General features: G+C 67.7%; 52 protein-coding genes (1 of these 52 only partly in view). 10 read left to right on the top strand and 42 right to left on the bottom strand.

All coding sequences use genetic code 11. The annotated features are described in order from the left end of the window. Window positions 1–71 precede the first annotated feature (71 nt). From CDN36_RS19065 to fliF, 12 genes are all read right to left on the bottom strand, one after another. Entirely contained in the window at window positions 72–899 is an 828-nt protein-coding gene (locus CDN36_RS19065; protein ID WP_287497626.1) for an OmpA family protein, read from the bottom strand. Beyond that, window positions 896–1,768 (bottom strand): motility-associated protein, encoded by an 873-nt coding sequence (locus CDN36_RS19070; RefSeq protein ID WP_287497627.1) that lies wholly within the window; start codon window positions 1,766–1,768, stop codon window positions 896–898. Before CDN36_RS19070 ends, CDN36_RS19065 begins: the two co-directional genes overlap by 4 nt. Further along, window positions 1,765–2,481 (bottom strand): FliA/WhiG family RNA polymerase sigma factor, encoded by a 717-nt coding sequence (locus tag CDN36_RS19075; RefSeq protein WP_287497628.1) that lies wholly within the window; start codon window positions 2,479–2,481, stop codon window positions 1,765–1,767. The genes CDN36_RS19070 and CDN36_RS19075 overlap by 4 nt, the downstream gene beginning before the upstream one ends. A 209-nt stretch (window positions 2,482–2,690) precedes the next feature. After that, the gene (locus tag CDN36_RS19080) at window positions 2,691–4,043 is read right to left on the bottom strand and encodes a flagellar hook-length control protein FliK (RefSeq protein ID WP_287497629.1); all 1,353 of its coding nucleotides are present in this window, start codon (window positions 4,041–4,043) and stop codon (window positions 2,691–2,693) included. After that, on the bottom strand, window positions 4,033–4,332 hold the full coding sequence (locus CDN36_RS19085; protein WP_150556478.1) for a hypothetical protein: 300 nt from the start codon (window positions 4,330–4,332) through the stop codon (window positions 4,033–4,035). Before CDN36_RS19085 ends, CDN36_RS19080 begins: the two co-directional genes overlap by 11 nt. Further along, window positions 4,325–4,702 carry a flagellar export chaperone FliS gene (fliS, locus tag CDN36_RS19090; RefSeq protein WP_150556477.1) on the bottom strand — a complete coding sequence of 126 codons (378 nt, stop codon included), beginning with the start codon at window positions 4,700–4,702 and terminating at the stop codon, window positions 4,325–4,327. Before fliS ends, CDN36_RS19085 begins: the two co-directional genes overlap by 8 nt. Before the next feature lie 34 nt (window positions 4,703–4,736). Then, window positions 4,737–6,161, bottom strand: coding sequence for a flagellar filament capping protein FliD (fliD, locus tag CDN36_RS19095; protein WP_287497630.1), 1,425 nt, complete (start codon window positions 6,159–6,161; stop codon window positions 4,737–4,739). A gap of 81 nt (window positions 6,162–6,242) precedes the next feature. Continuing rightward, the gene (locus CDN36_RS19100) at window positions 6,243–6,779 is read right to left on the bottom strand and encodes a flagellar FliJ family protein (protein WP_287497631.1); all 537 of its coding nucleotides are present in this window, start codon (window positions 6,777–6,779) and stop codon (window positions 6,243–6,245) included. Continuing rightward, window positions 6,776–8,077, bottom strand: coding sequence for a FliI/YscN family ATPase (locus CDN36_RS19105; protein ID WP_287497632.1), 1,302 nt, complete (start codon window positions 8,075–8,077; stop codon window positions 6,776–6,778). The genes CDN36_RS19100 and CDN36_RS19105 overlap by 4 nt, the downstream gene beginning before the upstream one ends. Then, entirely contained in the window at window positions 8,074–8,781 is a 708-nt protein-coding gene (locus CDN36_RS19110) for a FliH/SctL family protein (protein WP_287497633.1), read from the bottom strand. The genes CDN36_RS19105 and CDN36_RS19110 overlap by 4 nt, the downstream gene beginning before the upstream one ends. Beyond that, window positions 8,778–9,797: a FliG C-terminal domain-containing protein gene (locus CDN36_RS19115; RefSeq protein ID WP_150557260.1), complete on the bottom strand. Its 1,020-nt coding sequence runs from the start codon at window positions 9,795–9,797 to the stop codon at window positions 8,778–8,780. The genes CDN36_RS19110 and CDN36_RS19115 overlap by 4 nt, the downstream gene beginning before the upstream one ends. Beyond that, window positions 9,781–11,427: a flagellar basal-body MS-ring/collar protein FliF gene (gene fliF, locus CDN36_RS19120; RefSeq protein WP_287497634.1), complete on the bottom strand. Its 1,647-nt coding sequence runs from the start codon at window positions 11,425–11,427 to the stop codon at window positions 9,781–9,783. The genes CDN36_RS19115 and fliF overlap by 17 nt, the downstream gene beginning before the upstream one ends. Here fliF and CDN36_RS19125 point away from each other — a divergent pair, their 5' ends adjacent. Next, the gene (locus CDN36_RS19125) at window positions 11,428–11,667 is read left to right on the top strand and encodes a hypothetical protein (protein WP_150557257.1); all 240 of its coding nucleotides are present in this window, start codon (window positions 11,428–11,430) and stop codon (window positions 11,665–11,667) included. 131 nt (window positions 11,668–11,798) lie between these two features. On the opposite strand, the gene ahpF is transcribed toward CDN36_RS19125, so the two are convergent. The 3 genes from ahpF to CDN36_RS19140 all read right to left on the bottom strand — a co-directional run bounded on the left by ahpF (window position 11,799) and on the right by CDN36_RS19140 (window position 14,618). Continuing rightward, window positions 11,799–13,385, bottom strand: a complete 1,587-nt coding sequence (ahpF, locus tag CDN36_RS19130; RefSeq protein WP_287497635.1) for an alkyl hydroperoxide reductase subunit F — start codon at window positions 13,383–13,385, stop codon at window positions 11,799–11,801. Window positions 13,386–13,560: 175 nt separating this feature from the next. Further along, window positions 13,561–14,124, bottom strand: a complete 564-nt coding sequence (gene ahpC, locus CDN36_RS19135) for an alkyl hydroperoxide reductase subunit C (protein WP_150557255.1) — start codon at window positions 14,122–14,124, stop codon at window positions 13,561–13,563. Between the two features lie 251 nt (window positions 14,125–14,375). Then, window positions 14,376–14,618, bottom strand: a complete 243-nt coding sequence (locus CDN36_RS19140; RefSeq protein ID WP_150557254.1) for a hypothetical protein — start codon at window positions 14,616–14,618, stop codon at window positions 14,376–14,378. A gap of 238 nt (window positions 14,619–14,856) precedes the next feature. Here CDN36_RS19140 and CDN36_RS19145 point away from each other — a divergent pair, with 238 nt between their 5' ends. The 3 genes from CDN36_RS19145 (at window position 14,857) to CDN36_RS19155 (ending at window position 18,173) form a co-directional block, all read left to right on the top strand. Next, window positions 14,857–15,351 (top strand): MarR family winged helix-turn-helix transcriptional regulator, encoded by a 495-nt coding sequence (locus CDN36_RS19145; protein ID WP_287497636.1) that lies wholly within the window; start codon window positions 14,857–14,859, stop codon window positions 15,349–15,351. 43 nt (window positions 15,352–15,394) lie between these two features. After that, window positions 15,395–17,149 carry a chloride channel protein gene (locus tag CDN36_RS19150; protein WP_150557273.1) on the top strand — a complete coding sequence of 585 codons (1,755 nt, stop codon included), beginning with the start codon at window positions 15,395–15,397 and terminating at the stop codon, window positions 17,147–17,149. 145 nt (window positions 17,150–17,294) lie between these two features. Next, window positions 17,295–18,173, top strand: a complete 879-nt coding sequence (locus tag CDN36_RS19155; protein ID WP_287497637.1) for a DUF72 domain-containing protein — start codon at window positions 17,295–17,297, stop codon at window positions 18,171–18,173. 91 nt (window positions 18,174–18,264) lie between these two features. Here the strand turns inward: CDN36_RS19155 and CDN36_RS19160 are convergent, their stop codons facing one another. Beyond that, window positions 18,265–19,644 carry an MFS transporter gene (locus CDN36_RS19160; protein WP_287497638.1) on the bottom strand — a complete coding sequence of 460 codons (1,380 nt, stop codon included), beginning with the start codon at window positions 19,642–19,644 and terminating at the stop codon, window positions 18,265–18,267. Window positions 19,645–19,917: 273 nt separating this feature from the next. Then, window positions 19,918–21,096 carry a 4-hydroxybenzoate 3-monooxygenase gene (locus CDN36_RS19165; protein WP_287497639.1) on the bottom strand — a complete coding sequence of 393 codons (1,179 nt, stop codon included), beginning with the start codon at window positions 21,094–21,096 and terminating at the stop codon, window positions 19,918–19,920. Window positions 21,097–21,408: 312 nt separating this feature from the next. Here CDN36_RS19165 and CDN36_RS19170 point away from each other — a divergent pair, with 312 nt between their 5' ends. Beyond that, window positions 21,409–22,338, top strand: coding sequence for a helix-turn-helix domain-containing protein (locus CDN36_RS19170; protein ID WP_287497640.1), 930 nt, complete (start codon window positions 21,409–21,411; stop codon window positions 22,336–22,338). Here CDN36_RS19170 and pcaD read toward each other — a convergent pair. The 5 genes from pcaD to pcaH all read right to left on the bottom strand — a co-directional run bounded on the left by pcaD (window position 22,335) and on the right by pcaH (window position 26,365). Then, window positions 22,335–23,132 carry a 3-oxoadipate enol-lactonase gene (pcaD, locus tag CDN36_RS19175; RefSeq protein ID WP_287497641.1) on the bottom strand — a complete coding sequence of 266 codons (798 nt, stop codon included), beginning with the start codon at window positions 23,130–23,132 and terminating at the stop codon, window positions 22,335–22,337. The two genes, CDN36_RS19170 and pcaD, sit on opposite strands and share 4 nt — an antisense overlap. Before the next feature lie 13 nt (window positions 23,133–23,145). Beyond that, window positions 23,146–23,571 (bottom strand): 4-carboxymuconolactone decarboxylase, encoded by a 426-nt coding sequence (pcaC, locus tag CDN36_RS19180; protein ID WP_150557249.1) that lies wholly within the window; start codon window positions 23,569–23,571, stop codon window positions 23,146–23,148. Continuing rightward, window positions 23,568–24,947 (bottom strand): 3-carboxy-cis,cis-muconate cycloisomerase, encoded by a 1,380-nt coding sequence (locus CDN36_RS19185; protein ID WP_287497642.1) that lies wholly within the window; start codon window positions 24,945–24,947, stop codon window positions 23,568–23,570. The genes pcaC and CDN36_RS19185 overlap by 4 nt, the downstream gene beginning before the upstream one ends. Window positions 24,948–25,060: 113 nt before the next feature. Further along, entirely contained in the window at window positions 25,061–25,651 is a 591-nt protein-coding gene (pcaG, locus tag CDN36_RS19190; RefSeq protein WP_287497643.1) for a protocatechuate 3,4-dioxygenase subunit alpha, read from the bottom strand. A 3-nt stretch (window positions 25,652–25,654) separates the two neighbouring features. Then, a complete protein-coding gene (gene pcaH / locus CDN36_RS19195; protein ID WP_287497644.1) occupies window positions 25,655–26,365 on the bottom strand; it encodes a protocatechuate 3,4-dioxygenase subunit beta in 711 nt (236 codons plus the stop codon). Between the two features lie 131 nt (window positions 26,366–26,496). Between pcaH and pcaQ the strand changes: the two genes are divergently transcribed. Continuing rightward, entirely contained in the window at window positions 26,497–27,444 is a 948-nt protein-coding gene (pcaQ, locus tag CDN36_RS19200; protein ID WP_150557245.1) for a pca operon transcription factor PcaQ, read from the top strand. A 46-nt stretch (window positions 27,445–27,490) separates the two neighbouring features. Here the strand turns inward: pcaQ and CDN36_RS19205 are convergent, their stop codons facing one another. From CDN36_RS19205 to CDN36_RS19295, 19 genes are all read right to left on the bottom strand, one after another. Continuing rightward, window positions 27,491–28,375 (bottom strand): amidohydrolase family protein, encoded by an 885-nt coding sequence (locus CDN36_RS19205; RefSeq protein ID WP_150557244.1) that lies wholly within the window; start codon window positions 28,373–28,375, stop codon window positions 27,491–27,493. Beyond that, window positions 28,372–30,117 (bottom strand): acyl-CoA dehydrogenase family protein, encoded by a 1,746-nt coding sequence (locus CDN36_RS19210; RefSeq protein ID WP_150557243.1) that lies wholly within the window; start codon window positions 30,115–30,117, stop codon window positions 28,372–28,374. Before CDN36_RS19210 ends, CDN36_RS19205 begins: the two co-directional genes overlap by 4 nt. A 1-nt stretch (window position 30,118) precedes the next feature. After that, a complete protein-coding gene (locus tag CDN36_RS19215; RefSeq protein ID WP_502920392.1) occupies window positions 30,119–32,053 on the bottom strand; it encodes a feruloyl-CoA synthase in 1,935 nt (644 codons plus the stop codon). 36 nt (window positions 32,054–32,089) lie between these two features. Beyond that, window positions 32,090–33,541 (bottom strand): aldehyde dehydrogenase, encoded by a 1,452-nt coding sequence (locus CDN36_RS19220; protein ID WP_150557242.1) that lies wholly within the window; start codon window positions 33,539–33,541, stop codon window positions 32,090–32,092. Window positions 33,542–33,640: 99 nt separating this feature from the next. Beyond that, the gene (locus tag CDN36_RS19225; RefSeq protein WP_150557241.1) at window positions 33,641–34,471 is read right to left on the bottom strand and encodes a p-hydroxycinnamoyl CoA hydratase/lyase; all 831 of its coding nucleotides are present in this window, start codon (window positions 34,469–34,471) and stop codon (window positions 33,641–33,643) included. 141 nt (window positions 34,472–34,612) lie between these two features. Next, on the bottom strand, window positions 34,613–35,779 hold the full coding sequence (locus CDN36_RS19230; protein WP_287497645.1) for a porin: 1,167 nt from the start codon (window positions 35,777–35,779) through the stop codon (window positions 34,613–34,615). Window positions 35,780–35,948: 169 nt separating this feature from the next. Beyond that, window positions 35,949–37,205: a 3-(3-hydroxy-phenyl)propionate transporter MhpT gene (gene mhpT / locus CDN36_RS19235; RefSeq protein ID WP_287497646.1), complete on the bottom strand. Its 1,257-nt coding sequence runs from the start codon at window positions 37,203–37,205 to the stop codon at window positions 35,949–35,951. A gap of 368 nt (window positions 37,206–37,573) precedes the next feature. Further along, window positions 37,574–38,155, bottom strand: a complete 582-nt coding sequence (locus CDN36_RS19240; protein WP_353846871.1) for a MarR family winged helix-turn-helix transcriptional regulator — start codon at window positions 38,153–38,155, stop codon at window positions 37,574–37,576. A 165-nt stretch (window positions 38,156–38,320) separates the two neighbouring features. Beyond that, window positions 38,321–38,686, bottom strand: coding sequence for a response regulator (locus CDN36_RS19245; protein WP_150557239.1), 366 nt, complete (start codon window positions 38,684–38,686; stop codon window positions 38,321–38,323). Between the two features lie 46 nt (window positions 38,687–38,732). Beyond that, window positions 38,733–39,374, bottom strand: coding sequence for a chemotaxis protein CheX (locus CDN36_RS19250; RefSeq protein WP_287497647.1), 642 nt, complete (start codon window positions 39,372–39,374; stop codon window positions 38,733–38,735). A 100-nt stretch (window positions 39,375–39,474) separates the two neighbouring features. After that, window positions 39,475–40,032, bottom strand: a complete 558-nt coding sequence (locus CDN36_RS19255) for a hypothetical protein (RefSeq protein ID WP_287497648.1) — start codon at window positions 40,030–40,032, stop codon at window positions 39,475–39,477. A gap of 16 nt (window positions 40,033–40,048) precedes the next feature. After that, window positions 40,049–40,777, bottom strand: coding sequence for a methyl-accepting chemotaxis protein (locus CDN36_RS19260; protein WP_287497662.1), 729 nt, complete (start codon window positions 40,775–40,777; stop codon window positions 40,049–40,051). Between the two features lie 2 nt (window positions 40,778–40,779). Continuing rightward, window positions 40,780–43,188: an MCP four helix bundle domain-containing protein gene (locus CDN36_RS19265; protein WP_287497649.1), complete on the bottom strand. Its 2,409-nt coding sequence runs from the start codon at window positions 43,186–43,188 to the stop codon at window positions 40,780–40,782. Window positions 43,189–43,513: 325 nt separating this feature from the next. Further along, window positions 43,514–45,151 (bottom strand): gamma-glutamyltransferase family protein, encoded by a 1,638-nt coding sequence (locus tag CDN36_RS19270; protein WP_150557235.1) that lies wholly within the window; start codon window positions 45,149–45,151, stop codon window positions 43,514–43,516. 53 nt (window positions 45,152–45,204) lie between these two features. Next, the gene (locus tag CDN36_RS19275; RefSeq protein ID WP_241014123.1) at window positions 45,205–46,122 is read right to left on the bottom strand and encodes an ABC transporter permease; all 918 of its coding nucleotides are present in this window, start codon (window positions 46,120–46,122) and stop codon (window positions 45,205–45,207) included. Between the two features lie 149 nt (window positions 46,123–46,271). After that, window positions 46,272–47,216: an ABC transporter permease gene (locus CDN36_RS19280; protein ID WP_150557234.1), complete on the bottom strand. Its 945-nt coding sequence runs from the start codon at window positions 47,214–47,216 to the stop codon at window positions 46,272–46,274. A gap of 10 nt (window positions 47,217–47,226) precedes the next feature. After that, entirely contained in the window at window positions 47,227–48,729 is a 1,503-nt protein-coding gene (locus CDN36_RS19285; protein WP_287497650.1) for an ABC transporter substrate-binding protein, read from the bottom strand. Between the two features lie 76 nt (window positions 48,730–48,805). Then, window positions 48,806–49,888, bottom strand: coding sequence for an ABC transporter ATP-binding protein (locus tag CDN36_RS19290; protein ID WP_287497651.1), 1,083 nt, complete (start codon window positions 49,886–49,888; stop codon window positions 48,806–48,808). Next, window positions 49,885–50,913, bottom strand: a complete 1,029-nt coding sequence (locus CDN36_RS19295) for an ABC transporter ATP-binding protein (protein ID WP_370750491.1) — start codon at window positions 50,911–50,913, stop codon at window positions 49,885–49,887. The genes CDN36_RS19290 and CDN36_RS19295 overlap by 4 nt, the downstream gene beginning before the upstream one ends. Window positions 50,914–51,073: 160 nt before the next feature. On the opposite strand from CDN36_RS19295, the gene CDN36_RS19300 reads away from it, so the two are divergent. Continuing rightward, a complete protein-coding gene (locus tag CDN36_RS19300) occupies window positions 51,074–51,943 on the top strand; it encodes a LysR substrate-binding domain-containing protein (RefSeq protein WP_150557231.1) in 870 nt (289 codons plus the stop codon). Window positions 51,944–51,946: 3 nt separating this feature from the next. On the opposite strand, the gene CDN36_RS19305 is transcribed toward CDN36_RS19300, so the two are convergent. Beyond that, window positions 51,947–53,281: an MFS transporter gene (locus CDN36_RS19305; protein WP_370750489.1), complete on the bottom strand. Its 1,335-nt coding sequence runs from the start codon at window positions 53,279–53,281 to the stop codon at window positions 51,947–51,949. A gap of 158 nt (window positions 53,282–53,439) precedes the next feature. On the opposite strand from CDN36_RS19305, the gene cyoA reads away from it, so the two are divergent. The 3 genes from cyoA to cyoC all read left to right on the top strand — a co-directional run. Beyond that, entirely contained in the window at window positions 53,440–54,477 is a 1,038-nt protein-coding gene (gene cyoA / locus CDN36_RS19310) for a ubiquinol oxidase subunit II (RefSeq protein ID WP_150557229.1), read from the top strand. A gap of 65 nt (window positions 54,478–54,542) precedes the next feature. Continuing rightward, window positions 54,543–56,540 (top strand): cytochrome o ubiquinol oxidase subunit I, encoded by a 1,998-nt coding sequence (gene cyoB, locus CDN36_RS19315; RefSeq protein WP_150557228.1) that lies wholly within the window; start codon window positions 54,543–54,545, stop codon window positions 56,538–56,540. Next, window positions 56,533–56,721, top strand: partial view of a cytochrome o ubiquinol oxidase subunit III gene (gene cyoC, locus CDN36_RS19320; RefSeq protein ID WP_287497652.1) — the beginning only. It continues 468 nt past the right edge of the window; 189 of the gene's 657 nt are visible here — the first part of the coding sequence; it begins with the start codon at window positions 56,533–56,535; its stop codon lies off the right edge, out of view. The genes cyoB and cyoC overlap by 8 nt, the downstream gene beginning before the upstream one ends.

A 56,721-nucleotide genomic window follows, 5' to 3' on the forward strand; every position in this document is an offset into this window, starting at 1 on the left:
CGCGCTTCGCGGCTCAGCGATCTCATGTCGGTTGCTTGCATGAATCCGAGTTGAGGGTGGTGCAGAAAATTTCAAGTGCGCAAGGGCCGGATCAATAAGCTCGCCTGGCCCCGTGCCATGGCCGCGGCGTCAGCCTGGGCGTTCCGCCCGGTGAGCACGACCTCGCCGGCGTGCGACGCCCCGAACATCGTGGCCAGTTGTCGCGCTCTCGCCTGCGTGAGCACGACGAATTCGATGCGACGGTTCGTCGCCGCCGTGGGATCGTCGGCACGCAACGGAGCGTGGTCGGCCATGCCGACGGACATCAGCACGCGCTCGAGCGGGAGCCCGCCGGCGGCCATCGCCGTGCGCGCCGCGAGCGCCCGATCCGACGACAGATGCCAGTTGGTATAGCTGTCGGCCCGGGTCGCGCGATAGCGCACCGCGTCGGTATGACCCACGATCATCAGGGAATTGTCGATGCCGCTAAACAATTGGCCGATGCGTGAGAGCAGCGACGTCGCGGCAGACGACGGCGTCGCGCTGCCGCGCTCGAACAGCCCCCGCTCGTCGGAGTCGGACAGGCGCACGCGCAAACCGTCGGGCGTGATGGACGTACTCACATGATCGGAAAGGTCGGCCGCTTCGCTCAACTGCTGCACGGCGCTGGCGAGGCGCACGAGATCGGCGGGCGACTCGAACTGGCCGCTGGGGAGCCCGGCGAGCGGCGCGCCTCGCGCAGCCTGCAGCGCTTCGGACACCTCGGGGCCGGCCGGCTGCGGCGCTTCGAAGACGCGCCGCTCCAGCACCCACATCACGACGAACAGGCACATGAGCACGAGGCAAAGGTCCGCGAACGCCACCTTCCATGCGCCGCCCGACTCCTCGTGCCCCGCCGCCGGGGCGCGCCGCGCGCTCATCGCTCGCCCTCGGCCTGCCGCACCCAGCCTTCGAGCGCGCCGAAACTGGGCAGTGCGCCGTATTGCAGCATGCGTCGCCCGGCGTCTGCCGAGAGCAGCGGCGACTTGCCGTTCACAAACGCGACGAGCGCCGCACGCACGCACTCATACGCGGTCATCTCCACCGTCACCGCCTGCGACAGACGGTTGGCCAGCGGACTGAGCACCGCGTAGCACGCGAACACGCCGAAGAAGGTGCCGACCATGGCCACGGCGACCTGACGCGTCACCGCGGCCGTCGCCTCGCCCGCGCCAATGTCGTACATGGCGAGCACCAGCCCGAGCACGGCCGCGATGATGCCGAAGCCCGGCATCGAGTCGGCCAGCTTGTTGAGCGCCCTCACCGGCTGCATCATCCGGCGCTCGCGACTCTCGATCTCCATGCCGAGCAGGCTGTCGAGCTCGCCGCGCGCGCCTTTGCTGAGTGCGGACACCCGCAATGCATCGACGGTGAAGTCCACGAGCCTCGCGTTGGCCAGCACATGCCGGCTACGCCCGAAGATGCTGCTGCGCCCGGGATCGTCGAGATGCTCGTCCAGCGCGCGCACCCCGTCGCGCGCCGACGTTTGCAACAGCGTATAGGTGAGCGTGAGCAGTTGCTGCTCGAATGCCTCGCCGTGCCGACGCCGCCTGATGGCGGCCGCCACCACGGCGCGCAGATCGCCCAGCACGCGCGGCGTGTTGCCCATGAGGAACGCGCCCAGCGCCGTACCGACGACCAGCACGAACTCGTTCAGGTGAAAAATGGCGCCGAACTGGCCGCCATTGAGCCAGAACATGCCGAAAACGCTGGCGAGGATGATCGTCGCCCCAAGCATCAGTAAAGTCATTTCCCTTGCCTCGTCCCACGATTGCGTTGCGGCGCGCGCGCATCCTGCGCCGCACCGGGTGCGGTTTCCCGCATGGCCGACCTCATCTTCCCGAGGGCGCTGCGGTGGATCTGGCAGATCCTTGCGCGGGTCAGCCCCAGCGCCTCGCCGATCTCCTCGAGATTGAGGTCGAATTCGTAATAGAGCTGCACCACGCGCTGTTCCCTCTCGCTTAACGCGGCGAGCGAGCGCACCAGGCTTTGCCGCGTGGCGACGAGCTCCTCGGGGCTGCGCCGCTCGACCAGTTGCTCGCTGGCGGCGCCCCCGCCGTCGGCGAGCAACTGATCGAAGCTCGCGAGGCTCTCGGCGTACTCGGCCATCTCCGCCGCTTCGAGCGTGGCCTCGTCCATGCCGGCGTGCGCGCTCAGCTCTTCGCGAGTCGGTGCGCGGCCAAGCGCCCGCGTCAGTTCGCGCGCCGCATCGCGGCGTCGGTGCGACGCCTGGCGCAGCGTGCGCGGACGCCAGTCGAGCCGCCGCAGCTCGTCGAGCACCGCACCGCGGATACGGGTTGCCGCGAAGGCGGCGAAGCGCTCGTCCGGCGGGCCATAGCGACGCACGGCGTCCAGCGCCGCCATGAGCGCGATCTGCGTCATGTCGTCCTGCGACGTGGCGACCGTCGTCTGCGGCGCCAGCGAACGCACGATGCGCGCGATCACGGGCATCAGTTGCAGCACGCGCGCCTGTTCGTCGGCAACCGGTGCGGCGTGGCGGGCTGACCGCGGCGCAGGGGGTGCGGCGCTTGCCGGCCGGGGCTCGCCCGACGTCCCGGAAGGCGGATCCCGATGCGGGGCGGACGGCTCGCCTCGCGCACGGCGCGCATGGGCGAGGGCGCCGTCGGGAAGGTAAGAGAGGTAAGGGGGGCGAGCGAGGCAAGGGGGCACGGTCATAGACGGAACGCCCCCTGCGCTTCACGCTGTCCCTGCCCGGACGCACCGAGCGCCAGCCCCGGTCCTGCGTCGTCCTCCGGCGTCTCGCGTGCGCGCTGCTTCGGCGCGTCGCCAGACGCACCGCCGCCATCGAATGCCGCCATGGCGCTCGCGCTCACCTGCACCTCGCCGGTGTGGCGCTGCGAGAGCATGTCGCGCAGCAGCGCGGCAGTGCCCTGCACGAGGGCGAGCACCTCGGGACGCGAGACCTGTAGCGTCACGCTGAGCTGCATCGCCGACTTGCGCACGACGATGCCAATGTCGCCGAGTTCGGCGGGCGTCAATCGCAGGCGCGCCTCGTGCACGCCGTCGTGCGTCATCGATGCCACTCGCTCGGCCAATGCGCGAGCGAGCGCCGGACGATCGCCCGCGAGCACATGCGCGCCGACTCTCTCTTCCGACGTCACGGCAGCGATCCCGTCGCGAGCGCCCGTGCCCGTGGACCCGCCTTCGGCGAGCGCCACGCGTGCGAGCGCAATGGACGCGCTGTCGGCAGTCTGCGCCGTGTGCGCGCTCGGCTCGCCGGCGTCCCTGAGCGCGGCCCCCTCCGAGAGCGCCAGGAAGGAAGCGCCATGACGGCCCGTGCCCGGCAACAGAAGCGGGAACGGGAGCGGCGTGGTGTGCCCGGCCTCTGCCTTTGCCGTGGGCGTCCGAAGCATGGCGTCCTGCGCTGGCTGCGAGACGTGCAAGCCCTCCATACGCGAGGCCATGTCGCCATCCGAGCGCGCGTGCGCCAGGAAACCCGATACCGGCGTGCCGGACGCGCCGCGCATGCGGTGCAGGTGCGCGGCGAGTAACGTCTCGATCGGCGCAAACGCCCCGGCGTCGCCAGACACACGGCTGTCGTGCGCGAGGACGTCGTCCGGCAGCGAAACATGCCCTCCCGGCGCTGCAGGCGCTACACCGGCGTCGTGAACGGGCAACGCCGAATCGCTCCACTCGACGAGCGCGTCGTCACCCGGCGTGCGCCGGCCGCGCTCCACGTCGCCCAGGGCGTCCGACGTCGCCAGGGCGGGCGGCGCGAACTCGGGCGCGACGGCGGCAGCGACGGCCGTACCCGGTGTCTGCGACGCCGATGTCACGCCGCGCCCCGCAGCGCCCGCTTCGGCGTTGGCGCCCAACGACCGGCGCAGCGTGGCGGCGAAATCGGTCGAAGCGCGCGCCCCCTTCGCGAGGGCGAGACCCTCGCACGACGCGCCGTGTCGCGCGCCCTCACCCGATGCCGTCGTTGAGCCCTCGACCGATCCGGGAGTCGGGCGATGGCGGGCAGACGCGGTCAATGGCACGGCAGGCGTGGATTCAGCGATCATCGTTCATCCTCAGATAGCCGAGCGCGCCGTCTCGCCACGGACCGAGCTCTCCGAGACGGCGCCGGGCGTCGGCGGCCGCGCGGCGCGCGATCGCCTGGGCCTGCGCGTGCGCCACGAGCACGTCGGCCATCGCCTGGGCCAGCGCCTCGCTGCGTGCATCGGGCGCGCTCGCGCGCTGCCACGCTCGCCGCAGCAGCGCGTCGGTGGCCTGGAGCCGCTCCCATTCGCGCGCCGCGGAATACCGCCGCAGGTCGCGCGCGAGCGCCTGGAACGTCGCCACGTCAGCCACGGCGCGTCTCCAGTGACCGCCAGCCGTCCGCCAGCTGCGTGACGACGGCCGTCACCTCGTCGAGCTTCGCAACATCGCTCTCCACACTCGCCTGTGCCACCGCCCGCATGCAGAATTCGTACACCTTGGCGAGCGGCTGCGTCACGCCCGGGCCGTCGGCGGCGTCGACGTGCGAGGCCAGACCGTTGAGCAGATTCAGGCATTTCGTGACGCTGCGCAGGCGCGCTTCATGCCTTGCATGTTCGATGTGCGCCCGCGCGCGCGCGAGCTCGTCGCGCAGGCCATCGAGCAGGATGAGCATCAATTGGAGCGGCGTCGCGCCCGCGATGCGGGCGTCGAGATCCGACGCCAGGTATCGTTGGTAAGTCATGGGTATTCCAGTGTCATCGTGGGGAACTCACGCCTCATCTGTCGGATTTGCGTCCGCTGCCGAAGAGCGCATCGACGAAGCTGCGTGTTTCCTCCATTTGTTGTCGGACCTGTTCGGCGCGAGCGAACTCGCTCGTGTAACGGGCGACGAGCGTGCGAAACCGTGCGCTCAGGCGCTCCTGCTGCTCCGCGAGCCGGCGCGAGACGATCTCGTCGCTGTCCGTGCGGTGTTTGAGCACACCGGTCACCTCGTCCGTCCACTCGCGTATGCGCACGGCAAGGCGCATGCCCGCGCCCTGCCTGTCCAGATCCGCGGCCGTGTCCCGTTTCATGACGTCGGCGCTCTCGCCGAACCACGCGGCGAGCAGTTCCTTGTCCTGCGCGTAGGCGGCCTCGAAACGTTTCTGGTCGAAGCTCACGGAGCCGTCGGCGCTGCGTTTCACGCCGAATGCCGAGGGATCGAACGTCTTGCCGGCGATCGTGACCGGGCGCTCGAAGTGGCGCTCGAGATCGCGCAACAACGCGCGCACCCCTGCGTCCGCATAGAATGGCCCGGCCGGCTTGACGTCGGTGCGCTTCTCGTCGCCTTCGAGCGGCGCCAGCCCCCCTGGCGTGCCCGGGTCCATCAGCTCGCGCAGTTGCTTTCTCAGCGTGTCGTAGGCTTGCACCAGCGCGCGCATGTTCGCCGCCGTGCCGTCCATGTCCGGCGCGATCGACACGCGCGTGGTGTCGTTGGGCGCCTGCGTCTTCTTCAGTGACAGCTTCACGCCGGTGAAAAGCGCGATCTCGTTGCTTGCATACGATTCGCGCCGATTGCCGAGCACCACGACGGCGTCCTGCCCCTGCGCGAGCACGTCGACGCCAGGCAAGGCGCCGTCCTGCGTCGCCGCGGCGCACGCCAGCGTGAACGCGGCGGCAGCCCCGGACTTCGTGGCCGTGAGCAGCAGATGGGGCGTGCTGCTGCCGGGCGCGTGGCGCAGATCGGCGCGCACCGCATCCTTGAGCGCGGGGTGTTCGTTCAGGCGCGTCGCGAGCGCCTTCACATCTTCGGATCGGGTCAGATCCAGCCCGGCAATGTCGAGCGCGACAGTGCGTGGCGGATCGCCGAACGTCAGCGCAGCCCCGGCCAACGCCGAGGCTTCGCGGACCTGTATCTGGTGCACGGTTGCCAGTTGCTCGACGCGCACGTCGAAATCGAGCTGCTGTGCGCCCTTTTCCAGCGTGACGGAGAACGCGTCGTCGCTCGACTGCGTCGCCTTGTGCTGACGCAGATCGGCACGCTCGCCGAGGCGCCGCAGTTGTTTCTCGAAGTTGCCCAGCACTTCCTTGAGCGTGGCGACGCCCTTCTGACGAGCCTCGGTGTCGGTGCGGTCCTTGCCGAGACGGCCGAACTCCGCCTGCATGCGAGTGGAGGCGACGTCCTGGGCCAGCTTCTCGATACGTTCTTTCACTTGCAGCATGGGGCAACTCCTGATGTCGGATGGGCGGGTCGCGCAACGTGCGCGGTTTGCCCAGGCAAAGCGACCATCGTGCAGACTTTGTTAATGCGACCGGCTGGTGCGACCGGCTGGTGCGACCGGCCAATGCGGTCGGCCAATGCGGTCGGACGGTGTGACGCCGTGGCCTCGCGCAAGCGCTGCTCGTGTGGCGGCGCCGCGTCGCCACGCGGCCAGCGCCTGCTCCGAGAGCTCACGCGCCTCGCGACGCCGCAGCGCCTCGCGCGCCGCGGCTTCGTGGCGGGCGACGAGCGCCGCAACGCCTTCGCGGCGCCGCTGCGCCTCGCGCACCGCCTGCGCGGCGGCGGACTGCGAGCGCGCCAGCCGGGCCAGCGGCACCTGCTGCGTTTCGATCATGTCGACCAGCGCGCGCTTGTAATCGGCACGGTTCTGAAAGCTGTGCGCCCGCGCGCGCGTGTCGCCGATCGCCACGGCGCGATACAACTGCGTGAGTTGCGCGACGTTGCGCGAGAGCCGCATCTGTCGCTCGGCAAGCAGGCGGCCCTCGCGCTCGGCGGCCTCGAGTTCGCGCTCTCGCACCGACAGCAGCGCGTACAGCGCTCGCGAAGGTTTCGGCGTCATCGGCACAACGCCTCCAGCCGCTCGCAGAGCACCTCGAACGCGCTGCCGTCCTGCGCACCGTCAGGAGCGTCGCCGTCGCGCTGACGCAGAAACTCGCACATGGCCGGATACCGCGACACGGCCCGGTCGGTTTCGGCATGCGCGCCGGGCACGTAGGCGCCCAACGCGATCAGATCGCGGACCTGCCGGTACGCGTGCCACTGCGCCTTGAATGCATTGGCCGCACCGGAGTGGCGTGCGCCGACCACATGCGTCATGCAGCGGCTCACCGACGCGCCGACGTCGATCGCCGGGTAATGGCCCGCGTCCGCCAGTTCGCGCGAGAGCACGATGTGACCGTCGAGCACCGCACGGGCGGTGTCGACCACGGGGTCCTGCAAGTCGTCGCCTTCGGCGAGCACGGTGTAGATCGCGCTCAGACTGCCTTCGCCGGCGCCATTGCCCGCGCATTCGACCAGCCGGGGCAGGCGCGCGAACACCGACGCCGGATAGCCGCGCGCGGCAGGCGCCTCGCCGAGCAGCAGCGCCACCTCCCGGCACGCCATGGCGTAGCGCGTGAGCGAGTCGACGAGCAACAGCACGTCGTGGCCCGCATCGCGAAAGTGCGCGGCAATGGCGTGGCAGAGCTCGGTGGCCTTCATGCGCTGCGCCGGCGGCGCATCCGCCGGCGCAGCGACGACGATGGCCCTGGCGAGCCCCGTCTCGCCGAGCGTTTGCGTAACGAACTCGCCCACTTCGCGCCCACGCTCGCCGATCAGCCCGACGACGACGATCTGCGCTTCGGTGCGCCGCGTGATCATGCCCAGCAGGACACTTTTGCCCACGCCGCTGCCCGCGAACAATCCGACGCGCTGCCCCTTGCCCAGGCTCAGCAGTGCGTCGATCGCACGCACACCCACCATTAGCGGCTCGGAAACGGCGCGCCTCGTCAACGGCGAAGGCGGCGTGCAGCGCGTGTCGAGCCGCACCTCGCCGCGCAGGGCCCCCTTGCCGTCGAGCGGCTGGCCGAAGGCGTCGATAACGCGCCCGAGCCAAGCGGCACCGATCTCCAGCGACTGCCCGGCCGCGCCGGGCAGCACGCGCGCGCCCGGCGCGATGTCGGCCACGCACGCATAGGCGAGCAGCTGCAACGTGCCGTCGGTGAAGCCGACCACTTCGGCATCGGCCCAACGCCCTGCCGCCGTTTCGATGCGGCATTGCTGGCCGAGCGCGAAGCGCTGTCCCCGCGCTTCGAGCACCACGCCGTTGGCCCGGGTGACGAACGCCATGGGGCTCGCCAGCGCGATCTGGTCACTCATTGCGGCACCTGCATGGCAATCGGTTCAGTGCCGGCAATCGACGCGTCGACCCATTCGCCCAGCCGCCGACGGACGACTTCGCGCACGGCCGACTCGCGGCTTTCGCATCCGGCGTCGTACCAAAGGCCGCCGACGTCGACGCGGCTCTCGCCTCGCGGCAACGACGCATCGGCCACGATCCGCCACGCCGCGCCTGGCGCCTGCGCCCCGACACGCGCGGCGAGCGCTCGCGCGTCTTCCGGGCTCACGTACACGGTAACGTCGCCATCCGCGCCCAGTTGCCCGACCAGATGCCGCACGACGTTTGCGATCTCGGGCGCTGCCGTTTGCAACTCCCGCTGCACGACGGTCTTCACGGCGCGCGAGGTCGCCTCCGTCATCGCGTCCAGCGCGCCCGCGGCCAGACGCGCGCGCACTTCGTCGCAGGCCGCCTGCAGCGCGGCCAGGGGCTGCGCGATGGCGTCGAGCTCTTCGCGCAGGCGCGCCGCGTAGGACGCTCGCAAGCGGGTTTCGGCGGCCTGTTCGCCCTCGGCGAGCCCGGCGTCGAATGCCGCCTGCCAGACAGTTTCACGGGCCTGGGCTTCGCCATGCGCCACGCCTTCGGCGTAGGCCTGCGCGCGCACGGTCGCCATGTCGGGCTGCACCGGCAACCAGCCACGCTGCGCCGCTGCGTCGGCCTTCGTGCCGAAACGGTGCGGCTTCATTCCAGCACCTCGCCGTCGGCCAGACGTAGCGTCATGTTGGCCTCTCGCGCCCGCGTGCGCAGCGTGGCCATGATCTCCGTGCGCGCCGCTTCGACGCGCGCCGCGGACACCGCGCCCAAACGCTGCATAGCCTGCGTGAGCGCATCTTCCTGAAGACGCGACATGCGCTCGCGCACGGCCTGGCGCAATCGCGCGTCCGTGCCCTTGAGCGCCGTGGCCCACGTCTCGGTCGACACGTCTGCCACGGCGAGATCGATGACTTCGGGCGGCTGGTAGGCAAGGATGTCGAAGCCGTACATGCTCGCTTCGACGGTCTCGGCCAACGACGCGTCGTGCGCGCGCAGCGCGTCCATCAACCGCTTCTGCTCGTCGGGCACGTGGCCGATGATCTGCGCGGCGAGCCTGGCTCCCTGCACGTCGGCGCTGTCGGCCGAAAGGCCGGCCAGACACCGGTCGGCAATCACCTCCAGATCGGCCAGCAATTCACGATCGACGCGCGTGAGCTGCGCCATCTCGAGCAGCAACGCCTCCTGCTGCGACGCGGGCAGCGCGCGCAGCAGCCGGCCCGCGAGATCGGCCGGCAGATAGGCCAGCAGCAATGCCTGCATCCGGTGATGCTCGCGCGAGAGCACGTCAGCCAGCCTGGCCACGCTTACCCATTGCAGCCGCGCGAGTTTCGGCCGCACGCGGTCGCCATAGATGCCGTCGAGCACGTTGCTCGCAATACCCTCGCCAAGCGCGGCCGAGAGCGAACGCTCGAGGTACGCGCGCGGCGCCGCGCTGGCGCCGCCGTGCTCGGTGCAGGCGTCCAGAAACTGGTCGACGATGGTCTGCGCGTCCTGCTTCTTCACGCTGCCGGCCCGTGACATGGCGTGCGCCACGCGCAGGAGTTCATCGGGTGCGAGCTGCGCCATCACGGCGGCCGCGGCGGTCTCGCCCATACAGAGCAGCAGGACGGCGGCGCGATCGACGCCATTGATTTGCGTCAGCGCACAAGTGTCAGCGGGATGCAGCATGCGAACCAATCCAGTGTTTGATGATTTGCGCGACGCGCTCGGGCTCGCCGGCCGCCAGCGCGCTCAGGCGTTCGAGCTTGCTGTCGAACGAGGTGTCCGACGCGCGTGGCGAATCGGAGGCGAAGGCCGGCAGCGCCGCCTGTTGCGCGACGAGTTCGGCCTCGCGACGCTCGCGCTCGAGAACCTCGGCCGCGGCGGCCTGGGCGGCCGCCTTGCGCCGCCGCGCCCGCCGCGCGAGCACCGCCCACGCGCTCAGTGCGACCAGGAGCAGCGTTCCAAGCGCGATGGCAACGTATTGCTTTTGCGCATCGGTCAGGAGCAGCGCGCCCGGCACGGCTTCCGACGCCCCGAAAGGCGCCACGGCCGCCGACGGCGCAAACGGCATTGCGCTCACGACCAGCGTGTCCCCACGCTGCGCCTGGATGCCGACGCCGGCGCGCAAGGTGCGCTCCAGCTCCGCGAGCGCCTCGGTCGTCCAGCCGTTGCCGCCCGGCGCGGCCTGCGAGTCGACCACGACGGCGACATGCAGTTGACGCACGCGCGGACGCTGGCGCTTGGTCTGTGTGATCGATCGGTCATACGCGAATTGACGAGTGGAGGACATGGTGCGCGTCGCACCGCTCTCGCCGCCCAGCAGCGGCGCCGCGTCGACCGGTCGGTTGCTCATGGCGCCCGGCACGCCGCCGACGACGGCGTCGTCGTCGCGGGCTTCGCGCAGGGCTTCCTGCGTCACGCGCGGCTCGGCGCCCAGCGCTTCGGTGGTGTTCGAGACGACGTCTTCGTCCAGATCCACGCTGACGCTCGCGCGGTACCTGTCGGCGCCGAGAATGCCCTCGAGCAGCGCGCGCACGTTTCGCAGCGCGTCGTCGCGCGACCGGGTGCGCGCTTGCGCGTCGCCGTGCATGGCCTCGTCGAGATCGAGGTTCGCGCTAAGCGGCGTGCCGTGCTGGTCGACGATGGACACGTCCTGCGCCGCCAGACCGTTCACGCTGCCCGCTACCAGCTTCACGATGGCGCTCACCTGCTGCGGTGTGAGTTTCTGGCCGGGGCGTACCGAAACCAGCACCGACGCGCTCGCCGACGCCTTCGTGTTGGTCACGAACGACGTCTGCGGCGCGAGCGCGATGTGGACGCGCGCGGCGTCCACCGCGTCGATCGACATGATGGTGCGCGACAACTCCCCCTCGAGGCCGCGACGAAAGCGCACGTCCTGCACGAACTGGCGCACGCCCAGGCGCTCGTCGCGGTCGACCAGCTCGAGCCCGGGCGGCAGCTCCGGTGTCACGCCCCTGGCGGCCAGTGCGAGACGCGCACGGCCGAGCCGGTCATGCGGCACGAGGATCGCGCCGGTCTCGGGATGCATGCGAAACGGGATCTGCTCGGCGTCGAGCACGCCGGCGGCCTGCTCGACCGAAATGCGCTGGTGCTGGCCGAAGAGCGGCGCGTAGCCCGTGTCACGGGCGTACCACGCAACGGTCGCCGCCGTGATGGCGCCGGCCGCGAGCACGATCGGCAGCGCACCGCGCAGCTGAGCGCCGACGCCTGGCGTCTGTGCGCGCCACGTCTGCCAGCGCTGTCGTGATCGCGTACCGACCTCGCCCAGAGTGCGCAAGAAGTTGTCGAATCCCATATGTCCGTTCACCTGACCGGAGCGACGCGGAACGAAGTCCCGCGGCCGTCATCCGGCGAATACCTGGCCGACGCGCGACGCGAGAAGCACGGGCGTCGTGTGTCGATTGAAGGAGCACATGTTGACGACGAATTTGCCAACTATCGAAAAACTCCACGCGCTTTGGGCATCGTCCGCATGGAAATGACGGATTTAAGCGAAATCCCATTAACGTGTGCGCAAAACCCATGGCACGCATGACGGATATGACAAAGCCCTCACGCGCAACACGCGTGAGGGCTTCGTTGAGTCATACGAAAACTGCGTCGAGCGCCCGGCCGAAACTCGTGCGGCCCCGGCGGGGCGGGCCGCCCTGCCGCAGCCACTCGGTGTCAAGCGGCGATGGCTTCCGGCTCGCTGGCCTCGTCCTCGACGGAACTGAGCATGAGGTGCTCGAACGCGCCAAGCGCGGCCTTCGCGCCCTCGCCGAGCGCAATCACGATCTGCTTGAACGGCACGGTCGTCACGTCGCCCGCGGCGAACACGCCCGGCACCGACGTCGCCCCCTTGGCATCCACCTCGATTTCGCCGTGGCGCGAGAGCGCGAGCGTGCCCTTGAGCCACTCGGTGTTCGGCACGAGACCGATCTGCACGAACACGCCCTCGAGTGCGAGCGTGTGCGACTCGCCCGACGCGCGATCGACGTACACGAGACCATTCACCTTCTGACCGTCGCCGGTGATCTGGGTCGTCTGTGCGTTCATCAGCACGCGCACGTTCGACAGGCTGCGCAGCTTGCGCTGAAGCACTTCATCCGCACGCAGTTGCGTGCCGTACTCGATCAGCGTGACTTCGTCGACGATACCGGCAAGATCGATCGCGGCTTCCACGCCGGAGTTGCCGCCGCCGACCACGGCCACGCGCTTGCCCTTGAAGAGCGGACCGTCGCAGTGCGGACAGTAGGCCACACCGCGGTTGCGGTACTCGCGCTCGCCGGGCACGCCGATTTCGCGCCACCGCGCGCCGGTGGCCAGTACGAGCGAACGGGCCTTGAGCACCGCGCCGCTGGCAAGATGCACTTCGTGGATCTTGCCGGGCACGAGCGCTTCCGCGCGTTGCGTATCGATCACGTCGACGTCGTAAGTCTTCACGTGCTGCTCGAGCGCCATGGCGAACTTCGGCCCTTCCGTGTGCGTGACGGAGACGAAGTTCTCGATGGCCATCGTGTCGAGCACCTGACCGCCGAAGCGCTCGGCGAGCACGCCCGTCGAGATGCCCTTGCGTGCGGCGTAGATGGCCGCCGCGGCGCCGGCAGGGCCGCCGCCCACGATCAGCATGTCGTAGACGGGCTTGCTCTCGAGCGCCTTCGCCGCGCGCGCGCTCGCCCCGGTGTCGAGCTTCGCGAGCAATTCCTTCACGCTGCTGCGGCCCTGCGTGAACGACTCGCCATTGAGGAACACCGTCGGCACCGCCATCACCTGACGCGCCTCGACCTCGCCCTGGAACAGCGCGCCGTCGATCGTCACCTGCTGGATGCGCGGATTGATGAGCGCCATCACGTTGAGCGCCTGCACGACTTCCGGGCAATTCTGGCACGACAGCGAGATATAGGTCTCGAAGCGCAGGTCGCCATCGAGCGCCCGGATCTGCGCGATGGTGTCGTCATCGAGCTTGATCGGATGGCCACCGACCTGCAGCAACGCCAGCACCAGCGACGTGAACTCGTGCCCCATCGGCAGCCCGGCGAAACGGATGCGGGGGGCCTCGCCCGGCGTGCCGATGGCGAACGACGGACGGCGCTCGTTCGCGTCGTCTCGCGCCACCACGGCGATGTGCGGCGAGAGCGGCGCGATCTCGTCGACGAGCGCCTTCATCTCAAGCGCCTTCGGGCTGTCGTCGAGCCACACGGCGATCTCGATCGGGCGCGTGACTTTCTGGAGGTACGTTTGCAATTGAGCTTTGAGGTTCGCGTCCAACATGGCGTGTATCCGTCTCGATAGGGTGAACAGGGGCCGCCGCGCCGGTCGGGGCGGGCGCAGGCAGGTGTCGTGAATTCGGAAAGGGCGCCGGCGCGACAGGTTCAGGGGGGCCGCGCGCCGGCGGGGACGCCGCTCTGTGACGGGAGCGGCGTTTGCTGCAGTGAAGCGGTAGCGCTTAGATCTTGCCGACCAGGTCGAGCGAGGGGCTCAGCGTTTCAGCGCCCGGCGTCCACTTGGCGGGGCACACTTCGCCCGGATGCGACGCCACGTACTGGGCAGCCTGCACCTTGCGCAGCAGTTCCTTCGCGTCGCGGCCGATGCCGTTGTCGTGGATTTCGCACAGCTTGATCTCGCCCTCCGGGTTGATCACGAACGTGCCGCGCAGCGCCAGGCCCTCTTCCTCGATCAGCACGTCGAAGTTGCGCGAGATGGCGAGCGTCGGGTCGCCGATCATCGGATACTGGATCTTCCGGATCGTGTCCGACGTGTCGTGCCAGGCCTTGTGCGTGAAGTGAGTGTCGGTCGAAACGCTATAGATCTCGACGCCCAGCTTCTTGAACGCTTCATAGTGATCGGCCAGATCGCCGAGCTCGGTCGGGCACACGAAGGTGAAGTCGGCCGGGTAGAACACGACCACCGACCACTTGCCCTTCAGGGTCTCGTCGGTCACGGTCGTGAAATCGCCATTGTGATAGGCGGTGGCTTTGAACGGCTTGATCTGGGTGTTGATGATCGGCATGTCGTTGTCTCTCTGACGGGGTGGAAAGTGTTGACAGTATGCCGAACACTATCGATCAAATAAAATTGATTATAAAAATCTATATCATAACGTCACGCTATCGGCGGCGATGGCCTGACGACCACCGGCGAGGGTCTCGCCTGCCGCGCCCCGGCCGAGACGAGTACACAGGACCGACGCCCGCGCGCGAGGCGGCGCGTCGGTCTGTCAGTCAGCCAGTGGCGATTTTCGGGGGATGGCGCCGGCGCGCGTCAATGCGGCTGAGAGGCCGCCTCGGATCGGCAATCGTCGGCGCGGCACGAGGGCGGCGCCCCGCGCGCGTGCGTGGCAGCCCCGGACGACGTGCCCTGACGTCCGAAGCCGATCTGCTGGAATACGCCACCGCCCAGTTCGACACCGGTGGCGTAGTGATAGGCGGCAACCGTGGAGCCGAGTGCCACCGATAGCAACAACAACGTTCCCGTGCGCCAGCGGCGCCGGAGCGTGGAAGCCATGTCTCCTCCCTGTCAGAGGTCGGCCCGCTCGGACGACGCTTGTCACCGATGCACCGGTAGCAGGCGGCCAGCACATCGCGTGGTCTCGGCGGGGATCGAGTTCCAGTCACTGCTGAGTCTCGTTTTTTCGCGATTCTGCACGCACAACGCGCGGTTTGTCACCCCGACTATCCCTAAGCCCCCCAGATATATCGCAATATGATATGTTTTTCGGTTTTCGGACTCTCGCCGTTCCGTCATGTCGCAGCCGCCTTCTTCACCCCGCCCGGCAGCACCCTCGCAGTCGCATGATGCTGCCGATGCCGCTGATGCCGCCAACGCTCCGCTCACCGCCGCCGCGTTGACCAAGAGCGATTTCGAAGCGCTCTCCGAATTCCGCTACCGCCTGCGCCGCTTCCTGAACTTCAGCGAGGCCGCCGCCCGCGCGGGCGGCATCACGCCGCAGCAATACCTGCTGCTCCTGCACGTGAAGGGTATACCGGGGCGCGAGTGGGCGTCGATCAGTGAATTGGCCGAGCGCCTGCAGGCGGTCCATCACAGCGTGGTGGCACTCGTGGCGCGCTGCGAAAAGGCGGGCCTCGTGACCCGCCGTCAGAACGAGAGCGACCGGCGCGTGGTGGAGGTCCATCTGTCGGCCGCGGGCGAGGCGTGCCTGTCGTCCCTCGCCGCCCAGCATCGCAACGAGTTGAGCACCTTCGCCGACATCTTCCACATTCGCGGCGTTCACCTGTAATCACCACATCGTCATGGCCTCCGTTCCCAACACCACGACTTCCATGAATGCGCACGCCCATGCGCGCGATTTCACGCGCTCGCCGGGGCTGCCGCGGCTGATCGTGCTGGCGTGCGTCATCGGCTTTTGCGGCGTACCCGCCGCCTGGCTGCTGCTGAATCTGATCCAGGGCTTCACCAACCTGTTTTTCTACCAGACGCTGTCGTTCGCCCCGCGCTCGCCGGCCAACCACACGCTCGGCGCGCTGGTCATCGTGCTGCCCGTCATCGGCGGCCTGATCGTGGGCGGCATGGCCCGTTTCGGCAGCGACAAGATTCGCGGTCACGGCATTCCCGAGGCGATCGAGGCGATCCTGTTCGGCAAGAGCAAGATGTCGCCGCGCGTGGCGGTCCTCAAGCCGTTGTCATCGGGCATCGTGATCGGCAGCGGCGGCCCGTTCGGCGCCGAGGGCCCGATCATCATGACGGGCGGCGCGATCGGCTCGCTAATCGCACAGTACTTCCATCTGAGCGCCGCCGAGCGCAAGACGCTGCTCGTCGCCGGCGCCACCGCCGGCATGACGGCCGTATTCGGCACGCCGGTCGCCGCCGTGTTGCTGGCCGTCGAGCTGCTGCTCTTCGAATGGCGGCCTCGCAGCCTGCTGCCGGTCATCGTCGCATGCGCCGTGGCGGGCTTCGCCCGGCCGCTGTTGCTCGAAGCGGGCCCGCTGTTTCCGATGACGACGCCCGCCGCCGAGCCGATCGCCCTCGTCTCGTGCCTGATCGCGGGGCTGTGCGCGGGCGCGCTGTCGGCCGGCATGTCGCGCGCGCTCTACGCCATCGAAGACGCCTTTCACAAGCTGCCGGTGCACTGGATGTGGTGGCCGGCGCTCGGCGGCATCGCCGTCGGCGTCGGCGGCTATCTGCAGCCGCGCGCGCTGGGTGTGGGCTATGACGTCATCGCCGACCTGCTCGCCGGCCACTTCACGCTGCACGCCGCCCTCGCGCTGCTGCTGGTGAAGGCCGTCATCTGGGCCATCGCGCTCGGTTCGTGCACCTCGGGCGGCGTGCTCGCCCCGCTGCTCATGATCGGCGCGGGCCTCGGCACGCTGCTCGCCCCGGTGCTGCCCGGCGGCGACGTTTCGCTGTGGGCGCTCGTGTGCATGGCGGCCACGCTCGCCGGCGTGCTGGGCGCGCCGCTCACGGCCATCGTCTTCGCGCTGGGCCTCACGCATGACGTCAATGCCCTGCTGCCGCTGCTGCTCACTTGCGGCGTGTCATACGGCATCACCATCTGGATCATGCCGCGCTCGATCATGACGGAGAAGATCGCACGGCGCGGGCGCCACATCCATCGCGAGTACGGCGTCGATCCGCTCGAGCGCCTGCACGTGGCCGAATTGATGACGCGCGAGCCGGTGTCGCTCAGCGCCGACATGACGATCGAAGAGGCCGCGCGGCAGGCCTTCGGCGCCACGCAGATCCACCGCGCGTATCCGGTGGTCGATGCCGCACACGGCGTGCTCGGCATGGTCGATCGGCAGGCGCTGCTGCGCGCGCAGGCGCAGGGCATGCGGACGCTGGGCCAGTTGTACGGCGTGAATCCGCCGCTGGTGGCGTTGCCCTCGGAGACCGGGCGCATCGTGTCGGCGCGCTTCGCCGCGCACCAACTCGAGCGCTTGCCGGTGGTGAGCGACGCCACCTCGCGCAGGCTCATCGGCATCATCAGCCGCAGCGATCTGGTCAAGCCTGCCGAGCACTGGCGCTCGGAAGAAGAGGTTCGCGAGCGCATGCTTCATCTTGGACGCCGACGCAAATAATCGCTGCGCCGGCGCGGGTCGTCCTCGCCATTGACGCGCGCCGGGTCGTTGCCTCACCATCGGGGACTTCACCCCTCCCCTGCGCGCACGCTCGCGTGCGCCATTCCCGACGTTGGCGACCATAGCAGCGAGGATGGCAGCGAACATGGCAGCAACGATGGCAGCAACCAAGACGCCCCAGACGCCCAAGACGCCGAAGGCATCGACTCGCGCCGGGCGCATCCGCATCGGCGTGGGCGGCTGGAATTTCGCCCCGTGGCAAGGCACGTTCTATCCGCAGAAGTGGCCGAAGCGCCGCGAGTTGGAATACGCCAGCCAGCACCTCACCTCGATCGAAATCAACAGCACGTTCTACGGCTCGCAAAAGCCGGCCACGTTCCGCCACTGGTTCGAGGAGACGCCCGACGACTTCGTGTTCTCCGTCAAGGCGCCGCGCTACGCCACGCATCGTCGCGTGCTCGGCGAGGCCGGCGAATCGGTGGCGCGCTTTTTCGACAGTGGTGTGCTCGAGCTGGGCAAGAAGCTAGGACCGGTGAACTGGCAATTCGCCCCGACCAAGACCTTCGACGCCGAGGACTTCGAACACTTCCTGAGCCTGCTGCCCACGTCAGCCGGCGCCCAGCCGATCCGCCATGCGCTCGAAGTGCGCCACGAGAGTTTCGCCGTGCCGGCATTCGTCGCGCTGGCGCGCAAATACGGAATGGCCATCGTGCTCGCGGGCGACGCCAGGTTCCCCTGCATCCCCGACGTCACCGCGCCGTTCGTCTACGCCCGGCTCATGGGGACTCAGGCCCGCTACAAGCTCGGCTACGCCCCGAAGGCCGTGGCCGAATGGGTCGAACGGGCGCGAACGTTCGCGAGAGGCGAAATCCCCGGCGATCTCGAGACGGTGGACGGCGCGCCGGCCGATGCCGCGCAGCGCGACGTGTTTTTCTACGTCATCAGCGGCTTCAAGGAACGCAATCCGGCCGCGGCGATGGCGATGATCGAAACGCTGACGAAAGCCGACGGCGAAGGCGCATAGGCGCTCACGCCATGAAAAGCGGCGCGCTCGAACAGGCGCCGCATCGGGTCCGGCGGGCGCCGCGGCCACCGTCTGGCCGCGGCGTCACACGTCAGTGCATGGCGGCGGAGTTGCGGGCGTCGCTGCCCGGCTGGGCCGACGGCTGGCCCGTCGTGCGTTCCCAGACGTTTTTCGCAAGCAGCGCGACGGTGGCGATCACGGCCGGCACGGCGAGCAGCGAGAACGTCGCCGAGAAGCCGAGATGGCGGCGCATCAATTCCGCGCCGAGCAGCGCGCCGGCAATGCCGCCGAAGCGGCCAATGCCGAGCATCCACGCCACGCCCGTGGCGCGCCCTTGCGTCGGGTAGAACATGGCGGCGAGCGAGGGCATCGATGACTGCGCGCCGTTCATCGCCGTGCCCGCCAGGAAGATCAGCGTGACCAGCAAGCCGATATTGCCCATCGCCTGCCCGACCGCATACACGAGCACGGCCGTCAGGGCGTAGCCCAGCGCCACGACCTTCTGCGCGTTGAACTTGTCCATCAGCCAGCCGGAGAGGATCGTGCCGATGCCGCCGCCGAGCGGGAACAGCGCCGTGACCAGCGCGGCCCGCTCGATACTGAAGCCCGCGTCCTTGAACAGGATCGGCATCCAGCTCGTGAGCAGGTAGAAGATCACGAGGCCCATGAAGTAAGTGAGCCACAGCATGATCGAGCCGAAGCCGTATTGCCTCGAGAGCACGACCCCAATGGCGGAGCCGGCACGCCGCGGCACCGCTTCGACCACGGTAAAGACGCTCACGTCCTCGAGCGACTCGCCCGAGATGCGCGAGAGAATCCGACGCACGCGCGCGAGCGGTTTCTGACGCACCACGAGAAACTTCACCGACTCCGGCAGCCACAGCACCAGCAGCACCGACAACACTAGCGGCAACACGCCGCCGAGCACCAGCACGCTATGCCAGCCGAAGTGCGGAATCAGCCACGACGCGACGAACCCGCCCACCGACGCACCGAGCGGGAAGCCGCAGAACATCGTATTGACGATCACCGCGCGGCGCGCCTCGGGCGCGAACTCGGAAATCAGCGTGACGGCGTTCGGCATGGCGGCGCCAAGCCCGAGACCGGTCAGAAAGCGCAGCAGCGTGAGCGTCTGGAGGTCCTGCGCGAGCGCCGTCGCGAGACTGGCCATGCCAAAGAAGACGACCGAGAGCACCAGCATCGTCTTGCGGCCGAGCCGATCGGCCAGCGGGCCCGCGAAGATCGCGCCGCCGGCCAGGCCGAACAGCGCCGCGGACAGCACCGGCCCGAGCGAGCCCTTGTCGATGTGCCACTGCTGCACGAGCGACGGCGCGATGTAGCCGATGGCCGCCGTGTCGAAGCCGTCGATGGCGACGATGAAAAAACACAGGATCAGCACCAGCCACTGATAGCCGGAAAACCGTTGTGCGTTGATATAGGCGGGCACGTCCACCGTGCGCGAATGCGTCATGAGTCTGTCTCCTGGGGGCGCGTCGGCCCCGCATGTCATTCCGTTCTTATGTGAACTCGTGTGAGCTGATATGAACTCCGGCGCCCGCGGCAAGGCCCGTGGGGGGACGGGCGCGGCGCCCCGCGCCGCGCGGCGGCACCGGATTCTGCCGCTACTGTAAGGGTTTCGCCCGTCCGCCGAAATGATCTTTCGTCAAGCCATCCATAACGGCAGGTTATGCCCCCGGCCGCACCGGCGATTATCGCCGGGGGCGCCGGCACGCCCCCTTGCGCATCAGGCGAGCGGCAGCCCGACGTAGTTTTCCGCCAGTGTGAGCGACGCGGCGCGCGAACTCACCACGTATTCCAGTTCGGCACGCTGCATTTGCTGGTCGAACGGCGAGGCGTCGTCGAGGCGGTGCAGCAGGCGCGTCATCCAGTAGGAGAAGTGCTCGGCGCGCCAGACGCGCTTGAGCGCCGCCTCCGAATAGCCGCGCAGTCCGGTCTCGTCGTCGCGATGGAAAAACGCGTCGAGCGCCCGCGCAAGACGCCACACGTCCGCCACGGCCAGGTTCATGCCCTTCGCCCCCGTGGGCGGCACGATGTGCGCCGCGTCGCCCGCGAGGAACAGGCGTCCGTGCTGCATCGGCGTGGCCACGAAGCTGCGCATGGCCACCACGTTCTTCTGGAAAATGCGGCCTTCGGTCAGACGCCAGCCGTCGTGGCTCTCGGTGCGCGTGTGCAATTCATGCCAGATGCGCTCGTCGCTCCATTCCTGCGCGCGCTCGCTCGGATCGCACTGAAAGTACATGCGTTGCACCGTCGGCGAGCGCGTGCTGATGAGCGCGAAGCCGCGCTCATGCGCGGCGTAGATGAGCTCGGCCGACGACGGCGGCGCCTCGACGAGCACGCCGAACCAGCCGAACGGGTACACGCGCTGGTATTCCCTGCGCATCGAATCGGGCATGGCCGCGCGGCAAACGCCGTGAAAGCCGTCGCACCCGGCGATGAAGTCGCACGTGAGGCGGCGCGTCTTGCCGCCCCAGGTGAACTGCACGCTCGGTTGCGCGGTGTCGGCGCCGTGCACCGAGACGTCCGACACGTCGAACAGAATTTCGCCCTGCGCCGCTTCGCGCGCCGCGATCAGATCCTTGATGACCTCGTGCTGCGCGTAGACGGTGATGGCACGGCCGGTGAGTTCGGTGAGCGCGATGCGATGGCGCTCGCCGCCGAACGCCAGTTCGATGCCGTGGTGCACCGCACCTTCGCGACGCATGCGCTCGCCCACGCCCGTCTCGTCGAGAATGTCCATCGTGCCCTGCTCGAGCACGCCGGCGCGGATGGTCGACTCCACCGCTTCGCGCGAGCGCGATTCGAGCACGACGGATTCGATGCCCTGCAGGTGCAGCAGGTGGGAGAGCAGCAGACCGGCGGGGCCTGCGCCGACGATGACGACGGGGTAATGGGTGCGCATGGGTTGTCTCCTGAAAGTGCTACGCCCCTGATCGGCGGACGGTGACCGGCGAACGGCGCCGGGCATCCGCGACGAGGAACCACGGGAGCGACCGAAGCAGCAGGGGGCCGGGGCGGATTGCATTTCTCGGTTGCATTGCGCACGGTGCCCTCACCGACGACTGCGCGTAAACGAGCATGTCGAAAGATCGGCTCACGCCTTGTCACGAGGGGCGGATGCGTCATATCTTATGGAGCGCGCGCGTCGCGTTGAATGGATGAATCGACGACTTTCTTGTACTTTTTCGACAACTTCGCCCAAGGGAAAACCAGTATGTCAGTCGCGTCATCCCGGCTGCGCGCGGCGCGCGAGACGATCCCGGAATTCTCGCTGTACGGCGAGTTGACGGAAACGGACAGCGCCGACTTCGTGCACATTGAATGGATCGAGACGCGCAGCCGTCTCTATGATTGGCATATCGACACGCACCGGCATCTCGGACTGTTTCAGGTGCTCGCCATCTTCGAAGGCACGGTCGAGGCGAACGTCGACGACGCGACGTGGGAAGTCGAAGGCCCCGCCGTGATCACGGTGCATCCATCGGCCGTGCACAACTTTCGGTTCTCGCGCGGCGCCCACGGCTTCGTGCTGACGATGGCGCAGCGCGTGCCGTTCGATGCGGCGCTCGGCGTCGATGCCGACATGGAGTCGCTGCTGAGCAAGCCCTGGCTCTTCACGCTGGGCGACGCCCCGCAAACGCGCGACCGTCTCTACACGCTGCTGGGTCTGATCATGGACGAGTTTTCACGTCCTCAGCTGGGGCACGCGGAAATGGTCGGATGGCTCACGCGCAGCGTACTGCTGCTGCTCGCACGGCTGCACGCTCACCACGACTCGGCAAGCCGTGCGGGCCGCATGGAACTGGAATTGTTCGCCCGCTTTCGCGCACTCGTCGAGACGCACTACACCGAGGCGTGGCCGATTCCCACCTACGCGGAAAGACTGCACGTGACCGAGAGCAAGCTCAATCGGCTGTGCCGGCGCATCGCCGGCAAGTCGGCGTTCGATCTCGTGCAGGACCGGCTCATGCTCGAGGCCCGGCGCAAGCTCATCTACATTCCGGCGCCCGTCTCGCACGTAGCCTATGAGCTCGGTTTCCAGGACCCGGCGTACTTCTGCCGCGTGTTCAAGCGCCACGTCGGCGTCACGCCGTCGGCCTTCCGGCGCACGGCGCAACACGCGCATCTGGGCGACAAAGACTAGGGCGCGCCGCCCAGCAGGAAGGTCAGCAACGCATCGCTCACCGCCGTCGCGCATTCGATATTCGACAGGTGCGCGCCCGGCACGATCACCTGCGTCGCGCCCGGAATGCGCTCCACCATCGCCGTCGACATCGCGGGGGGCGTAGCCAGATCGCCGGCGCCGGTCACGACGAGCGTCGGCGCCTTGATCGAAGCGATCTCGTCGAGCTGGTTCATGTCGCGCACGGCAGCGCACGCCGCGGCGTAGCCCTGCGGCGAGATCGAACGGAACATCGCCTTCATGCGCTCGATGGTCGCCGGTTCGCGCTCGGCATACGCGGGCGTGAACCAGCGCGAGACGACAGCGTCCGCGACCGCGCCCATCCCTTCGGAACTCACGGCGCGAATGCGCGCGTTCCAGCCGTCCTCACCGCCGATGTGCGCCGACGAGCAGATGATGGCGAGGCGTGCGAGGCGCTGCGGCGCGTGAATGCCCAGCCACATGCCCGTCATGCCGCCCATCGACACGCCCGCCAGATTCGCGCGCTCGATCTCGAGCGCATCGAGCAGCGCGAGCACGTCGCGCCCCAACTGGTCGATGGTGTAGGGGCCCGGCGTCGCGGACGAGCCGCCGTGCCCGCGCGTGTCGTAGCGGATCACGCGGAATTCGCGTGCGAGCACGTCCACTTGCGGCGCCCACATGTCGAGCGTCGTACCGAGCGAGTTGGAGAGCACGAGCGCCGGCGCGCATGCGTCGCCGTCGATGGCCACGCGCAGCGCGGCGTCGCCGATGTCGATCAATCGTTCCACGGTCATTGCCCTCGCCCCCTCATCCTTGCGCGCCATCGCGCGCGCGGGTGGTGGAACCCGGATCGGCCGCTTCCATTTCCGCGAACACTTTCTCCGCGTCGTGAATCGCCTGATTCGCGGCGGGCAGACCGCAGTACAGCGCGGCGTGCAGGAACAGCTCCTTCATCTCGTTACGCGTCACGCCGTTGTTGAAGGCCGCGCGAACGTGCATGCGGAACTCGTCGCCCCGATTGAGGGCGATGAGCAGCGAGAGCGTGATCATGCTGCGCATGTGGCGCGTGAGGCCCGGCCGCGTCCAGACATCGCCCCAGGCAAAGCGCGTGATGAAGTTCTGGAAGTCGTCGTTGAATTCGTTGCGACGCGTGAGCGTGCGCTCGACGTGCGCGTCGCCGAGCACGGCGCGGCGCACCTGCATGCCGTTGTCGTAGCGTTCCTGATCGTTCATTGGGATGTCCTGCCGGTTGGGGATTGGGGGGCCATCGCGACGTCGGCGTGCGCCAGTACACGGTCCACGAACGTCTCGGCGGCGCCCAGATAGTGTTGAGGTTCCGTCAGCCGCGCGAGCGCCTCGGCCGACAGCAGCGCGGTGATGGCCTCGTCCTCGCGCAGCACGTCGAGCAGATGGCGCCGCTGCGCGATCGCATCGCGGCAGCGCGCCTCCACACGGCGATGCGCCTCGAGCCGGCCCATCGATTCGGCCAGCGCCATGGTGACCGCCTCAGCCATGATGAGCCCGTGCGTGATGTCGACGTTCGCGCGCATGCGTGCGGTGTCGACGCTCCACTCCTCGACCAGCGCGCATGCAGCGGCCAGCGCACCGCCGCACAGCATGAGCAGTTCGGGCAGCGTCTCCCACTCGGCGTGCCAGGTGCCCAGCCCGCGCTCGTGATCCTGCTGCATCGCGCCGAAGAGCGTGGCGGCGAGTTGCGGTGTACGGGCGGCGGCGGCCAGGATCGACGCGCAGCCGACCGGATTGCGCTTGTGTGGCATGGTCGACGACCCGCCGCGTCCCGGGCCGGAAGCTTCCGCGATCTCGCCGACCTCGGTCTGCGTGAGCAGCGCCGTGTCGCGCGCGAACTTGCCCAGCAAGCCCGTGAGCGAAGCTGCCCAGCTGCCCACGCGCACAATGCGATCGCGCTGGCCATGCCACGGTGTCGCCGCCTCTTGCAAATGCAGGCGACGGGCGAGCGCCGCCGCGACGGCGGGGCCTTGCGTGCCGAGCGACGCGAGCGTGCCCGCCGCACCGCCGAACTGCACGCATAGCGCCTGCTCGCGCACGCCAGCCAGGTCGGCGCGCGCGCGCAGCAGCGCGTCGAGCGTGCCGGCGAGCTTGAGGCCAAACGTGGTGGGCAGCGCGTGCTGCAGCCATGTGCGTCCGATCATCACCGTCGCGCGATGCGCGCGCACCTGCGCGGCGAGGCGATGGATCAGGCGGACGAGATCGGCGCCGAGATCGTCGAGCGCGCCGCGCACCTGCAGGACGAGGCCGGTGTCGATGGCGTCCTGGCTGGTGGCCCCCCAATGGACGAAGCGCGCGGCTTCGGCGTCGCGCGCGCTCACGCGGGCGGTCAGTTGCTTGACGAGGGGAATGGCGAGGTTGCCCGCGCGCGCCGCGTCGTCGCGCAACGCCGGCCAGTCGAGCTCGCTCGCCCGGGCGGCGGCGGCAATGGGCGCCACGGCCGCGGCGGGAATGAGCCCCGCGTCCGCTTCGGCACTGGCGAGCGCCACTTCGAAGTCGAGCATGGCCTGCAGGGTGGCGTCGCGCGAAAAGCGCTTGGCCACGGCAGCGCCGCGCAGCAAGGAGTCAAGCAGTTCCGTCATCCGAAATTCGATGTGGTTGATGCGTTGCAAAAATGCGGATGCGGCCGCAGGCCGCCGGCATCGTGCTGCCGACGGCCCGAAGCCGCGCCAGTTTCAGCCTTGCATGGCCGAACTCAGAGATCGAGGAATACCGTCTCCTCGTCGCCCTGCATGCGGATGTCGAACCGGTACGACACGCGGCCGCCGCTCACCTCGCGGCGCGCCACGAGCGTGTGGCGACGCTCGGCCGGCACCTGCCGGAGCACCGGGTCGAGCGCGTTGGCCACGGCCTCGTCGTCGAAATAGATACGCGTAAACAAGTGATTGAGCAAGCCCCGCATCGTCAGGATCACGTCGATGCGCGGTGCCTCACCCGGGGCGACCGCGCCCGGCTTGATCGTTTCGATGATGAAGCGATTCTCGGGATCGGTGCCCGTGCCGCAGCGGCCCGCCCCGGCAAAGCCGGTGCGCGCGATATCGTCCGCGCTCTGCACATAACGCCCGTGGGCGTCGGCCTGCACGACCTCGATGAGCGCGTCGTTGATCGGGTTGCCCGCGCCGTCGAGCACCTGCCCGATCAGGCGGATCGCTTCGCCCTCGGCGCGCTCGGTCGCCACGACCGGCGTAAAGGCGCTCTTGAAGTCATACAGGTATTGCTCGGGCGACAAGCCGTAGGCGAAGTACGGACCGACCGTTTGCGACGGCGTTTGTTTGTATTCGGACATGGCTCAGGACTCCATCGGCGTTTGATCGGCACCGCGCAGCACGATGTCGAACTCATAACCCAGCGCGTACTCCGGCTCGGTGACATCCATCGAGAAGCGCGCGATCAGACGGTCGCGCGCGTGCGCGGGCGTGGCCTGGAAGATCGGATCGTAGGCGAGCAGCGGATCGCCCGGGAAATACATCTGCGTGACCAGACGGGTCGCGAAGTACTGACCGAACACCGAGAAGTGCAAATGCTGCGGACGCCAGGCGTTGTGGTGGTTCTTCCACGGATAGGCCCCCGGCTTGATCGTCAGGAATTTGTAACGGCCCCGCGCGTCGGTCAGCGCACGGCCGGCACCGAGAAAGTTGGGGTCGAGCGGCGCATCGTGCTGATCGACCTTGTGCACGTAGCGGCCGCATGCGTTCGCCTGCCAGAGCTCGACGAGCGTGTTGGGCACCGGACGGCCACCTTCGTCGAGCACGCGGCCCGTGACGATGATGCGCTCGCCGAGCGGCTCGCCGTTACGCACGGCATTGCGCGTGAGATCGCCATCGAGCTCGCCGATGATGCCGTGGCCGTACACCGGCGCACGCAGGTCGGCCAGGTTCTGCTTGATCGGGACGAGCAGTTGTTTGGGGCCGCGCAGCGCCGTGGACTTGTACCCGCTGTCGATGAGCCTGGGATGCGAATCCCAGTCGCGGGGGCGCAGGACGGTTGTCGTTTTCGACATGGTCTCACTCCATTTTTGTGTTGACGGTCCGGCCAGGCGCCGCGCGCCCGCCAGTTTGTTTTCGACAACTATATCCATAATGAACGGATATATTTATTGACATTTTCTTAAGCTTTTCATAACTTCCCGGCATGGAACGACATCGACTCGACGGCCGGATCAAGCTGCGCCATCTCCAATGCCTGCTCGCCGTGGCGCAACACGGCAGCCTGCAGCGCGCCGCCGAGGCGCTGTCCATTACCCAGCCCGCCGTCAGCAAGACGATTGCCGAGCTCGAGGGGCTCCTGGGCGTGCGCCTGTTCGATCGCGGACGCAACGGCGCGCGGCCGACGGCACAGGCCGAACTGTTCCTGCGCCACGCGGGCGCGAGCGTGAGCGCGCTGCGTCAGGGCATCGACGTGCTCTCGCGAGCGGTCGGCCAGACGGGCGGCGTGGTCGAGATCGCCGTGCTGCCCACGCTGGCGGCGGCCATGATGCCCGGCGTGCTCGCGACATTCCGCCGCGAGTGGCCCGGCATCGTCGTGCAGGTGCATACCGGCGCGAACCAGCAGCTCCTCGCGCAACTGAAGTCCGGACAGGTCGCGCTCGCGCTCGGTCGCATGTCGGACCCGGAGGGCATGGCCGGGCTCACGTTCGAGCACCTGTGCGCCACTCCGCTGTGCGTGGTCGTGCGTGCGTCGCATCCGCTCGCGCAACAGCGCAGCGTGTCGCTCGCCGACGTGGCCGGCTACCATGTGGTGCTGCCACCGCACGGCACGATCCTGCGCCACACGGCCGACAGCTTCCTGCGCGCGCACGGCGTCGGCGCGCTCGACGACTATTCCGAACTGCTGTCGATGTCGCTCGCGCGCGCGATGGCGCTGCACGACGACGTCGTCTGGATCGCCTCGGAAATCACCGTGCAGGACGACCTGGCGCAGGGTGTGCTGTGCGCCCTGCCCTTCGCCATGAAAGGCACCGAGGAGTCCATCGGCATTCTGTGGCGCAACGACACCTTGCCCACCCCGCCGGAGCAAACGCTTATCAGCGCCATGCGCGAGGCCGCTCGCCTGCGCTACGGCATGCCGGGGCTGCGCTGACATCCGCGCCGAAGGTCCGCATCGGGGTAGCCTCGGGGCCCCGCTCTCAGGCCTGTCCTCCAAGTCCGAGCATGCGCGCCGCGTTCGTCTTGAGCAGCAGCGGCCTGACCTCGTCGCGAAAGCCGGCCGTCTCGAAGTCGCGAAGCCAGCGATCGGGCGCGATCAGCGGGAAGTCCGAGCCGAACAGCATCTTCTCGCGCAGCAGCGAATTGGCATACTGGATCAGCTCCGGCGAAAAGTACTTCGGCGACCATCCCGACAGATCGATGTAGACGTTCGGCTTGTGCAGCGCGATGGACAGCGCCTGCGATTGCCAGGGCCACGACGGATGCGCGATGACGATGTTCATGTCGGGAAAGTCCGTCGCCACGTCGTCGAGGTGAATCGGCTCCGAGAACTTGAGCCGCAGACCGCCGCCGCCCGGCATGCCGGAGCCGATGCCCGAATGGCCGCTGTGGAAGACCGCCGTGAGCTTGTGCTCGGCGATCAGTTCGTACATCGGATACGCCATGCGGTCGTTCGCGAAGAATCCCTGCATGGTCGGATGGAACTTGAAGCCGCGCACACCGAACGTCTCGACGAGACGCCGCGCCTCGCGCACGCCCATGCGTCCCTTGTGCGGATCGATGCTCGCGAATGCGATCATGATGTCGGCGTTCTCCTGTGCAAATCCCGCGATCTCCTCGTTCGGAATGCGGCGACGGCCGATGTTCGCCTCGCAATCGACCGTAAACATCACGAAGCCGATGTTGCGCTCGCGATAATGCTCGATGGTCTGCGGAATCGTCGGGCGGCGGTTCTGCTTGAGCACCGTGCCGAAGTACTTGTCGGCGGCGTCGTCGAACGCCTTGCCGAACAGGTCCGGCGGCTGGCAGCACGACACCTCGGCGTGCACGTGCGTGTCGATGGCGACGAGTTTGTCGAGATTCATTCGGCCGTCTCCGGATCGGTCAGTTGTGCCGCGACGATCGCCATCGCGCACCGGGTCTGCGGCAGTTCGAACTTGAGCCAGTAGCGCGCGGCCCGGCACTTGGCGCGATCCGCCCTGCCGGCCGCAACTGCCGCGAGCGCGGCGTGCGCCCACAGTCCCGCCATGGACAGTCCATGCACCGAGCGCATCACTTCGCCCGCCACGCACAGCGCCGCGCGCGGCGACGTCCGCGTCAGCGCGAGCAGCGGTGCCATGAGCTGCGCCCACTCGTCCAGGCAGGCGAGCGCCGCATCGAACCCGCCGAGGCCCTCCAGACGGCGCGCCTCGGCGACTTGCGAGCGCGCCCATGACAGCCAGTGCGACAACGCGGCGCCGTCGTCCTTCGCAATCTTGCGCAGAAGAAGATCCACGGCCTGGATTTCGTTGGTGCCTTCGTAGATCATCGGGACGCGCGCGTCGCGCAGCACCTGCGAGATCCCCGTCTCTTCGATGTAACCGTAGCCGCCGAACACCTGCAGCGCGTCGCTCGCCCCGAGAAAAGCCCGCTCGGTGAGCATTGCTTTGACGACGGGCGTGAGCAGCGCCGCCAGGGCGTGGGCCTGCGCGCGGGCCTGCGCGGTCTGGGCGTGATGCGACTCGTCGACGGCAAGCGCGGCCCGATACAGCAACAGTCGCGCGCCTTCGACCGCCACGCGCTGCCCCTCGAGCAGCCGCCACACGGCCGGATGCTGCGCGATGGGTGCATCCGGCGCACCGTCGGCCACACGCGACTGCACGCGCTCATGGGCGTGGCGCAGCGCCATGTCGTAGGCGCGCTGCGCGAGGCCGACGCCCGACGCGCCGACATGCAGGCGCGCGGAGTTCATCATCGCGAACATCGCTTCGAGTCCGCGGTTGGGCGCGCCGACGAGATAGCCGATGGCGCCCTCGAACGCCATCGAACACGTGGCGCTGCCGCGAATGCCCATCTTGTGCTCGAGGCCCGTGCAGCGCACGGCGTTGCGCCGGCCGTCGGCCAGCACCTTGGGCGCGAGAAACAGCGAGAGCCCCGCGCTGCCGGCCGGGGCTCCGGGCGTGCGGGCCAGCACCAGATGCACGATATTGGGCGTGAGGTCGTGCTCACCGCCCGAGATGAAGATCTTCTCGCCGGTGATACGGGCCGTTTCGTGCGCGTCGTCGGCCCATTGCGCACGCGTGCGGATCCGGCCAAGGTCGCTGCCCGCGCCCGGTTCGGTCAGGCACATGGTCGCGAGCGTTTCGCCGCTGACCAACGGCCCGAGCCAGGCAGCCCGCAAGGCCTCGCTTCCGAAGCGATGCACGCACTCGTAGGCGCCATGCAGAATGCCGGGATACATGGTCCAGGCGAGGTTCGCCCCGGCGGTGAGCTCCTGCACCGCCACTTGCGCGACTACCGGCAGGCCTTGCCCGCCAAGCGACGGATCACACGGCAGCGACGGCCAGCCGGCCTCGCGATATCGCCGATAGGCGTCGGCAAAGCCGGCGGGCGTGCGCACCTCGCCGCCGTTGGTCTCGCGCCATGTGCAGCCCTCGCGCTCGCCCACGGCGTTGAGCGGCGCGAGCACGTCGCCCGCGAAGCGCGCGGCCTCGTCGACGACCTGCACGAGCGTTGCCGTGTCGAGTTCGCGCAACGGCGCGAGACGCGCGAGCGCTTCGCCCACGCCGAGCGTTTCCAGCACGAACGCAATGTCCTGCGCCGCGCTTTGCGATGCCGGGCTCGCCATGTCAGCGTCGGGCCGGCGCAAGAATGATGCGCGGGTCCTCCGTCTTGCCCGGCTGTGCCGCGTGCAGGGCATCGACCGCCGCGGCGCGGTGGTCCTGCACGGCCCGCTGGTTGATCGAGCCCTTGTCGGTCACCTCGCCGCGATCGAGCGACGGCGGCGTGTCGAGCAGCATGAGCCGCGCAACGTAGGTCGCGCTGCCGCCGGCAGTGGCATTGAGCCGCTCGAGCAGCGCCGAGAAGACGTCGCGCACGGCCGGCGAGGCGAGCACCTCGGCGAGCGGCGCGTCGGCGCCCAGTCCGCTCAGGCGACGGCAGTCCTCCACGCGCGGAAACACCATCAGACCGATGTCGGCCCGGTTGATGCCGGTGACGACGGCGTCCTGCACGTAGGGCGCCCCTTCCGAGATCACGCGCGCGCGCAGCGGACCCACGCTCACGAACGTGCCCGACGTGAGCTTGAAGTCCTCGGTAATGCGGCCGTCGAACTGCAGCCCGAGCTCCGGCTGCGCCACGTCGACAAACGTCGCGGCATCGCCCGTGCAGTAGTAGCCTTCCTCGTCGAACACGGGGTCCGTCGCCACATGGCGCCAGTAGCCCGCCATCACGTTCGGGCCGCGAAAGCGCACTTCGAGCTTGCCGCCGACCGGTGCGAGCTTGACCTCGCAGCCCGGCGCCGGCAGGCCGATGTAGCCCGCGCGCATGATCGGGCCCGTCGTGAACATGCAACTGGGCGACGTCTCGGTCATGCCCAGGCCGGACATGATCCGGATGCGCTCGCCGCAGTGCGCTTCGGTCACGCGCTCGAGCCGGTCCCACGCGGCCTGCGACAACCCCGCGCCGCCGAAGAAATAGAGATTCACGCGCGCGAAGAAACGCTCGCGCAACACGGCGTCCGTCTCCAGCGCGATGGCGAGATCTTCCCAGCCCTTGGGCACGTTGAAGTACACCGTGGGCGAAATCTCGCGCAGGTTGCGCAGTGTCTCCTCGAACTTGCCGGCCACGGGCTTGCCGTCGTCGATGTACAACGTGCCGCCGTTGTAGAGCGCGATGCCCACGTTGTGGCTGCCGCCGTAGGTGTGATTCCACGGCAGCCAGTCGACCAGTACGGGCGGTTGCTCGCCGAAAGTGGGAAACGTCTGCAGCAGCATCTGCTGGTTGCTGCACAACATGCGTTGCGTGGTGGGTACGGCCTTCGGCTGGCGCGTCGAGCCGGACGTGAACAGAATCTTCGCCACCGTGTCGGCGTTGACCCTGGCGTGATGCGCGTCGATGTCGCGCGGCGTGGTGTCGAGCAGCGCATCGAACGCGAGCGTGCCCTGCCCGCCCTGCGCCGAGACGCGGATCACCTCCGCGGGCAGCACCGCGTCCATCGCGCGGCCATAGGCGCTCGCGTCGCTCGCGTACACGAGCCCCGGCTGCAGCAGGTCCATCGTGTGCCGCAGCTTGCCGAAATCCGTCGACACGATCGAGTACGCCGGCGAAATTGGCGCGAAGGGCACGCCGGCCACCATGGCGCCGAGCGCGAGCTGGAAATGTTCGAGATCGTTGCCCGACAGGATGGCGATGGGGCGCTCCGGTGACAGCCCACGATCTCGCAGCGCCTGACCGATCGCACGCGCCCGCGAGAGCATCTGTGCGTAACTGATGCCGATCCACCGGCCGTCCGGGCCGCGCCGCGCAACGAGCCAGCGCTCGGGGTGACGCGCCGCACCGGACACGAGCCGGTCGGTGAGCCGCACGGGAAAGTCGCCCAGCGGCTCGCGCGAGCGCAGGTACCAGAACTCGCCGTCGCGCCGCACTTCGACGCCGGGGTTGCCGATGGTGACCCGGCGGTAGCGATGCCCGTCCGGGGCCGTGTTGTTGCCTTGGTTCAAAACACTGTCTCCTGCGTCGCCCGGGCGCGCCGCTCTCTCGGGAGCATTCGCGCGCGGGCGCATCCTCATTCGTCGTCGCGCCCGCAGGCGCCCTGGCGATCAGATCGGGTAATGGCGCGGTGTGGTCTGCACGGTGATCCAGCGCAGTTCGGTGAACTCGCCGATGGACGCCTTGCTGCCGAAGCGTCCGTAACCGCTGGCCTTCACGCCGCCGAACGGCATCTGCGCTTCGTCGTGCACCGTCGGGCCGTTGATGTGGCAGATGCCGGACTCGATTCTTCTGGCGAGTTGCATCGCGCGAGCCACGTCGCGACTGAAGATCGCCGCCGACAGGCCGAATTCGCTGTCGTTGGCCACGCGCACGGCGTCTTCGTCGCCGCTCACGCGCTCGATGGTGACCACCGGCCCGAACGACTCTTCGCGATACAGACGCATTGCGGGCGTCACGCCGTCGACGATGGTAGCCTGCATGATCGCGCCCTCCACGCGGCAGCCCAGCGGCAGGCGCGCGCCGTGCTCGCGCGCGTCCTCCACCAGCGCGGCGACACGCGAGGCCGCCTGTGCGCTCACCATCGCGCCGAGCACACTGTCGGGCGACGTGGGGGCGCCCGCGCGCAGCTTGGCTGCCTTGGCGGTGAGCTTCTCGACGAAGGCGTCGGCGATCTTCGCGTCGACGATCACACGCTCGGTCGACATGCAGATCTGCCCCTGATTGAAGAACGCGCCGAAGGCGATACCGTCGACGGCCGCATCCAGGTCGGCGTCGTCGAGCACGAGCACCGGCGCCTTGCCGCCGAGTTCGAGCAACGCCGGTTTCAGATGCTCGGCCGCCAGCCTCGCGATGATGCGGCCCACGTGCGTGGAGCCGGTGAAGTTCACGCGCCGCACCGCAGGGTGCGCGATGAGGTGCGCCACGATGTCGCCGGCATCCTGCGGCGCGTTCGTCACGACATTGACCACGCCATCGCCGAGGCCAGCCTCGTGCAGGCACGCGCCGATGAGCGCATGCACGCCGGGGCACTGCTCCGAGGCCTTGAGCACCACCGTGTTGCCGCAGGCAAGCGGCATGGCGAGCGCGCGCGTGGCGAGAATCACCGGGGCGTTCCACGGCGCGATGCCCAGCACCACGCCGACCGGGGAGCGCACGGCGAGCGCGAGGCTGCCCGGCACGTCGCTCGGAATCACGCTGCCGTCGATCTGCGTGGTCATCGCCGCCGCCTCGCGCAGCATGTTCGCGGCGAGCATGACGTTAAAGCCATACCAGTTGGCCATGGCCCCGGTCTCGGCCGCACCGATTGCGATGAACTCCGCCGCGCGCGCGTCCATGCACTCGGCCGCGGCAAGCAGGCGCTGGCGGCGTGCCGTGGGCGAGAGCGCCGCCCACGCCGGAAAGGCCGCCTGCGCGGCGTCGGCCGCGGCCTGCGCGTCGGCCAGCGTGGCCGCCGGCGCGCGGCTCGCCACCTCGCCCGTCACCGGATCGATCCGCTCGAACGTTGCGCCGCCCTGCGCGCCGCGCCACTGCCCGCCGATCAGCATCTGCACTTCATGCATTGCGCATTCTCCTTCGTCCCTTCATTGCACCGTTTGCCCGGTCGCTTTCCCGGGCTGCTTTCCCGGGCTACTTTGCCGGCTGCTTTCCCGGGCGCCGCATCAACGCTTGTAAGCCTGCAGCCCCGGCTTGATCGACTTGTCGTCGAGGAATTGCTTGAGGCCCTGCTCACGGCCATGCTCGGGGTCGCGCAACTGCGCCTGATCGAGCTTCGCGTACAGATAATCTTCGCACTGCTCCCACGTGAGCTCACGCGAGCGCTTGAAGCCGTGCTTGGCCGCACGCAGCACCACCGGGTTCTTTTCCAGCAATTTGGCCGCCAGCGCCAGCGTGGCTTCGCGCAGTTGCGCGAGCGGCACGCTCTGGTTGACGAGCCCCATCTCGGCGGCCTGCGCGCCGGTAAACGTGTCGCCGGTCATGATGTAGTGCAGCGCGCGACGGTGTCCCACGGTGTCGGCCATCGCCTTGCTCACCAGATTGCCCGGCGGAATGCCCCAGTTGATTTCCGACAGGCCGAACACGGCTTCGTCGGCGGCGATGGCCAGATCGCATGCCACCAGCGGCGAGAAACCGCCGCCGAAGCACCAGCCGTTGACCATCGCGATGGTGGGCTTCGCGTACATGCGCAGGCGGCGCCACTGCCAGTCGGACGCGTCGCGGCGAACGCGCTCCTGCACGATTTCCGGGCCGCCGTCGATCTCGCGGAAATACTCCTTCAGGTCCATGCCGGCCGTCCACGCCGCGCCCGCGCCGGTCAGCACGATCACTTTGGCGTCGGCGTCGAGTTCGAGCGCGTCGAGCACCTGGTTCATCTCGGCGTTGAGCGTCGGGCTCATCGCGTTGCGCTTGTCCGGGCGGTTGAAAGTGACCCAGCCAATGCCGTCCTGCACCTTCACGTCGATCGTTTTCCAGCGTCCTTCGTATGCATTCATTTGCGTAATTCCCAAGTGTCCTGAATTTCCTGCACCGCGCGCCGGAAGTGACGCGCGGCGTTGCCAACAGTCACATTTAATATCAGGAAACCTTACATTACAAGCCCGATGTCTTCAGTAAAAACCCTGATCCGGAAAAAATCAGAACGTGTGGCGCATGCCGAGCATCACCCCGGTCTGGCCCGTGCCGGCCGGCGGCGTGGTGCCGCCACCGCCGCCGCTCACGGAGTACGCCGCGCGCGCGCTGTTGAACAGATAGGCGGCCTGCGCGTAGACGGCGGTGCGCACCGAGAACGAATACGTCGCACGCAGCGTGGTCATGGTGCCGCGCGTGTCGTGGTCGCTGTTGATGATGCGATAGACCTCGCCGTCGACGAGCCATGCCGGCGTAACGTTATAGGCGGCGCCCAGATAGAACAGGTCCGAGTGCGTGTTGACTGCCGACGTGGAGACGCGCCGGCCGAGCCAGCCGCCGCCGACCTTGAGCGCGCCGTACTTGTAGTACGCGCCGAGCGTCGTGCGCGTGTCCTTGTCGCTGCTGCTGGTGAAGGCGGACGTCGGCTGACCGTCGAAGAAGTTGGCCGCCGCGTTGGTGCCGCCGCGCTGCTCCTCATACGACGCCGCAACGCCGAAGTTGCTCGCGTCGTACTTGAGCATCACCGACCAGTCGCGGCACTGCACCGCCTGTCCGGGCACCTGGCCCGCGCATGTGCCCTGTCCCGGCGAGTTGCCGGTGCCGCCGGAGTCGCGGCCGAACGAATAGCCCACGCCGAAGGTCAGCCCCTGCCAGCCGACCTGGTAAGTGACCGAGTTGTCGGCACGGGCGTTCGGAATGTACGCGTCGAACGAGCCCATGCCGTAGATGTCCGGGCCGAGCACGTCCGAGCCCAGCAGCGCGTAGTAGGTCATCGTGTACTGACGGCCGAACGCGAGCGTGCCGTAGGGGCCCTTCACGCCGACGAACGCCTGACGGCCGAACAGGCGGCCGCCCTGCCCGAGGTCGCCGCCGCGCACGTTGAAACCGCTCTCGAGCTGGAAGATGGCCGACAGGCCGCCGCCGAGGTCTTCGCTGCCGCGCAGGCCCCAACGCGACGGCAGTTCGCCGGTCACGCCCGGCATGCGCCACACCGCGCCGTTTGCGCTCGCGTGCGACACGTACTCGATGCCGGTGTCGACAATGCCGTACATCGTGACGTTCGACTGCGCGCGCGCCATGCCGGGCGCGGCCAGCGCGGCGCAAGCGGCGAAGGCGCCGAGCGCCAGGGCGCCCTTGCGCGAAGGAGCGAAGCGAAAAGAGCGAAGTGCCATGAAAGTCTCCTGGTTATCGATTTAGTTATGTGTCTCGCCGGCCGAGCATGGATGCCGTGCCGGCAGTTCAAAGCCCGAGCGCGCGGGCGCGTGCTCAAGAAAAAAACGCGACGGGGCGAGTAAGCGCCATCCGTCGCATGCAAGCGAAGCCGACCGCGATGAAGCCCGGTCAGTCGGCCGCGCGGGGACGACGGATCAGCGTGAGCGCGGCGAGCGCCGCCACGATGGTGACCGGGATGCTCGCACCGATCACCACCGCCGCGCTGCTGCCCACGGCGAGCAGCATGCCCGCCGCGAGCGGGCCGACCACCGAACCGATGCGCCCGATCGCGACGGCGGCGCCCACGCCCGTGCCGCGCATGGCCGTCGGGTAGTAGGCCGCGGCGAGGGCGTACAGCACGGACTGGCCGCCAATGATGAACATGCCCGCGAAAAATGCCGCCGTGGCGAGCACGCCGAAGCCGTGTGCGGCGGCCAGACCGACGAGCGAAGCGATCATGCCGAGGTACATGCCGCCGATCACGAGCGACATGCGTGCGCGGTCCATCAGGTAGCCGAGCAACAGCACGCCCACGGCGCTGCCCACGTTGAAGAGGATCTGCACCCAGCCGATCTCGCCGCGCGCCAGTCCTCGCGAGCCCATGAGCGACGGCAGCCAATTGAGCAGGAAGTACAGCACGATGAGCGTGCAGAAATAGGACAGCCACAGTTGCACCGTCGAGATACCGCGCCCTTCGGAGAAGAGCACCGACATCATGGGCGCGGGCGTGGCGCGCTGCCCCTGCGCGGTGGCCGCCGCGAAGGCGCGAGACTCGGGCAGCCAGATCGCGAGCAGCGGCAACAGCAGCAGCGGGCCGACGCCGCCGACGTAGAAGATGTGGCGCCAATCCGCCTCGCTTACCGTGAGCATGCCGATGGTCGCCGCGATGCCGCCGCCCAGCGGAATGCCGCAGTACATGATGCTCACCGCCGTGCCGCGCAGGCGCGGCGCAACCGCCTCCGAGGACAGTGCGATCAGGTTCGGCATTGCGCCGCCCAGGCCGATGCCCGTGAGCACGCGCACGATCACCAGCATCCAGAAGTCCGATACGAACGCCGTGGCGATCGACAGCACGCCGAAAAGCGCCGCAGACAGCATCAGCACGCGCTTGCGGCCGATGCTGTCTGCCAGGCGCCCGCCGACCATCGCCCCCGGCAGCAGACCGAAGGTGCCCGCCGAAAAGGCAATGCCCATCTGGGCGACGCTCAGGCCGAACTCCCGGGCCATGCCTCGCGCGGCCACGCCGACCGACTGCAGGTCGAGGCCCTCGAGCAGTGCCACCGCAAAACACAGCGCCAGCGTGAGCGCGACCGGACTCGACGCACTGCCGGCGCCCTCGGCCCCCAATGGCAACGCCTGCGCGCTGCCGTCCCGATTCGATTCCATGGTGTCTCCTGTACTCTTCTTGATGGACGTCGGCTGCCGCCTGTCGCTGGCGGCACCTGATGCGCCGTTGCCGGCATCGGGCGACGAGACGATGTACATTCGCCAATCAATCAGGTTATTAATCAGGAAACCTGATATTAACGGCATGCGCATCGCAACTGGGACGAGGCCGCACGAAGGGCTCGCCGTCTTCGTCTTGCGATATCACCGGGATTCGGTCGCTTTCACTCGTGCGCGTCTTCCCTGCGCGCGACGGACTCCATTTAATATCAAGCTACCTGACAAAACAAGCAATCGGCGGGTCGGGACAAACCCGGAGTCGGGCGAGGCGGTACGGCCATGAGGTCCGAGCCGGTGGAGGGGGAGGTTCAGTCGCGCAGGTTCCGGACGAACAGTTCGAGATGGCGCTGCACGGCGGCGGCGTCCTCGCGGCTGACGCCGGCGCGCATGCGTGCGTCGATCTCCTTCGCGACGGCCTCGCATTGCGCGAGCACCCGACGGCCTTCGTCGGTCAGTTGCAGCAGCACGATGCGGCCGTGATTGGGGTCGGGCTCGCGCGTGATCCACTGGCGCGCGGCCATGACGCTCACCACTTCGTTGGCCGATTGCGGTGTGATGAACGAGCGTTGCGCGAGCTGCGCATTGGAGAGCTTGCCGCGGGCGTCGAGCACCGACAGCGCCGTGAACTGCGCGAGCGTGAGGCCGAGCGGCGCGAGCGCCTCGGTCATGTGGCGGCGCAGCAGCCGGTCCAGGCTCGCGATGACGTAGGTGAGCCGCAGCTTGGAGCGGCGCGGACGGGCGTCTGCCGCATCGGCCGCCGGACGCGGGACGTAGGCGCCGGCGTCATGCGCGCCGCGCGCGTCGTTCGTCTCGGCATCTGGCGCGCCGGCGACGGATTGTTGGGATTCGGGGACGGCAGCCGGTTTCTTTTTCTGGGATGCGACGCTCATGGGCTAAAGGCGAGAATGCGCGATCTTCGCGAATGCGGAAAGTGAGCAGTGTAACGCCGCCGCTGCGTGGCGGCGACATTCGCCGCGATGCCTGCGTCCTGCGTGCAGCGCCGCAGTTGCCCACGTCCGATCGCGCCTTCGACGCGAGACGCGTCGCAGCCCGGCTCAGCCGGCGAGCTTGCGGAACGTCTCGAGCACCGCCTCGCCCTTGAACGGCTTGACGATCCAGCCCTTCACGCCGGCGGCCTTGCCGCGCTCCTTCATGGCCGGGCTGCTCTCGGTGGTGAGCATCACGACGTTGACGGTCGTGTTCGCGAGCTCGCCGCGAATCTTCTCGACCATCGTCAGGCCGTCCATGTTGGGCATGTTCACGTCGCTGATGACGAGCTTCACGCCGGGACTCGCCTTGATTTTGGCCAGGCCGTCCTTGCCGTCGACGGCCGTGTCCACGTCCAAGCCGTTCCTGCGCAGAAAGCCCGCGACTTCGTCGCGCACGGTGCTCGAATCGTCGACCACGAGAATCTTAGCCATGGTGTTGTCCTTGTGTGTGTGAGTGATGGGTGAGCAAGCCGGGGCCTCAGAACAGTTCGAGCGCCCCGGTCTCGACAGTCCCGGCGCTCGCCTGCGCCGCTTCGCGGAACGCTTCGGGCGACCAGTTGAGACTGAACACGAAATGCTGATGCAGCGTGACGACGCGGCCGTCGACCGGATCGGTGAACCGGTAGACGAAACACAGCTGCGGGTTGTCGGTGCCGAACGAGATGTACTTCTGCTTGTGGTTGATGAGCAGCGGCACCTGCACCTGCATGCGGTCGACCGTTGCCGGATCGCCCATGTAACGATTTCTGAACGCCCCCCAGATGAGGTTCGTCAGTTCGCCGAGCATACCGTTGAGCTCGCGAAAGCCGGCCTGCCCCTCGCAGCGGCCGGTGTGCTCCAGCAATTGCATGAACGGCACCTGCTCGGCCTGCATCATCATGTAGCCGCGGCACCAGGCGCTCTCGAGCGGGATCAGGCTGAACACTTCACCGAAGATGATGCGATCGCGCACCACGCTCGGGGGCTCGCACGACAGCGCGATATCGCCGAACAGACCGCGAAACACGCCTTCGGTGATGTCGATCATGCCGCGCACGAGCGCTTCGGGATATTCGTGCTCGACGCTGTCGTCCAGGATCAGAAACTGGCTGACCGACTCGCGGGGGGTGCTTCGGTTCATTGTCGTATTTCCTTGCCAAGTCGTAATTCGGTGTTGGGCGATGCCGGGCGACCCGCCCGGCGCCGATCGGGCCGCCGCCCGGGCGTGGGAGGCCGTGCGCTCAGAACATCTCGAGCTCGCCGCTGCTGTCCTGCGTCCCGGCGACGTCGGCGTGAAAGTCGAGCGGCGCGTGCGCGCACACGCACAGCGTGGCCGCGAGCCGCACCGAGCCCGCGAAGGTGATTTCCCACGACGCCAGATGATTCGGCTTGAGCTGCATGAGGTACGGCACGCAGCGCGCGCTCAGCACATAGGGCGTGGACATGCCAAGGTCGGGGAAATAATTGAGCAGCTCCTGGTTGATCGCGCCGCAGCACAGGTTGCTGATCTCGAGAAACACTTCGCGAAACGGCTTGTCCCCGGCGTCGCCGCAGAAGTACGCCGCGGTCGTCTCGTCTTCGTCGAAATGCAGCACGAGCAGCATGCGAAAGCCGATCGACGAGATCGTGAGCACCACCACGTTGGCGTAGCGGGCTGCCAGATCGGCGCTGTCCCGCGCGTCGTGGCTCGTACCGATCGGCACGATCTCGCACACGTCGTGCTCGGCGCGGGCAAGCCGGGTGCGCGCGGCCTTGTGGAGAATGCGTTCGAAACTGTCGCGTGCGTGAGCGCTGATCACAACGAAACCTGCCTGCTCAGTGAAGTCGGGAATGCAACTGCTGGGCGAGCGCCTCGACACTGGAGAGCGAGGCCGCGATCATCTTGCCGCCCGCCTGAATGTCCTGAAACGTCGCCGTGGTGGTCACGTCGTTGCGATGCAAGCTGTCGCGATAGCTCTTCGAGAGCTCCTCCGAGCGGGTGGCAAGCGCACGCACTTCACTCGCCACGATGCCGAAGCCGCGCCCGGCCGCGCCCGCGCGCGCCGCTTCGATCGACGCGTTGAGCGAGACGATCAGCACATGCCGCACGATGGACGCGAGCTCGTGGTTCTTCGCGTGCATGTCCTGGTTCTGCGTCATGAGCGAGATCATTTGCTCATGCCAGCGCTCGAAGGTCGCCGCCAGCCCGCGCAGGCGCGCGGCTTCGCCGGCGATGCGCTGCGCCTCGCCCTGCCACATCGCCTTGGCGTCGAGCACGGCCGCTTCCGACTTGCGCGCCGCCTGCAGGTCCTGCTCCGCCCGTGCGAGGCGCGCGCGCAGCTCGGCCAGCGCCTCGTCGTTGGCCTGTGCGAGTTCGGCCTTCGCGGCGACGGCGAGGCGCTCGCGCTCCAGCGCCTGCTCGAGCGCCTCGTCATGCGTCTTCGTGAGCGCGCGCCAATGCGCGGTGGCCCGCGCCAGGCGCGCGCGGTGCGCGACGAACGCGATCAGCCCCGCTCCCGCTGCGCCGGCGAGCACACCGGCCAACACCCATTGCACTGCCGACATACTCATCTCGTCTCCGAAAGCGGTGCGTTGCGCGCGCCGCTCGCGAGCGCCGGCGGATCGACCGCGTCGGCAGCCACGCTATTCAAGTCGAAGCCGTCGACCACGAGGTTGTCGGGCAGACAAACGACCGTCTGGAACTGGCGATACTCGGCGCCCTTGCGCTCGTCGGTAAAGCGCAGCTCGATGCGTCCGTGCTCGCGGCGCACGAAGTCCTGCACCGCGTCCATGCCCACGCCGCGCCCGGAGACTTCGGTGACCTGCGAGGCCGTCGAAAAGCCGGGGCGGAAGATGAACTGCGCGATCTGCTCGTCGCTCACGTAGGTTTGCTCAGTGATCCAGCCGCGCTGCACCGCGATGCTGCGAATCCGGTGCAGCGCGAGGCCGCGCCCGTCGTCGGTCAGCGTGACCTGCAGCATGTTGTGATCGAGGCCCACTTCGATATCGATGGTGCCGGCCTCCGGCTTGCCGCTGGCGCGGCGTTCCTCGGCGCTCTCCAGGCCGTGGTCCATCGAATTGCGCAACAGGTGCATGAACACGTCGCGCAGGATGCGCACGGCCGGCGGGCGCAGCCGGTAGCCGTTGTCGTCGATGCGCACGACCGGGGCTGGCTTGCCCAGCTCGGCGGCCAGCGACGGCAGCGAGTCGAGCACGCCGCCCAGCGCCTCGCCCACGCCTTCGGTGCCAAGCAGACGCAGCGTCTGGTGCACGGCGTCGCGCATGGCGACGAGCTGACGCAGGTCGTTCGGGTCGGCCGCTTCGAGCATGCGCAGGCTCGCGCGGATGTGTGCGCGATCGACCACCATCGTCTGTTCATCGGCGGCCTTGCCCGGCCCCTTGCGGCCCAGGCTCATCTCGTTGATCCGCGCGTAGGTGTCGACGGCTTCGCGCACGCGCTGGAGCTCGCGCATCAGGCCGTCCTGGTCCCACTGGCGGGCAACGTCGGGCTGGCGCAGTTCGTGGTAGCGCTGCTCGGTCTCGTGCACGACGTTGGTCAGGTACTGCAGGTTGTACGTGCGCGCATTGCCCTTGATCGTGTGCATGTTGCGGAACAGCTCCGCGATCGCCGCGCTGTCGGCCTGCGAATGCTTGCGGATGATGCGCTCGTTCTCGCGGATGAAGCTCGTGGAGCTCTCGATGAAGTGATGGAATTTTTCCTGGCTGACGGCCAGAATCTCGCCGATCATCTCCAGGCGCTGCTTCTGCTCGTTGGCCTCGGCGGCCAGTTCGCGCAGCTCGGTCACGTCGCGCACGCACAGCATCAGGCGCAGGATCGTGTCGTTCTCGTCGGTGATCGCGGACCACGTCAGATCGAGCTGCTTCACGCGGCCGTCGGCCATGCGCTTGCCGATCTCGCCGACCAGCAGGTGCTCGTTGAAGGCGAAGTTGACGGCGTCCTGCCCGATGCACGCGTCGATGGCCGCTTCGACTTGGGAGAGCGCGTCCGAGCCCAGATCGCTGTCGCCGAAGACCAGTTCCATGACCGGACGTCCGGCGATATCCTTCGTCTCGAAGATCGCTTCGAGGTAGGCGGAATACTCGCCATGCACCTTCGAGCCGTCGATCACCGTCAGAATGCCCTGCTGCATGTTCTGCAACATGGCCTGAATGTCGGCCGTCTTCTGCTTGAGCTGCGCGGATCGCTCCTGAATCTTCTCGATCATGCCGTTGAACGCGACGATCGAATGACCGATCTCGTCCATGCGGCCGACCGGCACCCGACGCGTGAAGTCCTGGCTGCTGGCGATCTCGCTCATCATCGCCTGCATGCGCGAGAGCGGACGCGTGATCTGCCGGTAGAGCAGCGCGCCGACGGCCGTGAGCAGCACGATGGCCAGTCCGGTCACGAGGCCGATGGCCGTCGTGGTGGTCGAGAGCGTGTCGTTGAGCGTGGCAATGGCCGAGTCCTTCTGGCGGTTCTTCTCCACGCGCAGCGTGTTGACCACGCCTTCGAGCTCGTCGCGATACTGCGCGACCATGGCGAAAAGGAACGCCTGCGCCATCTCGGTCTTGCCCGCCTGCTTGAGTCGGGCCGTCTCGGCAATCGCATTGAAGTAGTTCTCGACGCTCTCGCGCGCCTGGGTGACGAGGCCCTTCTGCGCATCGCTGGCAGCGCCTTCGGCCTGACGGGCGAGCGACTGGTCGATCTCGCCGCGCAGCTTCCTCAGATTGTCGAGCGCCTGTTCGACGACGGTGCCATCCGGCGCGTACACCAGCGTCATGGTGGCGATCTGGACCGCCTTGACCTGCGAGACGAGATCGGCGGAAGCGAGCGCGCTCGGCACCACGCCTTCCGTTACCTGGCGCACCTTCTGTGCGCTCGCGCGCGTCTGGTAGACGGCATAGCCACCAATGATCGAGAGCGCGACAAACGTCAGGATCACCAATAGCGTTATTCGATGACGGATCGTCATGGCGTCATTTTCCCCGGGTCGCACCGGCGCCCGGTGCCCCCGCGCGAATGGACGCGGTAGATCGGCCGCCGAATTAGTTTGTAGATTCTTCGTGCGACGTGATTATCGCGGGGGAACTGTGACGATTCGATGAACCAACGGAAGCTTCACGTAGCCTCATGCCGGCAACCCCATGTAGGAATCCGAGACGAGTGAGCACGCACTGACAGTGCGGCGGCGCGCGCTTCGGTCCTCCCGCCGTCCCTTCGGGCGGCGGCGATCGCGATCGGCACCGGGTGCGCCGGCCCGCCGGGGGACCCGCCCCGGCGAGGCGGGTGGCTGGTCCTCAATAGCCGGCGGCCAGGCCGTCGCGACGGCTGTCGCTCGCGGCCACGTAACCGCGCTCCGGATCGTTGCGATCCAGACGCCAGATGTACTGGCCGGAACCGAAGTCCATGTACGGGTCGTCAATGGCCTTGAGCTTATGGCCAAGCGCGACCAGGCCCGCGACGGTCTCGCGATCGAGCGTCGCTTCGACGTCGATGGTGAAGTCGCGGTTGACCTTCCAGCGAGGCGCGTCGCATGCGGCCTGCGGCTGCTGGCCGTAGTCGAGCATGCGCACGATCGACTGCAGATGGCCCTGCGGCTGCATGTCGCCGCCCATCACGCCGAAGCTCATGACCGCTTCGTGCCTGCCGTCCACCTTCTGCGTGAGGAAGGCCGGAATGATCGTATGGAACGGGCGCTTGCCGCCTTCGACCACGTTGGCCGACTTCGGGTCCATCGAGAAGCCGCAGCCGCGGTTCTGCAGCGCGATGCCCAGATCGGGCACGACCACGCCCGAACCGAAGCCCATGTAGTTCGACTGGATGAAGCTCACCATCATGCCGTGCTCGTCGGCCGCGCTCAGATAGATGGTGCCGCCCGCCTTCGGCATGCCGAAGTCGAACTGCGTGGCGCGCTCGGGGTCGATCAGCCGCGCGCGCTCGGTGAGATAGGCGTCGTCGAGCATCTGCTCCGGCGTGACTTCCATCGAACGTGGATCCGCTACGTACTTGTACAGGTCGGCGAAGGCGAGCTTCATCGCCTCGATCTGCAAGTGCTGCGAATGCACGCGGTCCACCGCCATGCTCGATACGTCGAACTTCTCGAGAATGCCCAGCGCCATCAGCGCCGCAATGCCCTGCCCGTTCGGCGGAATCTCGTGCACGGTGTAGCCGCGATAGTCCTTCTCGATGGGTTTGACCCAGTCGGCGCGGTAGTTGCGCAGATCCTCGGCCGTCATCGCACCGCCATGCTCGGCGTTCCACGCGGCGATACGCTGCGCGATCTCGCCTTCGTAGTACGCGCGCGGCCCCTCCTTGGCCAGCAGCCGCAGCGTGCGCGCGTGGCCCGGAAAACGCATCATCTCGCTCGTGGTCGGCGCACGGCCATTGATCGTGAAGGTCTGCGCGTAACCGGGCTGGTTCTTCAGTTCGGGCACGGCGGCGGCCCATTTGCGCGCCACGATGTGCGCGATGGCGTGACCCCGTTCGGCAATGTCGATGGCCGGCGCCATCAGGTCGGCGAACGGCAGCTTGCCGAACTTCGCGTGCAGCGCCTCCCAGCCCGCGATCACGCCGGGCACCGTTACGGTGTCGAGGCCGCGCATCGGCTGCCTGGCGATGCCGTGCTCCTCGCCGTACTTCTTGCGGAAATAGTCGACGCTCCATGCGCCCGGCGCCGTTCCCGAAGCGTTCAGACCGTGGACCTGCTTGCCGTCCCAGACGAGTGCGAAGCAGTCCCCGCCCAGACCGTTGGACACCGGCTCGACGATGGTCATGCACGCGGCGGCGGCAATCGCCGCGTCCACGGCGTTGCCGCCCTGCCAGAGGATGCGCAGACCGGCCTGAGCCGCGAGCGGGTGCGACGTCGACACGATGTTGCGGGCGAACACCGGCAGGCGCGGCGTCGGGTACGGGTTCTGCCAATTGAAGTGCGTCATGGACTTGCTGTTGACCTCTGTCTATGGTGGTGGAAGTGTCCCGCGGGCTCGCGCTATTGTTCGCGCGGATCGAGGGCGTCACGCAGCCCGTCGCCCAGCAGGTTGAAGCCGAGTACCGTCAGAAAGATGGCGATACCGGGGAAAATGGACATCCAGGGCGCTTGCTCCACGAAATCCTTGGCGGTGTTGAGCATCGAGCCCCACGACGGCGCGGGGGGCAGTTGCCCCAGCCCGAGAAACGACAGACTTGCCTCCGCGATGATGGCGGTCGCGACCGTGAGGCTCGCCTGCACGATGATCGGCGGCAGCACGTTGGGAAGAATGTAGCGCACGATGATGCGCGTGTGCGTGAGACCGATGGCGCGCGCGCCCTCCACGTACTCCTCCGCCTTGACGGTGAGCGCCTGCGCTCGCGCCAGGCGCACGAAGCGCGGCATGGCGGACACGCCGATGGCGATCATGGCATTGGTAAGGCTCGCGCCGAGAAACGCCGCCATCGCGATGGCCAGAATCAGGAAAGGGATCGAGAGCAGCGCGTCGGCCAGACGCGACACGATCGCATCCGCCCAGCGCCCGAAGTAGCCGGCGAGCAGCCCGAGCGGCACGCCCACGATCACGGCGATGCCGACCGACACCACGCCCGCGGCGAGCGAGGCGCGTGCGCCGTAGATCATGCGCGCGAGCACGTCGCGGCCCAGTTCGTCCGTGCCGAACCAATGCAGCGCGCCCGGCGCCTGCCGCACCGCGAGGAAGCTCGTGGCGATGGGATCGTGCGGCGAGAGCCACGGCGCGAAGAGTGCCACGATCACCGCGAACGCGACGATAACGGCGCCGGCCACGGCCGCGCGGTTGCGCACGAACTTGCGCAGGCCGCGATAGCGGCGGCGCGGCGCCGCAGCGACCGCAGCGGCTGGGGCAATCCCCGTGGCAGGCGTGTTCGGCGATGGAGGAGTCGTGGGCAGTGCGGCCATGTTCGAAGTCGGTGAAGTCTGTACGGGTTCCGGTGTCGGTCGAGAAACGTTGCGCCGTCCTGACGTGTTTCGGACGCGCTTCAAGAACAGTTCATGAACGCATCAGGGAACGTCTCGGGAACGCCTCATGCGCCGCCTCATTCGCCGCCTCATGCACGTCTGAGGCGCGGATTGAGCAGCACGTAGAGCACGTCCGCGAGCAGGTTCAACACGATGAAGCTCACGGCCGTGACCAGCACCACGCCTTGCACGACCGCGTAGTCGCGGTTGAACACCGCGTCCACGACCAGCTTTCCGAAGCCCGGGATCGTGAAGACCTGCTCGGTGAGCACCGCGCCCGCCAGCAGTTCGCCCAACAGCAGCGCGAGCACCGTCACGATCGGGATCAACGCATTGCGCAATGCGTGCTTGAGCACCACGGCGCCGCGCAACAGGCCTTTCGCTCGCGCCGTGCGGATGTAGTCGGTGCGCAGCACGCCGAGCATGGCGCTGCGCGTATGGCGCATGAGCTGCGCGCCGAGCGCCGCCCCCAGCACGAACGCGGGCATGATCATCGTCTTCAGGCTCATCCACAGGTCTTCGCCCGGCGGCACGTAGCCCGAGGACGGCAGCAGTTGCCAGCGCACCGAGACGAGAAAGATGAGGAGGATGCCGAGCCAGAAGTTCGGAATCGACATGCCCGAGAGCGCCAGCACGTTGGCGCCGTAATCGATCGCCTTGCCGCGATTGGCCGCCGCCAGAATGCCCAGCGGAATGCCGATGCCGATGGCGATCGCAAGACCGAACGCCGCGAGCTGCAGCGTCACGGGGAGCTTCTGCGCGATGAGCCTGGTCACGGGTTCGCCGGTGCGCAGCGAGCGGCCGAGATCGCCGCGCAGTACGTCGCCCATCCAGAGCGCGTATTGCGTGGGCAGCGGCTTGTCGAGGTGGTACTTCTCGCGCAGGGCCGCGATGACCTGCGGGTTCTGGTCCTCGCCGGCCATCGCGAGCACGGGGTCGCCGGGCAGCATCTTCTGCAGCCCGAAGATCATCATCGAGACGATGATCAGCGTGGGGATCGCCACCAGCGCGCGATGGACGACGAGTCGCAGCATGGCGGCGCCCTCAGCCCTTCAGGCTCACGCCGCGCAGGCGGATCAACCCGTCCGGATACGGCACGAAGCCCTGCACCTTCTTCGTGAGCACATACGGCCACGGCTGCACGTACAGGTAGAGGATCGGGTCATCCTCGGCCAGGATCCTGTTGGCGGCGTCGTAGAGCGGCTTGCGCTCGGCCACGGTGGACTTCACGCGCGCCTCGCCCAGCAACTTGTCGACCTCGGCGTTGCAGTACTGGCCGTAGTTCAGATTGCCCTTGCATGACACGAACTGGTGCAGGTTGCCGTCCGGATCGACACGGCCCGACCAGCCGTTGTAGAGCACGTCGAAGTCGCCGCGATGGGCCGCGTCGAGCGCCGCCGCATAGTCCATCGGACGCAGCTTCAGGTGGATGCCCGCCTCGGCGAGCATGGCCTGGAGCATCTGCGCCATCTGATTCGACACCGTGTTGTTGCCGAAGCTGAGCGTCACGTCGACCCTGTCGAAACCGGCCGACTTGAGCAGCGCCCTGGCTTTCGCCACGTCGCGCCGGGTCGTGCGGATCGAGGCGTCGTAGTACTGCCCCGAGCGCGGCAGCGCCTGGTTCGCCGGCGTGAAGATGCCGCCGCCGATGACCTGGTTGATGGCGTCGCGGTCGATGGCCAGGTCGAACGCCTGGCGCACGCGCTTGTCGCGCAATGCCTTCGGCGCATTGGGCGCCACGTTGAACGTGAGGCCGTAGTAGCCCAGGCCGTCGATCGAAACGAAATTCAGGTTCGCGTCGCGCTTGACCGAATTCACGTCCGAGGGCGACAGGCGCTCGAGCATGTCGAGCGAGCCCGAGCGCACGTTGGCCAGTCGCACCGTGGTGTCGGGAATCGGCAGGAAGATCACCTTCTGGAGGGGGTACTTGCCTGCGTCCCAGAAGCCTGGAAATTTCTCCAGCACGACGCGGTCGTTCTGCACGCGCTGCACGAACCTGTACGGCCCCGAGCACACCGGGTGCGACTGCACGGCGGCATCGTCACCGAGCGTCTTGGGCGCGAGCATCATCCCCGCACGGTCGGACAACGTGGCGAGCAGCGCCGAGTCCGGCGCCTTGAGCACGATGTTCACCGTCGAGTCGTCCACCGCGTCCACGCGTTCGATCGACGACAGCTCGCTCCTGCGGTTGCTCGCGGGTAGCGAGCGCGCCCGATCGAGGTTGGCTTTCACGGCGCGCGCGTTGAACGGCTCGTCGTCGTGGAACTTCACGCCCTGGCGCAACTTGAACGTCCAGGTCTTGCCGTCGGCGCTCACGCTCCACGAGGTGGCCAGCATGGGCACGAACTTCAGATTCGTGTCGATGTCGACGAGCGAGCTGCACAACGAACGCAGCACCATGCGGTCGACGACCTGCGAACTGCGTGCCGGATCGAGCGAACCGATGTCCTCCTGCAGGCCGATGCGGATGGTCGACTGCGCCATCGCCGACGCGGCCCCCGTGGTCAGTAGCGTGGCCAGGACAAGATCGAGCAAAACGTTGCGCATGCGTGAAGCCCCTCGTGAGTGGTTGGTCAAGTGTGCGTGCGTGGATTTGGTGCGTTCCGAATTCGATGGCGCCAGCTCAGCCCGCAGGGGCGCCTTGCTGCTGCCGCGCCCGGTAGAGCGCCAGGCGCGCACTGAGCTTCTCGCTCGGCGGCGCGGCGCGCGCCGGGCTCGCGCCCGCGTTCTGAATCTCGCGCCAGAAGTGACAGGCGACCTGCCGGCCATCGGACAGCACTTCGTGAATCGGCGCCTGTTCGCGGCAAGCGGCGCGCGCATGAGGGCAACGCGGGTGAAAGTGGCATCCGGGCGGAGGCGCCGTGGGGCTCGGCAACTCGCCGCCCAGCGGCGCGCGCTCGCGCCGCAGGCCCGGGCGGCTCGCCGGAATTGCCTGCAGCAACGCTTGCGTATAGGGGTGCAGCGGATTGTCGAAGAGCGTGTCGGCGCTCGCGAGCTCGACGATCTCGCCCAGATACATGACCGCCACGCGATCGCTCATGTGGCGGATCACGGCGAGGTCGTGCGCCACCATGATCAGGGTGAGGCCGAAGTCGTGCTTCAGTCGTTCGAGCAGATTGATGACCTGCGCCTGCACCGAGACGTCGAGCGCGGAGACGGGCTCGTCGCCGACGATCACGCGCGGCTCGCCGGCGAGCGCCCGCGCGATGCCGATGCGCTGGCGCTGGCCGCCGGAGAATTCGTGGGGGAACCGCTGCGCGTAGTCGGGTTGCAGGCCCACGGTGCGCAGCAGCTCGGCCACGCGCTCGTCGCGGGCGCGACCGCGCGCGAGGCCATGCAGGGCGATCGGCTCGCCGATGAGGCCACCCACCGTCATGCTGGGGTTGAGCGAGGCAAACGGGTCCTGGAAGATGATCTGCAACTCGCGCCGAAGACGCCGCATGGCGCGCGCGTCCAGCTTCATGATGTCTTCGCCCCGGTAGCGCACTTCGCCGCGCGTGGCGTCGAGCAAGCGCAGCAGCAGGCGCCCGAGCGTGGATTTGCCGCAACCGGATTCGCCCACGATGGCGAACGTCTCGCCCGCCTGCACGGCGAACGACACGCCGTTCACGGCATACACCGTGGGGGCGCGGGAGAAACCGAGGCGATGGCCGCCGAAGTGCTTGGTCAGGTCGCGCGCTTCGAGCAGTGCAGGCGTGGCGTTCATGCGGCGACCTCTTCGGGCGGCAGGGCGGGCGGCGCCGGATGCGCCTCGAGCGGCGCGAGCCAGCAGGCCACGCGGTGCGAGCCGGACAACGCGCGCGCCGCCGGCGCTTCGCGCGTGCAGTGCGCCTCGGCGAACGGGCAACGCGGCGCGAAGCGGCAGCCGTGCGGCATGCGCTCGGGCGGCGGCACCGCGCCGCGAATCGTCGCCAGCGTGCCCTCGCGCTTGCCGATGGACGGAATCGCGCCCATCAGGCCAATGGTGTAGGGGTGCTGCGGATCGTCGAAGATCTCGTCGACCGCCCCGTACTCGACGATGCGCCCGGCGTACATGACGGCGACGTCATCGGCCACTTCGGCCACGACGCCCAGATCGTGCGTGATCAGCACCACGGCCGTGCCGGTCTCGCGCTGAAGGGTCTGGATCAGCGTGAGCACCTGCGCCTGAATGGTGACGTCGAGCGCCGTGGTGGGCTCGTCGGCGATGAGCAGCGCGGGACGGTTGGCCAGTGCCATCGCGATCATCACGCGCTGACGCATGCCGCCGGACAGTTCGTGCGGATAGTTGTCGAGCCGGGTCTCGGGCGCGGGAATGCGGACCCGGCGCAGCATGTCGAGCGCCTCGGCGCGCGCGGCCCGACGGTCCAGTCCACGATGACGGCGAATGCCTTCCTCGATCTGGTGACCGATGGTGAATGCCGGGTTCAGCGACGTCATCGGTTCCTGGAAGATCATCGCGAGACGATTGCCGCGCAGATCGGCAAACGCGCGCTCGTCGAGCGCGAGCAGATCGCGCCCTTCGAACATCGCCCGTCCGGCCACGACGTTCGCCGGCGGGCTCGGCAGCAAGCCCATCAGCGCGAGCGACGTCACGCTCTTGCCGCAGCCCGATTCACCGACGATGCACAGCGTCTTGCCGGGGTGCACGGCGAACGACACGCCGTCGATGAGGTTGGGCGCATCGGGCGCTTTGGAGAACTTCAGCGTTAGTCCGGTGACGTCGAGCACCGGCCCGGCGTCTGCGGGCATGGTCATGGGCGCGTTGTGTGGGTCGCTCCTTCTCGATCGTCGTGCCTCCAGCCCCGCGAGGCCGCTCATGAGGAACACGAATGACACGATTATGTCTCCCGCGCACCGGAAAGAAATATTAATATTTCTTTTTCATACTTAATTAATTTTTATCTGACAGATGCTCACGCTGCGCATGTTGAAGACGTTCCGCCTGGTGGCTCAAACCGGCTCGTTCGCAGCCGCGGCCGAGCGCGCGGCGCTGACCCAGGCGGCGGTCAGCCTGCAGATGCGTGGACTGGAAGATGCCGTCGGCCAGCGACTGTTCGACCGACGCGGCCGGCAGATCACGCTCACGCGCCAGGGGCGCGAGCTGTTTCCGCGCGTCGAGCAGATACTCGCGCTCACCGCCGAGCTCACCCGCACGCCTGTCGACGCGATGCAGGGACCGGTCAGCATCGGAGCGGTGGTGTCGGTCATCGGCGCACTGTCGCTCGTGGTCGCCGAATTGAAGACGGCGCACCCAGGGCTCGACGTGCGGCTCACGTCGGCGCGCTCGGACGAATTGACCGAGCTCGTGGAGCAAGGTGAAGTGGACATCGCCGCCGTGGTGGCCCGCGCCGGCGACGCCCGCGCGGACGGGCTCGTGTGGACCCCGCTCTATACCGAACCGATGGTCATGGTCGTCAATCGCGACGTGAGCGAGTCCGACCCGCAGCGCATTCTCGATGCGCACGCCTTCCTGCGCTTCGACCGACGCGTGCGCACGGGGATGGTGGTGGAACAGGCGCTGCGCGCGGCCAAGCTCGGCGTGACCGAATATCTCGAGCTCAACTCCATCGAGACGATCGTCGCCCTCGTGCGCAAGAACGTGGGAGTCTCAGTGCTGCCGCTGTTGCATCGCGGCGACTGGCAGGCCGATCCGCTGCTGCGCATCGTGCCGATTGCCGATCCGCCGCTGCTGCGCACGGTCGGCATGATTCATCGCGAGCACGATGCGCGCACGCGCGACATCACCGCCGCCATCGTGGGCATGCTGCATGACGTATAGCCGTCAGTCGCGCGTCTCCAGGGCCTTGTTGATGCGCAGCGCGAGCAGCGTGCACACCGCCCCGGAGAGCAGATAGCCGCTCACGGCCACCAACCCGAACTCCGCCGACAGGCCCAGTGCGACGAGCGGCGCGAACGCCGCGCCGAACAGCCACGCGAAGTCGGTCGTGAGCGCCGCGCCGGTGTAGCGAAAACGCTGCTCGAAGTTGGACGTCACCGTCCCGGCCGCCTGTCCATACGACAGTCCCAACAGCGCGAAGCCCACGAGAATGAAGATATCCTGCCGGGCCGAGCCGCCGCCCATCAAAAACGGCGCGAACAGCGCGAAGATGGCGATGAAGATCGCGAAGAGCCCGAGCGTGGTGCGGCGGCCGATGCGGTCGGCAATGCGCCCCGAAATCACCGTGCACACGATGGCGATCGCCGCGCCGCACAGTTGCACGATCAACACGCTGTTCATGTCCTGCGTGTTTTGCAGCGTGATCCATGACAGCGGGAACACGGTCACGAGGTGGAACAACGCGTAGCTCGCGAGCGCCGCGAATGCACCGAGAAAGATGTTGTAGCCCTGCGAGCGCACCATCTCGCGCGTGCTGATCGGCTCGAGTTGTCCCTCTTCCAGCATCTCGGTGTATTCGTGCGTCACCACCAGGCGCAGCCGTGCGAAGAGCGCCACCACGTTCACGGCAAATGCCACGTAGAAGGGATAACGCCAGCCCCAAGTGAGGAAGTCGTCGGGCTCGAGACTCCAATGCAGGAACAGGAACAGGCCGGCGGCAATGATGAAGCCGATCGGCGCGCCCAACTGCCCCATCATCGAATACCAGCCGCGCCGCTGCGGCGGCGCATTCATCGCGAGCAGCGAGGGCAGCCCGTCCCACGAACCGCCGAAGCCCACGCCCTGGAGCAGGCGGAAAAACGCGAGCAGCCAGATCGACTTCTCGCCGAGCACGGCGTAACCGGGCAGAAACGCCATGCCCGCGGTGGCGGTGCCGAGCACGAACAGCGCCGCCGTGAGCTTGATGCTGCGTCCCCAGCGGCGCTGCACGGTCATGAACAAGGCCGTGCCGAAGGGACGCGAGAGAAATGCGAACGAGAAGATGGTGAACGCGTACAGCAGGCCATGCAGCCCGTCGGCGAACGGGAAGAAGACGTGCGGGAAGACGAGCACGGCGGCGATGCCGAACACGAAAAAGTCGAAGTACTCGGAAGCACGTCCGACAACCACCCCGACGGCGATTTCCTCCGGCGCAATGCGGGATTTGCTCCCATGATCGTGCGCTGTGGCCGCGACGGGGACACCGTTCGGTGCCGGCGGTTGATGAGCACTGCTTGACATTATCGGACCCCCTTGCGGATCGGGATGACCATGACACACGTGCACAAAAAGCATCGCAGGTATCTCGATATCACGCCATAGGGTTTACCCTAGTATCATGCATGGGAGCCGGAGTCCATGATGGTTTGCGTCTACAGCTACGGTTGACTGATCGCAGCATGACTTCCCCAAAGTTTATCCGCGGGGTACTTTTGCTCCCCGCCGCCGCCGCGTTGCTGTCCGGTTGCAGTGCCGTATTGATGTCGCCGGCCGGCGATCTCGCGGTGAGGCAGCGCGACATCATCATCATCTCCACCATCCTGATGCTGCTGATCATCGTGCCGGTGATCGTGCTCACGCTGCTTTTCGCGTGGCGTTATCGGGAGTCGAACAAGAACGCCGTCTACACCCCGGAGTGGGATCATTCCACGCTGCTCGAGCTGCTGATCTGGTCCGCGCCGCTGATCATCATCATCGCGCTCGGAGCGCTCACCTGGGTGAGCACGCACAAGCTCGATCCCTATCGCCCGCTCGAGCGCCTCGACGCCAGGCGCGAGATCCCGCCCGACACGCGTGCGCTCACGGTGCAGGTCGTGGCGATGGACTGGAAGTGGCTCTTTTTCTATCCCGATCAGGGGATCGCCACGGTCAACGAACTGACCGCGCCCGTCGACCGTCCCATCCGCTTCGAGATCACGGCGACGACGATGATGAACTCGTTCTTCGTGCCCGCGCTCGCCGGGCAGGTGTACGCCATGCCGGGCATGGAGACGAAGCTGCACGCGGTCGTCAACAAGCCGGGCGTGTATGACGGCTTCTCCGCGAACTACAGCGGTGCGGGCTTCTCGGGCATGCGCTTCAAGTTCCACGGCGTCTCGCCGGAGGAATTCGATGCATGGGTCGCCAAGGTCAAGGCGCAGGGCGACACCCTCTCGCGCGACAAGTACGAGGCGCTGGCCAAGCCGAGCGAATGGGTGCCCGTGCATTACTACGCGGACGTGGCGCCCAATCTCTACGACGCGATTCTCAACCGTTGCGTCCAACCGGGCCAGACCTGTCTGAAGGATCTGATGGATCAGCCCAACCATTCGCATGCCAGCCGCTCGCGAGCGGGCAAGACCGATGCGCTGCTCGCCGACGCGATGTGCACGCCCCGGAACACGGCGCAGTTCGCACTGGACCCCCGAGGCGCACCCGGCGAGGCACTCACGCAGTGACGCCTACCGCGCCCAACCCTCGACAATGATGCGCCTCGCGCGCGAATGATCCCAGGTTCGAGCTTATGGACATCGTCAAGCTGATCTTCGGCCGCCTCACGATCGAGGCGATCCCGTACCACGAACCGATCCTCCTCGCGACCTTCGCCGGGGTGGCTCTCGGCGGCATCGCCGTGGTCGGCGCCATCACGTACTTCAGACTGTGGGGCTACCTCTGGCGGGAGTGGTTCACGAGCATCGATCACAAGAAGATCGGCATCATGTACGTGATCCTGGGGATCGTCATGCTGCTGCGCGGTTTCGCGGACGCGGCGATGATGCGACTGCAACAGGCGATCTCGTTCGGGGACAACGCCGGCTACCTGCCCCCGCATCACTACGACCAGATCTTCACCGCCCACGGCGTGATCATGATCTTCTTCGTGGCGATGCCGCTCGTCACGGGGCTCATGAACTTCGTGGTGCCGCTGCAGATCGGCGCGCGCGACGTGGCGTTTCCGTTTCTCAACAACTTCAGCTTCTGGATGACGACGAGCGGCGCGGTGCTCGTGATGATGTCGCTCTTCGTCGGCGAGTTCGCGCGCACGGGCTGGCTCGCCTATCCGCCGTTATCAGGCCTGCAGCAGAGTCCCGACGTGGGCGTCGACTACTTCATATGGGCGTTGCAGATCGCCGGGGTCGGCACCTTGCTATCGGGCATCAATTTGCTGGTGACCATCGTGAAGATGCGCGCGCCCGGCATGACGATGATGCGCATGCCGGTGTTCACGTGGACATCGCTTTGCACGAACGTGCTGATCGTGGCCGCCTTCCCCGTGCTTACCGCCGTGCTCGCGCTGCTCGCGCTCGATCGCTACGCCGGCACGAACTTCTTCACGAACGACCTCGGCGGCAACCCGATGATGTACGTGAACCTCATCTGGATCTGGGGACACCCGGAGGTCTACATTCTCGTGCTGCCGGTGTTCGGCGTGTATTCGGAAGTGGTGGCGACCTTCACGGGCAAGCGCCTGTTCGGTTACGCGTCGATGGTCTACGCGACGGTCGTGATCACGGTGCTGTCCTACCTGGTGTGGCTGCACCACTTCTTCACGATGGGCTCGGGCGCGAGCGTGAATTCGTTTTTCGGCATCACGACGATGATCATCTCGATACCGACCGGGGCGAAGATATTCAACTGGCTATTCACGATGTATCGCGGGCGCATCCGCTTCGAAGTCCCGATGCTGTGGACGGTGGGCTTCATGGTGACGTTCGTGATCGGCGGCATGACGGGCGTGCTGCTGGCTGTGCCGCCCGCGGACTTCTCGCTGCACAACGGCCTGTTCCTGATCGCGCACTTTCACAACGTGATCATCGGCGGCGTGGTGTTCGGGATCATGGCGGCGATCAGCTACTGGTTTCCGAAGGCTTTCGGCTACCGGCTCGATCCGTTCTGGGGCAAGTGCTCGTTCTGGTTCTGGCTCGTCGGCTTCTACGTTGCGTTCATGCCGCTCTATCTGCTCGGCCTGATGGGCGTGACGCGGCGCGTGAGCCACTTCGACGAGAGCTCCATGTCGCTGCAGATCTGGTTCCAGGTGGCGGCCGTGGGCGCGCTGCTCATCGGCCTGGGCATCGTGTGCTTCATCATCCAGCTGGTGGTGAGCTACATGCGGCGCGACCAGTTGCGCGACGTGAGCGGCGACCCGTGGAATGGCCGCACGCTGGAATGGTCGACGTCCTCGCCGCCGCCGGACTACAACTTCGCCTTCACGCCGATCGTGCATGACAACGACGCGTGGTGGCAAATGAAGCAGCACGGCTTCAAGCGGCCCGAGAGCGGCTTCCTCTCGATCCACATGCCGAAGAACACGAGCGCCGGCATCATCCTCGCCGGCCTGTCGACGGTGTGCGGCTTCGGGCTCATCTGGCACATGTGGCTGGTGGTGATCGTCTCGTTCGTCGCGCTGCTGGCCGTGGCGATCGGCCACACGTTCAACTATCACCGCGAGTATTACATCCCGGCCGACCAGGTCGAACACACGGAGGCGGCGCGCACGCGCCTGCTCGCCCAGCATGGCTGATACGACCGCAACCTTTTCGCCAGGCGGCATGCCGGCCGCCGATCCGCCGCGCAACGGCGAACTGAAGTTCCTGATGACGAGCGACTATCACCCGCCGAGCGGGACGCTGCTCGGCTTCTGGGTGTACCTGATGAGCGACTGTCTCGTCTTCGCGTGCCTGTTCGCGACGTATGGCGTACTC

It is taken from the genome of Pandoraea sp. CB10b_02 (assembly GCF_002216225.1).
GTDB classification, from domain to species: Bacteria; Pseudomonadota; Gammaproteobacteria; order Burkholderiales; family Burkholderiaceae; genus Pandoraea; species Pandoraea nosoerga.

Bases quoted from the DNA above. Each gene is read 5' to 3' on its own strand.
- CDN36_RS19065 (WP_287497626.1), bottom strand. From the start codon at position 899: ATGAGCGCGCGGCGCGCCCCGGCGGCGGGGCACGAGGAGTCGGGCGGC.
- CDN36_RS19070 (WP_287497627.1), bottom strand. From the start codon at position 1,768: ATGACTTTACTGATGCTTGGGGCGACGATCATCCTCGCCAGCGTTTTC.
- CDN36_RS19080 (WP_287497629.1), bottom strand. From the start codon at position 4,043: ATGATCGCTGAATCCACGCCTGCCGTGCCATTGACCGCGTCTGCCCGC.
- fliS (WP_150556477.1), bottom strand. From the start codon at position 4,702: ATGACTTACCAACGATACCTGGCGTCGGATCTCGACGCCCGCATCGCG.
- fliD (WP_287497630.1), bottom strand. From the start codon at position 6,161: ATGCTGCAAGTGAAAGAACGTATCGAGAAGCTGGCCCAGGACGTCGCC.
- CDN36_RS19100 (WP_287497631.1), bottom strand. From the start codon at position 6,779: ATGACGCCGAAACCTTCGCGAGCGCTGTACGCGCTGCTGTCGGTGCGA.
- CDN36_RS19105 (WP_287497632.1), bottom strand. From the start codon at position 8,077: ATGAGTGACCAGATCGCGCTGGCGAGCCCCATGGCGTTCGTCACCCGG.
- CDN36_RS19110 (WP_287497633.1), bottom strand. From the start codon at position 8,781: ATGAAGCCGCACCGTTTCGGCACGAAGGCCGACGCAGCGGCGCAGCGT.
- CDN36_RS19115 (WP_150557260.1), bottom strand. From the start codon at position 9,797: ATGCTGCATCCCGCTGACACTTGTGCGCTGACGCAAATCAATGGCGTC.
- fliF (WP_287497634.1), bottom strand. From the start codon at position 11,427: ATGGGATTCGACAACTTCTTGCGCACTCTGGGCGAGGTCGGTACGCGA.
- CDN36_RS19125 (WP_150557257.1), top strand. From the start codon at position 11,428: ATGTCCGTTCACCTGACCGGAGCGACGCGGAACGAAGTCCCGCGGCCG.
- ahpF (WP_287497635.1), bottom strand. From the start codon at position 13,385: ATGTTGGACGCGAACCTCAAAGCTCAATTGCAAACGTACCTCCAGAAA.
- ahpC (WP_150557255.1), bottom strand. From the start codon at position 14,124: ATGCCGATCATCAACACCCAGATCAAGCCGTTCAAAGCCACCGCCTAT.
- CDN36_RS19140 (WP_150557254.1), bottom strand. From the start codon at position 14,618: ATGGCTTCCACGCTCCGGCGCCGCTGGCGCACGGGAACGTTGTTGTTG.
- CDN36_RS19145 (WP_287497636.1), top strand. From the start codon at position 14,857: ATGTCGCAGCCGCCTTCTTCACCCCGCCCGGCAGCACCCTCGCAGTCG.
- CDN36_RS19150 (WP_150557273.1), top strand. From the start codon at position 15,395: ATGAATGCGCACGCCCATGCGCGCGATTTCACGCGCTCGCCGGGGCTG.
- CDN36_RS19155 (WP_287497637.1), top strand. From the start codon at position 17,295: ATGGCAGCAACGATGGCAGCAACCAAGACGCCCCAGACGCCCAAGACG.
- CDN36_RS19160 (WP_287497638.1), bottom strand. From the start codon at position 19,644: ATGACGCATTCGCGCACGGTGGACGTGCCCGCCTATATCAACGCACAA.
- CDN36_RS19165 (WP_287497639.1), bottom strand. From the start codon at position 21,096: ATGCGCACCCATTACCCCGTCGTCATCGTCGGCGCAGGCCCCGCCGGT.
- CDN36_RS19170 (WP_287497640.1), top strand. From the start codon at position 21,409: ATGTCAGTCGCGTCATCCCGGCTGCGCGCGGCGCGCGAGACGATCCCG.
- pcaD (WP_287497641.1), bottom strand. From the start codon at position 23,132: ATGACCGTGGAACGATTGATCGACATCGGCGACGCCGCGCTGCGCGTG.
- pcaC (WP_150557249.1), bottom strand. From the start codon at position 23,571: ATGAACGATCAGGAACGCTACGACAACGGCATGCAGGTGCGCCGCGCC.
- CDN36_RS19185 (WP_287497642.1), bottom strand. From the start codon at position 24,947: ATGACGGAACTGCTTGACTCCTTGCTGCGCGGCGCTGCCGTGGCCAAG.
- pcaG (WP_287497643.1), bottom strand. From the start codon at position 25,651: ATGTCCGAATACAAACAAACGCCGTCGCAAACGGTCGGTCCGTACTTC.
- pcaH (WP_287497644.1), bottom strand. From the start codon at position 26,365: ATGTCGAAAACGACAACCGTCCTGCGCCCCCGCGACTGGGATTCGCAT.
- pcaQ (WP_150557245.1), top strand. From the start codon at position 26,497: ATGGAACGACATCGACTCGACGGCCGGATCAAGCTGCGCCATCTCCAA.
- CDN36_RS19205 (WP_150557244.1), bottom strand. From the start codon at position 28,375: ATGAATCTCGACAAACTCGTCGCCATCGACACGCACGTGCACGCCGAG.
- CDN36_RS19210 (WP_150557243.1), bottom strand. From the start codon at position 30,117: ATGGCGAGCCCGGCATCGCAAAGCGCGGCGCAGGACATTGCGTTCGTG.
- CDN36_RS19215 (WP_502920392.1), bottom strand. From the start codon at position 32,053: ATGCGCCCGCGCGCGAATGCTCCCGAGAGAGCGGCGCGCCCGGGCGAC.
- CDN36_RS19220 (WP_150557242.1), bottom strand. From the start codon at position 33,541: ATGCATGAAGTGCAGATGCTGATCGGCGGGCAGTGGCGCGGCGCGCAG.
- CDN36_RS19225 (WP_150557241.1), bottom strand. From the start codon at position 34,471: ATGAATGCATACGAAGGACGCTGGAAAACGATCGACGTGAAGGTGCAG.
- CDN36_RS19230 (WP_287497645.1), bottom strand. From the start codon at position 35,779: ATGGCACTTCGCTCTTTTCGCTTCGCTCCTTCGCGCAAGGGCGCCCTG.
- mhpT (WP_287497646.1), bottom strand. From the start codon at position 37,205: ATGGAATCGAATCGGGACGGCAGCGCGCAGGCGTTGCCATTGGGGGCC.
- CDN36_RS19240 (WP_353846871.1), bottom strand. From the start codon at position 38,155: ATGAGCGTCGCATCCCAGAAAAAGAAACCGGCTGCCGTCCCCGAATCC.
- CDN36_RS19245 (WP_150557239.1), bottom strand. From the start codon at position 38,686: ATGGCTAAGATTCTCGTGGTCGACGATTCGAGCACCGTGCGCGACGAA.
- CDN36_RS19250 (WP_287497647.1), bottom strand. From the start codon at position 39,374: ATGAACCGAAGCACCCCCCGCGAGTCGGTCAGCCAGTTTCTGATCCTG.
- CDN36_RS19260 (WP_287497662.1), bottom strand. From the start codon at position 40,777: ATGTCGGCAGTGCAATGGGTGTTGGCCGGTGTGCTCGCCGGCGCAGCG.
- CDN36_RS19265 (WP_287497649.1), bottom strand. From the start codon at position 43,188: ATGACGATCCGTCATCGAATAACGCTATTGGTGATCCTGACGTTTGTC.
- CDN36_RS19270 (WP_150557235.1), bottom strand. From the start codon at position 45,151: ATGACGCACTTCAATTGGCAGAACCCGTACCCGACGCCGCGCCTGCCG.
- CDN36_RS19275 (WP_241014123.1), bottom strand. From the start codon at position 46,122: ATGGCCGCACTGCCCACGACTCCTCCATCGCCGAACACGCCTGCCACG.
- CDN36_RS19280 (WP_150557234.1), bottom strand. From the start codon at position 47,216: ATGCTGCGACTCGTCGTCCATCGCGCGCTGGTGGCGATCCCCACGCTG.
- CDN36_RS19285 (WP_287497650.1), bottom strand. From the start codon at position 48,729: ATGCGCAACGTTTTGCTCGATCTTGTCCTGGCCACGCTACTGACCACG.
- CDN36_RS19290 (WP_287497651.1), bottom strand. From the start codon at position 49,888: ATGAACGCCACGCCTGCACTGCTCGAAGCGCGCGACCTGACCAAGCAC.
- CDN36_RS19295 (WP_370750491.1), bottom strand. From the start codon at position 50,913: ATGCCCGCAGACGCCGGGCCGGTGCTCGACGTCACCGGACTAACGCTG.
- CDN36_RS19300 (WP_150557231.1), top strand. From the start codon at position 51,074: ATGCTCACGCTGCGCATGTTGAAGACGTTCCGCCTGGTGGCTCAAACC.
- CDN36_RS19305 (WP_370750489.1), bottom strand. From the start codon at position 53,281: ATGTCAAGCAGTGCTCATCAACCGCCGGCACCGAACGGTGTCCCCGTC.
- cyoA (WP_150557229.1), top strand. From the start codon at position 53,440: ATGACTTCCCCAAAGTTTATCCGCGGGGTACTTTTGCTCCCCGCCGCC.
- cyoB (WP_150557228.1), top strand. From the start codon at position 54,543: ATGGACATCGTCAAGCTGATCTTCGGCCGCCTCACGATCGAGGCGATC.